The 57408-nt window shown below is 73.3% G+C and carries 48 protein-coding genes, 2 tRNA genes and 1 pseudogene (2 of these 51 only partly in view); 22 read left to right on the forward strand and 29 right to left on the reverse strand.

All coding sequences use genetic code 11. The features are described from left to right. Positions 1-501: the 5' portion of an efflux RND transporter periplasmic adaptor subunit gene (locus tag OP18_RS42515; RefSeq protein WP_245635721.1), read on the reverse strand. It extends 393 nt beyond the left edge of the window; only the first 501 of its 894 coding nucleotides appear in the window; its start codon is at positions 499-501; its stop codon lies beyond the left edge, outside the window. Positions 502-759: 258 nt separating this feature from the next. Between OP18_RS42515 and OP18_RS42520 the strand changes: the two genes are divergently transcribed. Beyond that, positions 760-1827 carry a hypothetical protein gene (locus OP18_RS42520; RefSeq protein ID WP_033364958.1) on the forward strand — a complete coding sequence of 356 codons (1068 nt, stop codon included), beginning with the start codon at positions 760-762 and terminating at the stop codon, positions 1825-1827. 49 nt (positions 1828-1876) lie between these two features. Here OP18_RS42520 and OP18_RS42525 read toward each other — a convergent pair whose 3' ends face one another. Continuing rightward, on the reverse strand, positions 1877-3781 hold the full coding sequence (locus tag OP18_RS42525; RefSeq protein ID WP_081971584.1) for an IPT/TIG domain-containing protein: 1905 nt from the start codon (positions 3779-3781) through the stop codon (positions 1877-1879). Positions 3782-3913: 132 nt separating this feature from the next. Between OP18_RS42525 and OP18_RS42530 the strand changes: the two genes are divergently transcribed. Beyond that, a complete protein-coding gene (locus OP18_RS42530; protein ID WP_245635722.1) occupies positions 3914-4543 on the forward strand; it encodes a hypothetical protein in 630 nt (209 codons plus the stop codon). A 97-nt stretch (positions 4544-4640) separates the two neighbouring features. On the opposite strand, the gene OP18_RS42535 is transcribed toward OP18_RS42530, so the two are convergent. Next, positions 4641-5489, reverse strand: a complete 849-nt coding sequence (locus tag OP18_RS42535) for an SDR family oxidoreductase (RefSeq protein WP_033364961.1) — start codon at positions 5487-5489, stop codon at positions 4641-4643. 80 nt (positions 5490-5569) lie between these two features. On the opposite strand from OP18_RS42535, the gene OP18_RS42540 reads away from it, so the two are divergent. Further along, positions 5570-5941: a winged helix-turn-helix transcriptional regulator gene (locus OP18_RS42540; RefSeq protein WP_033364962.1), complete on the forward strand. Its 372-nt coding sequence runs from the start codon at positions 5570-5572 to the stop codon at positions 5939-5941. A gap of 24 nt (positions 5942-5965) precedes the next feature. Here OP18_RS42540 and OP18_RS42545 read toward each other — a convergent pair whose 3' ends face one another. The 8 genes and pseudogenes from OP18_RS42545 to htpG form a co-directional block, all read right to left on the reverse strand. Further along, entirely contained in the window at positions 5966-6655 is a 690-nt protein-coding gene (locus tag OP18_RS42545; protein ID WP_033364964.1) for a hypothetical protein, read from the reverse strand. A 613-nt stretch (positions 6656-7268) separates the two neighbouring features. Further along, positions 7269-9902: pseudogene (locus tag OP18_RS42550) on the reverse strand (DUF5682 family protein); the annotation flags it as partial. Then, on the reverse strand, positions 9899-11014 hold the full coding sequence (locus OP18_RS42555; RefSeq protein ID WP_033364965.1) for an ATP-binding protein: 1116 nt from the start codon (positions 11012-11014) through the stop codon (positions 9899-9901). The gene OP18_RS42555 and the pseudogene OP18_RS42550, both read right to left, overlap by 4 nt. A 9-nt stretch (positions 11015-11023) precedes the next feature. Next, on the reverse strand, positions 11024-12343 hold the full coding sequence (locus OP18_RS42560; protein WP_033364966.1) for a VWA domain-containing protein: 1320 nt from the start codon (positions 12341-12343) through the stop codon (positions 11024-11026). Further along, entirely contained in the window at positions 12340-13722 is a 1383-nt protein-coding gene (locus tag OP18_RS42565) for a hypothetical protein (RefSeq protein WP_033364967.1), read from the reverse strand. The genes OP18_RS42560 and OP18_RS42565 overlap by 4 nt, the downstream gene beginning before the upstream one ends. Next, a complete protein-coding gene (locus tag OP18_RS42570; protein ID WP_033364968.1) occupies positions 13722-14207 on the reverse strand; it encodes a hypothetical protein in 486 nt (161 codons plus the stop codon). The genes OP18_RS42565 and OP18_RS42570 overlap by 1 nt, the downstream gene beginning before the upstream one ends. A gap of 129 nt (positions 14208-14336) precedes the next feature. Further along, a complete protein-coding gene (locus OP18_RS42575) occupies positions 14337-14714 on the reverse strand; it encodes a nuclear transport factor 2 family protein (protein WP_033364969.1) in 378 nt (125 codons plus the stop codon). Continuing rightward, a complete protein-coding gene (gene htpG, locus OP18_RS42580; protein WP_033364970.1) occupies positions 14711-16564 on the reverse strand; it encodes a molecular chaperone HtpG in 1854 nt (617 codons plus the stop codon). The genes OP18_RS42575 and htpG overlap by 4 nt, the downstream gene beginning before the upstream one ends. 65 nt (positions 16565-16629) lie before the next feature. Here htpG and OP18_RS42585 point away from each other — a divergent pair, with 65 nt between their 5' ends. From OP18_RS42585 to OP18_RS42595, 3 genes are read left to right on the forward strand one after another with little or no spacing between them, the layout of a single operon-like run. Next, entirely contained in the window at positions 16630-16971 is a 342-nt protein-coding gene (locus OP18_RS42585) for a YciI family protein (protein WP_033364971.1), read from the forward strand. Next, positions 16968-18152, forward strand: a complete 1185-nt coding sequence (locus OP18_RS42590; protein ID WP_033364972.1) for an RNA polymerase sigma factor — start codon at positions 16968-16970, stop codon at positions 18150-18152. Before OP18_RS42585 ends, OP18_RS42590 begins: the two co-directional genes overlap by 4 nt. A gap of 22 nt (positions 18153-18174) precedes the next feature. After that, the gene (locus tag OP18_RS42595; protein WP_156090170.1) at positions 18175-18486 is read left to right on the forward strand and encodes a DUF5808 domain-containing protein; all 312 of its coding nucleotides are present in this window, start codon (positions 18175-18177) and stop codon (positions 18484-18486) included. On the opposite strand, the gene OP18_RS42600 is transcribed toward OP18_RS42595, so the two are convergent. Further along, positions 18439-19416 carry a WYL domain-containing protein gene (locus OP18_RS42600; RefSeq protein ID WP_033364974.1) on the reverse strand — a complete coding sequence of 326 codons (978 nt, stop codon included), beginning with the start codon at positions 19414-19416 and terminating at the stop codon, positions 18439-18441. The two genes, OP18_RS42595 and OP18_RS42600, sit on opposite strands and share 48 nt — an antisense overlap. Before the next feature lie 53 nt (positions 19417-19469). Here OP18_RS42600 and OP18_RS42605 point away from each other — a divergent pair, with 53 nt between their 5' ends. From OP18_RS42605 to OP18_RS42620, 4 genes are all read left to right on the forward strand, one after another. Continuing rightward, on the forward strand, positions 19470-20144 hold the full coding sequence (locus tag OP18_RS42605) for an alpha/beta fold hydrolase (protein ID WP_033364975.1): 675 nt from the start codon (positions 19470-19472) through the stop codon (positions 20142-20144). Between the two features lie 70 nt (positions 20145-20214). Further along, the gene (locus OP18_RS42610) at positions 20215-21159 is read left to right on the forward strand and encodes a GlxA family transcriptional regulator (RefSeq protein ID WP_033364976.1); all 945 of its coding nucleotides are present in this window, start codon (positions 20215-20217) and stop codon (positions 21157-21159) included. 38 nt (positions 21160-21197) lie between these two features. Continuing rightward, the gene (locus OP18_RS42615; protein ID WP_033364977.1) at positions 21198-22139 is read left to right on the forward strand and encodes a hypothetical protein; all 942 of its coding nucleotides are present in this window, start codon (positions 21198-21200) and stop codon (positions 22137-22139) included. Between the two features lie 50 nt (positions 22140-22189). Continuing rightward, a complete protein-coding gene (locus tag OP18_RS42620) occupies positions 22190-24691 on the forward strand; it encodes an ATP-binding protein (protein ID WP_052388169.1) in 2502 nt (833 codons plus the stop codon). Positions 24692-25435: 744 nt separating this feature from the next. Here the strand turns inward: OP18_RS42620 and OP18_RS42625 are convergent. After that, positions 25436-26737 (reverse strand): carbohydrate-binding protein, encoded by a 1302-nt coding sequence (locus tag OP18_RS42625; protein WP_052388170.1) that lies wholly within the window; start codon positions 26735-26737, stop codon positions 25436-25438. A 203-nt stretch (positions 26738-26940) separates the two neighbouring features. Between OP18_RS42625 and OP18_RS42630 the strand changes: the two genes are divergently transcribed. Both OP18_RS42630 and OP18_RS42635 read left to right on the forward strand, forming a co-directional pair. After that, positions 26941-28260 (forward strand): helix-turn-helix domain-containing protein, encoded by a 1320-nt coding sequence (locus OP18_RS42630; protein ID WP_052388171.1) that lies wholly within the window; start codon positions 26941-26943, stop codon positions 28258-28260. Beyond that, positions 28253-29740: a helix-turn-helix domain-containing protein gene (locus OP18_RS42635; protein WP_033364978.1), complete on the forward strand. Its 1488-nt coding sequence runs from the start codon at positions 28253-28255 to the stop codon at positions 29738-29740. Before OP18_RS42630 ends, OP18_RS42635 begins: the two co-directional genes overlap by 8 nt. 104 nt (positions 29741-29844) lie before the next feature. Here the strand turns inward: OP18_RS42635 and OP18_RS42640 are convergent, their stop codons facing one another. Next, positions 29845-30309 (reverse strand): PPOX class F420-dependent oxidoreductase, encoded by a 465-nt coding sequence (locus OP18_RS42640; protein ID WP_033364979.1) that lies wholly within the window; start codon positions 30307-30309, stop codon positions 29845-29847. A gap of 59 nt (positions 30310-30368) precedes the next feature. On the opposite strand from OP18_RS42640, the gene OP18_RS42645 reads away from it, so the two are divergent. Further along, on the forward strand, positions 30369-31409 hold the full coding sequence (locus OP18_RS42645) for a suppressor of fused domain protein (protein ID WP_033364980.1): 1041 nt from the start codon (positions 30369-30371) through the stop codon (positions 31407-31409). Between the two features lie 40 nt (positions 31410-31449). Here the strand turns inward: OP18_RS42645 and OP18_RS42650 are convergent, their stop codons facing one another. The 4 genes from OP18_RS42650 to OP18_RS42665 form a co-directional block, all read right to left on the reverse strand. After that, positions 31450-32067, reverse strand: coding sequence for an FMN-binding negative transcriptional regulator (locus OP18_RS42650; RefSeq protein ID WP_033364981.1), 618 nt, complete (start codon positions 32065-32067; stop codon positions 31450-31452). A gap of 193 nt (positions 32068-32260) precedes the next feature. Continuing rightward, positions 32261-34456 (reverse strand): DUF8189 domain-containing protein, encoded by a 2196-nt coding sequence (locus OP18_RS62155; RefSeq protein ID WP_052388172.1) that lies wholly within the window; start codon positions 34454-34456, stop codon positions 32261-32263. A gap of 316 nt (positions 34457-34772) precedes the next feature. Then, positions 34773-36734, reverse strand: a complete 1962-nt coding sequence (locus OP18_RS42660; RefSeq protein WP_033364982.1) for an elongation factor G — start codon at positions 36732-36734, stop codon at positions 34773-34775. A 138-nt stretch (positions 36735-36872) separates the two neighbouring features. Continuing rightward, on the reverse strand, positions 36873-37619 hold the full coding sequence (locus tag OP18_RS42665; RefSeq protein ID WP_033364983.1) for an RICIN domain-containing protein: 747 nt from the start codon (positions 37617-37619) through the stop codon (positions 36873-36875). 377 nt (positions 37620-37996) lie between these two features. On the opposite strand from OP18_RS42665, the gene OP18_RS42670 reads away from it, so the two are divergent. From OP18_RS42670 to OP18_RS62160, 4 genes are all read left to right on the forward strand, one after another. After that, complete coding sequence (locus tag OP18_RS42670; RefSeq protein WP_033364985.1) at positions 37997-39889, forward strand: hypothetical protein; 1893 nt, start codon at positions 37997-37999, stop codon at positions 39887-39889. Positions 39890-40132: 243 nt separating this feature from the next. Continuing rightward, the gene (locus OP18_RS42675) at positions 40133-41497 is read left to right on the forward strand and encodes an FAD-binding oxidoreductase (RefSeq protein WP_033364987.1); all 1365 of its coding nucleotides are present in this window, start codon (positions 40133-40135) and stop codon (positions 41495-41497) included. A 173-nt stretch (positions 41498-41670) separates the two neighbouring features. After that, complete coding sequence (locus tag OP18_RS42680) at positions 41671-42315, forward strand: chemotaxis protein CheB (protein WP_052388173.1); 645 nt, start codon at positions 41671-41673, stop codon at positions 42313-42315. Between the two features lie 165 nt (positions 42316-42480). Further along, positions 42481-42609 (forward strand): hypothetical protein, encoded by a 129-nt coding sequence (locus OP18_RS62160; protein ID WP_260709940.1) that lies wholly within the window; start codon positions 42481-42483, stop codon positions 42607-42609. 45 nt (positions 42610-42654) lie between these two features. On the opposite strand, the gene OP18_RS53885 is transcribed toward OP18_RS62160, so the two are convergent. The 3 genes from OP18_RS53885 to OP18_RS42695 all read right to left on the reverse strand — a co-directional run bounded on the left by OP18_RS53885 (position 42655) and on the right by OP18_RS42695 (position 44121). Then, a complete protein-coding gene (locus OP18_RS53885) occupies positions 42655-43095 on the reverse strand; it encodes a hypothetical protein (protein WP_052388174.1) in 441 nt (146 codons plus the stop codon). A gap of 75 nt (positions 43096-43170) precedes the next feature. Next, positions 43171-43605 carry an iron chaperone gene (locus OP18_RS42690; protein WP_033364988.1) on the reverse strand — a complete coding sequence of 145 codons (435 nt, stop codon included), beginning with the start codon at positions 43603-43605 and terminating at the stop codon, positions 43171-43173. A 24-nt stretch (positions 43606-43629) separates the two neighbouring features. Next, on the reverse strand, positions 43630-44121 hold the full coding sequence (locus OP18_RS42695) for a carboxymuconolactone decarboxylase family protein (RefSeq protein WP_245635723.1): 492 nt from the start codon (positions 44119-44121) through the stop codon (positions 43630-43632). Positions 44122-44246: 125 nt separating this feature from the next. Here OP18_RS42695 and OP18_RS42700 point away from each other — a divergent pair, with 125 nt between their 5' ends. The 3 genes from OP18_RS42700 to OP18_RS42710 all read left to right on the forward strand — a co-directional run bounded on the left by OP18_RS42700 (position 44247) and on the right by OP18_RS42710 (position 47465). Continuing rightward, positions 44247-46505 carry an ATP-binding protein gene (locus OP18_RS42700; protein ID WP_033365055.1) on the forward strand — a complete coding sequence of 753 codons (2259 nt, stop codon included), beginning with the start codon at positions 44247-44249 and terminating at the stop codon, positions 46503-46505. Positions 46506-46647: 142 nt separating this feature from the next. Then, positions 46648-46974 (forward strand): STAS domain-containing protein, encoded by a 327-nt coding sequence (locus OP18_RS42705; protein ID WP_033364989.1) that lies wholly within the window; start codon positions 46648-46650, stop codon positions 46972-46974. After that, positions 46971-47465: an ATP-binding protein gene (locus OP18_RS42710; RefSeq protein WP_033364990.1), complete on the forward strand. Its 495-nt coding sequence runs from the start codon at positions 46971-46973 to the stop codon at positions 47463-47465. Before OP18_RS42705 ends, OP18_RS42710 begins: the two co-directional genes overlap by 4 nt. An 86-nt stretch (positions 47466-47551) precedes the next feature. Here the strand turns inward: OP18_RS42710 and OP18_RS42715 are convergent, their stop codons facing one another. The 5 genes from OP18_RS42715 to OP18_RS42735 all read right to left on the reverse strand — a co-directional run bounded on the left by OP18_RS42715 (position 47552) and on the right by OP18_RS42735 (position 51031). Next, on the reverse strand, positions 47552-48514 hold the full coding sequence (locus OP18_RS42715) for a CU044_5270 family protein (RefSeq protein WP_033364991.1): 963 nt from the start codon (positions 48512-48514) through the stop codon (positions 47552-47554). Between the two features lie 2 nt (positions 48515-48516). Beyond that, positions 48517-49119: an RNA polymerase sigma factor gene (locus OP18_RS42720; protein WP_052388176.1), complete on the reverse strand. Its 603-nt coding sequence runs from the start codon at positions 49117-49119 to the stop codon at positions 48517-48519. Positions 49120-49711: 592 nt separating this feature from the next. Then, positions 49712-50152 (reverse strand): hypothetical protein, encoded by a 441-nt coding sequence (locus OP18_RS58145; RefSeq protein ID WP_156090174.1) that lies wholly within the window; start codon positions 50150-50152, stop codon positions 49712-49714. 680 nt (positions 50153-50832) lie between these two features. Next, a tRNA-Arg gene (locus OP18_RS42730) sits at positions 50833-50905 on the reverse strand. A gap of 35 nt (positions 50906-50940) precedes the next feature. Next, a tRNA-Ser gene (locus OP18_RS42735) sits at positions 50941-51031 on the reverse strand. Between the two features lie 503 nt (positions 51032-51534). Between OP18_RS42735 and OP18_RS42740 the strand changes: the two genes are divergently transcribed. Then, on the forward strand, positions 51535-51834 hold the full coding sequence (locus OP18_RS42740) for a hypothetical protein (RefSeq protein WP_156090175.1): 300 nt from the start codon (positions 51535-51537) through the stop codon (positions 51832-51834). A gap of 103 nt (positions 51835-51937) precedes the next feature. Here the strand turns inward: OP18_RS42740 and OP18_RS53890 are convergent, their stop codons facing one another. Further along, positions 51938-52801: a hypothetical protein gene (locus OP18_RS53890; protein WP_052388177.1), complete on the reverse strand. Its 864-nt coding sequence runs from the start codon at positions 52799-52801 to the stop codon at positions 51938-51940. Between OP18_RS53890 and OP18_RS53895 the strand changes: the two genes are divergently transcribed. Then, positions 52773-53756 (forward strand): hypothetical protein, encoded by a 984-nt coding sequence (locus tag OP18_RS53895; protein WP_052388178.1) that lies wholly within the window; start codon positions 52773-52775, stop codon positions 53754-53756. The genes OP18_RS53890 and OP18_RS53895 overlap by 29 nt on opposite strands. Positions 53757-53762: 6 nt before the next feature. On the opposite strand, the gene OP18_RS42755 is transcribed toward OP18_RS53895, so the two are convergent. Continuing rightward, complete coding sequence (locus OP18_RS42755) at positions 53763-56810, reverse strand: S8 family peptidase (protein WP_063745742.1); 3048 nt, start codon at positions 56808-56810, stop codon at positions 53763-53765. Positions 56811-56839: 29 nt separating this feature from the next. Further along, on the reverse strand, positions 56840-57408 hold the 3' portion of the coding sequence (locus tag OP18_RS42760; RefSeq protein WP_033365060.1) for a CPBP family intramembrane glutamic endopeptidase. The gene runs 169 nt beyond the window's last position; only the last 569 of its 738 coding nucleotides appear in the window; its start codon lies off the right edge, out of view — the gene reads right to left on this strand; the stop codon is at positions 56840-56842.

A 57408-nucleotide genomic window follows, 5' to 3' on the forward strand; every position in this document is an offset into this window, starting at 1 on the left:
CTGCGGCGTCACCGGCTCCGGGATCGTGCCGGCCGGCAGGGCGGCCAGCGTGCCCAGCACCGTGCACGGGAACGGTCCGGGGCCGCTCTTGATCTGAGCCTGCACCGACTCGAGCTTGTCCGAGATCTGGTACGCCTGGGATCCGTCGATGTCCGCGACGACGCCGTACCCGGCCTGCTTGGCCGACACGACCGGCATGCCGGCGGTCACCTTGGACCGGTCGTCGACGAGCCGGCCGCTGAAGACGGCGCCGGCCGGCACCTCGATCGGCGTGGCCTTGCCGCCGACCCAGACATTGGCGACCTTGATCGGTTTGGTCGGCGTGCCCGTGGCGGTCTTCACGTCGAGGTAGCGGATCTCGCCGTCGACCGGGGCGACCAGGCCGAAGGTGGGGCCGAGCTGGACCTTGCCGCTGAGGCTCACCTTGTTGGTCAGATCCTGGCGGGTGGGCTTCACCGTCGTCATCGTGACGCCCCGGTCGGCGAGACCGGGCGTGCTCACCCCCTCCGCGCCCGATGCCGTGCAAGCTCCCAGCGCACTCACGGCACCGGCGGCGGCCACCGCGAAAAGGATTCGTCGCACCCGGGTTCACCCCCAGCAAGGATCGAAGTCCGGCAAAGGGTAACGGCCATCCGGGTGAGGTGATGCCCCGTCATGCATTTCATCCGGGGTGAGGAATGTACTGAATACGACAGCGTTTCGATGCAACCCCCGGCACAGTACAACCAGCAGCATCGACCAATATCGATTGGAGCGCTGATGCGCAGACGCCTGCTCGCCGTCGCCACCGCCATGGTGACGGCAGCCCTCCTCCTCACCTCCGCCCCCGCGCAGGCCGCCACCCCCGACCGCTGGGGCTTCGCGTACGTGAAGGACCCCACCGTCACGGTGTGGAACACGCTGCCCACCACGTACCAGTGGGGCAGCTGGAAGACGTTCGCGCCGGCCGCCTGGGCCGACGGGATCAAGGTGGCCACCGGCCGCTACCTGGTGCGGTTCCCGCAGATCGGGGTCGCCTCCGCCAGGGGCATCCCGCACGTCACCGCGGTCGCCGCCGACGGCCGCTTCTGCGAGGCCGTGCGCTGGAACATCTCCGGCGTCGACGAGGTCGTCGACGTGCAGTGCTTCAAGCCCGGCGGGGTGCCGGCCGACACGCCGTTCACGGTGCTGTGGACGCTGAGCTCCGGTGTGGTGCCCGCGGCCAACGCGTACGCGTCCGTGCAGGTGACCTCGCCGGGCGCGATCGTGCAGCAGTACAACTCCACGGGGGGCCCGGTCACCGTGGCGCCGTCGTCGCCCGGGTACTACACGGTGCGCTTCACGGGCGTCGGCGGGGCCGGCGTCCAGGCCGGCGACATCCAGGTGACCGCGGTGCAGCCCAACGCGCAGGCGCGCCGGTGCAAGGTGGCCCGCTGGGTCTGGTCCGGCACCGACGTCACCGCGCTCGTCGCCTGCTACAACCCGCTCACCGGCGCGCTCATGGACTCCGAGTTCGTCGCCTCGTTCCACCGGCAGCGGGCGGTCACCGCGAACGTGCCGGCCTACTTCGGCTACGTCGCCAACGCGTTCACCGGGCAGACGAACTTCAACAGCGTCTACGGCTTCGGCGCCAACTCGATCGGCGGCATGATGATCAAATATCCGGACCTGCACCAGAAGGAGACGCACTCGCAGGTGACCGCCTACGGCGACACGTCGAACTACTGCGGCCTGGAGCAGCTGTGGAGCGACGTGGGCGGCACCGCCCTGGTCACGATCGCCTGCTTCACCAACGCCGGGGCGCCGGTGGCCGACCGGTACCTGTCGACGTTCACCTCACGCATCTGAGACGGTCGGGAGGGGCCACCCCCGTGGGCGGCCCCTCCCTCCCGGTGCGTCAGACCTTGTAGGTGAAGATCGACGCGGGGGCGGCGGCGCTGACGCCCCCCTTGGTGATGACCTGGAGCTGCACCGTGCCGGGCGCGCGCGGCGGCAGGTACACCTTGAGCCGGCTCTCCGACAGCTTGACGAAGGAGACGACCGCGCCGTTGGAGGTGACCCGCTCGGCCGTGCCGAAGTTGGTCCCGGAGATCTCCACCGTCGTCCACGACCTGGTCCCGCCGGTCGCCGGCGTCACCGCGGCGACGGTCGGCGGCGGGGGCGCCACGTAGGTGAACGGCGCGGCGGTGCCCTCCACGACCCCGCCGACGGTGGTGATCTTCACCGTCACCTGGCCGGCGGCGTGCACCGGCATCGTGACCCGCAGCTGGGTGTCGGAGACGCGCTGGTACAGGGTGCTCACGTCGCCGACGCGCACCGCGGTGACGCCGCTGAGGTTGGTGCCGGTCACGATCACCGGGGTCGTCGTGTACGTCGGACCGCTGGTGACGCTGAGCGAGGCGATGGTCGGCGCGGGCGGGTTGACGATCGCGAGCTTGTCCGCGGCGACGGTCGCGCTGGTCCCCGACGGCGTCACCACCGTCACGTCGTAGATGCCCACGGTCAGCTTCGGCACCGTGAACGCGATCGACGTCGGCGACAGCACCTTCACGTTGGTCGCGGCGTTGGCGCCGATGCGCACGGCGGTGGCCCCGTCGAGGTTCGTGCCGGTGAGGCCCAGCACGTCGCCGCCGAGCACGGACGCGCTCGCGGCGCTGAGGCCGGCCACGACGGGCGGCGGCGGCTGGTACAGGAACCGCGCCTGCGAGTTCAGCGTGCTCGCCCCGGCGGCGTTGACGACGGTCACGTCGACGGACCCCCTGGCGTGCGGCGGCGTCGTGGCGACCAGCGTGGTGACCCCGTTCGTCTCCACCTTGCGGAACTGGGCGGTGGCGTCGCCGAACCTCACCGCCGTGGCGGTGCTCAGGTTGCCGCCGGTGATGGTGACCTCCGTGCCGCCGGCGACCGGGCCGCGCACCTGCGACAGGGTCGACACCGACGGGCGCGACACCGGGACGGTGGACGGTGTGAGCATGCCGCCGACGGTGTAGGCGGCCGAGACGTTCGCGTTGACGAACGCCCACGACAGGTGCGCGTCGCCGGCCACGCCCCACGAGGTGCCCCACTGGTTGCGGATCCACAGGCCCTCGGCGTCGTACGCGTAGGCGGTCACCATGTGCCCGCCGAGGTTGACCCCGCTGGTCGTCTTGTAGAGGGTGTTGCCGGTCAGGTACATGAAGTCCTTGAAGACCGGGATGCCGACGGCGACCGGCGACCCGGCGACGATCGCCTCCTGCAGCGCCCGCTGGCCGGCCGCGCCCTGACCGGCGCCGGTCCACAGCGTCGCCCACTTGGAGATCTTGTAGTTGCGCGCGTTGGCGACCTCCGACGCGGTCGGCGGGACCGTGTAGTTGGTCGTGCCCTGCACGTAGTCGTCCTGGGTGTCCACCCCGTTGGCGGCGGCCTCGGTCAGCGCCTTCTCCGGCACCAGCCCGGCGTTCGGCGCGCCACCCTTCTGCACCGCGCGCATGTACAGGTACAGCGGCGCGTACGGCGCACCGGCGGCGCTGTCCCGCTGCGCGTAGTAGCCCATGATCGAGTGCGCGATCGTCCAGGCCACGCACGAGCCGATCTGCCCCTGGTCGCCGACGGCGGGCAGGTTGAGCTTGAGGCTGGCAGTCTCCGGCAAGGCGGCGGACACACCGACCTTCGGCCGGACGTCCTGCCTGGTCGTGGGTGCGGTGAACCCCCCGGCGACGTGCGGCAGCGCGGCGGCCGCCGGGGCCGCCTGGCTCACCGCCACCAGGCCGCCCCCGGCCACCATCAGCAGGCTCAACGCGAGGCTTCGTGCTTTCGGGCGCATCCGTGCTCCTCAGGCTTGGTGACCGCGACGTGCCTGCCATCGACGCCGCGGGGAGCCGGCTGAGCCGTTGCCCGCAACACCACCCGGGCGGTGTCCACCGGTCGGGGGACATCCGCACTAGGCTCCGGGATCGTGCCGGTGATCGCGCTGCTCGCGGCAATGGGGGCCTTCCACGGCCTCAACCCCGGCATGGGCTGGTTGCTGGCGGTCGCCAACGGAGTGCAGGAGCGCAGCCGCGCCGCGGTGCTGCGGGCCCTCGTCCCGATCGCCGCCGGGCACGCCGCCTCGATCTTCGTGGTCGCGGGGCTGGTCAGTGCCCTGCAGTCGGTGGTCGCGACCCGGTTCGTCGCCATCGGCGGCGGCATCGTCCTGGTCGGCTTCGGCCTGTGGCGGGCGGTGTCGCGGCGGCACGTCGGCGCGCCCGGCCTGCACCTGTCGGCGGCGCAGCTGGCCGGGTGGTCGTTCCTGATGTCGAGCGTCCACGGCGCCGGGCTCATGCTCGTGCCGGTGCTGGTCGCGAACCCGCCGGCGGACCTGCCCGCCAGCCACCACCACGGCATCGGCGGCGACCCGCTGTGGGCGGGCTTCCTCGCCACCGCCGTGCACACCGCGGCGATGGTCACCGTGGCGGGCGCGATCGCGCTGCTGGTCTACCAGACGGTGGGGCTGCGGCTGTCCCGGCTGGCCCGCGTCGACCTGGACACCGTGTGGGCGGTGGCACTGGTCGGCGCGGGCGTCGCCACGGTGGCGATGTCGGTCTAGCGGCTTCTTGTCGGCCTCGGCGCTTTGGTCGGCCCCGGCGCTTTGGTCAGCTTCGCTTTGGTCAGCTTCGGCGCTTTGGTCAGCCTCGGCGCTTTGGTCAGCCTCGCTGCTTCAGGGCCGCGGTGACCGCCTCGGCGAGGGTGGTGGTGGGGCGGCCGATGAGGCGTGACAGGTCGCCGGTTGCCACGTCGAGGCTGCCCCGCGCGATCGACGTGTCGGCGGCGGCGAGCACGCGGGCGAACCCCTCGGGCAGGCCGAACCCGATCAGCGCCTGCGCGTAGTCGTCCTCCGGCAGGTCCCGGTACGCGACCTCGGTGCCCGACTGCGCGGTGATCGTCGCGGCGAGGTCCGCCATCGAGAAGGCCACGTCGCCGCCGGTCTCGTAGATCCGCCCGGCGTGCCCGTCGCCGGTCAGCACCGCCGCCGCACCGGCGGCGAGGTCCTCCCGGGTCGCGGCGGCCACCCGGCCGTCACCGGCCGCGCCGAGGATCACGCCGTGCTCCAGCGCGGTGCCGAGGTTGCCGGTGTAGTTCTCCAGATACCAGTTGTTGCGCAGGAAGGTGTACGGCAGCCCCGACGCGACGATCAGCTCCTCCGTCGCCCGGTGCTCCGGCGCCAGCGGGTTGATCGAGGTGTCGGCCCTGGTGATGCTGGTGTACACGATGTGGCCCACGCCGGCCTTCACCGCGGCCTCGACGACGGCCCGGTGCTGCTCGACCCGCCGGCCCGCCTCGCTGCCCGACACGAACAGCAGCCGGTCGGTGCCCTCGAACGCCGGCACCAGCGTCTCCGGCCGGTCGTAGTCGGCGAGCCGGGCCGGCACGCCCAGACTCTCGCCCTTGGCCGTGTCGCGGACCGCGGCGACGACGTCGGCACCCTGCCGCTTGAGCGCGGCGACGACGAACCGGCCCAGCTGGCCGGTGGCGCCGGTGACAGTGATGGTCATGAGAACTCCCTCGTCCTAGTTGCTCTCCCACAGTAAGCACTAACTTCTAGAAAGTGCAAACCTTGAGTTACCGTTATGGCATGTCCTACGAGGAGCTGGTCTTCGACGTCTTCGCGAAGAACTGCACGTCGCGACCGGTCATGGACACCGTCGCCGGCCGCTGGGGCATCCTGTCGATGGCGGCCCTGCTGGACGGCACCCACCGGTTCAATGAGCTGCGCCGCCGCGTCGACGGCGTCAGCGAGAAGATGCTGTCGCAGACCCTGCACGCCCTGGAGCGCGACGGCCTCGTCCTGCGCACCGTGCAGAGCACGATCCCGCCCCGCGTCGAGTACAGCCTCACCGACGCCGGCCGCCGCATCGCGACGAAGCTCCTCGAGCTGATCGAGCTGGTCGAGGCCGAGATGCCCGGCATCGCCGTCGCCCAGGCCCGCTACGACGACTCCCGCTGACGCGCGGCATCCCGGCGCCTCTGCTCAGGTCGTGGCGTGGGCCTCGATCAGCTCCGCCACCCGCAGCAGCGGCCCGACCTGCGCCGGGATGCGCTCCGGCGCCCCGATCCGCCCCTGTACGAAGGTCAGCAGCTCGTTGCCCTCAACACTCCAGTCGGGCAGCCACCCCGCGACGTGCTCGGCGATCAGCGTCCCGCCGATCACCGCTCGGACCAGGCTCGCGTCCTGCGCGTTCACCCGGTACGCCCGGTCGAACGCCTCGATCCCCACCGCCGTCGCCCGGTCCCCGAACATCGACCGCCACAGCTTCGACCCGCCGCCCCGCCGGTGCACGGCCACACTCGGCCGGGGCGTCCGCAGCCGCACGACCACCGCTATGTAGTGATGCGTCGTGGTCGTCGTGTGGGTGGCCCCGTTGGCGTCGGTCGACGTCGACGTCGTCGTGTACGAGTAGTCCCCCACCGCCACCGGCCGCCCGCCCAACGTGCCGAACAGCGCCAGCGACACGCCCCGCCGGTTGCCCCCCGGCATCCGCCGCCCCCACTCGACCTGCGGCCTCTCCACCACCTGCCAGCCGTGCCGCTTCGCCCAGACCCGCAGCGCCTCCCGCCGCTCCCGCTCCCGCCGCGCGGCCACCACCGCCGAGACGACGATCAGCGCGACGACCACCCCGAAGCAGGCGATGACGCTCACCACGATCGCCGAGGCCTCCATGACCTAACGCTAAGGTCCCTGCGCCAGCCCCGCCTCGCGAGCAGCCATCACCCCCACCCACCGGCGGGACGCGGGCCCGCCGCCGGGTCGGCCTTGCCGGCCCGTGGCCGCGGAACTCCGGCGCCCTCAGCCACCGAGCTGCCGCGGCCACGGACCCACGCGAACAGCTCCCCTAGCCCGCGACCAGCAGCGCCTCCACCGCGTCCGCCGCTTCGTGGTGCGTAGCGAGCAGCGCCTGGACCGGCGAGCCCCCGGGCCCCACGTCGCCACCACCGGACGCCCCGAGGGCGTCGAGGTCGACCCAGCCGGGCGCCGCCTCGTCGGCACCGCTCAACCCGAGCAGCTCGGCCACCCCGTCGCAGGCCGCCCGGTGCTCCGCCAGCAGCCGCGCCACCGGCATCGCCGCATCCCACCGGTCCGACCCGGGCACGAAGCCGTCGCCGAAGGACCCACCCGCGGCACCGGACCGAAGTCCAGCGAATCCGGCCCCGGTGAGTCCGGCCCCGGTGAGTCGGCCCCCGGCGGCACCGGCCAACCCGGCCGCCCCGGCGAATCCGGCCCCGACCGCACCGGCGACCCCGGCGGCACCGGCCAACCCGGCGGCGCCAGGCAACCCGGCGGCACCGGTCGGCGCGGCAGGCGTCGTCCACGGCGGGACCCAGGAGTCGACGGCCGGCAGGGTGGCCGGGAAGGTCCGGCCCGCCTCGCGGATCAGGACCGGCACCAGCTCCGCGGCCTGATCGCGCAGCGTGGTGATGAGCGTCGGCAGCCACGGCAGCAGCACCGGGTCGGGCAGCCGGGCGAACGCGTCCGACATCACCTCGACCACGAACGCGGCCAGCTTCGGCACCGGCTCCAGCGCCTGGACGAACCCGCTCAGGTACTGCGGGAACGTCGGCACCACCAGCGGATTGCCGAGCAGCTCCGCGCACCGGGCCCGCAGATCCGCCAGTGGCAGCAGGCCGAGCTGGTGGTGCGCGGCCCACAGCAGCGCGACCTTCGCCGGCGCCTCGGGGTGCGACTGCCGGACGGCGATCTCCAGCTGGGCCCGGTCGCAGCCGAGGGACAGCGCGAGACCCTCCATCGAGAAGAGGAACCCGAGCATCGCGCCGACCTGCCGGACGCCGGTCTCGTCGTCGACGAACGCGGTCGGCAGCAGCGTGCAGTAGTGCGCATAGCCGGCGGTGACGAACGCCCCGCACCACGCGGGCAGCTCCGGCTCGGTCGCCCGGTAGTGCGCCAGCAGCCGCCGGATGCGGCGCAGCACGTCGGGGGCGTCGTCGACGGTGCGCTCGGCGGCGAGCAGCTCCACGGCCCGCGCGCCGAGCTCGTCGGTGAACCGCCGGCTGCCGAGGAACAGGATCGAGTCCTCCACGGCCCGCAGGGCGGTGGCCGCGGTCGCGTCGGGGGCGTACACGGTCCGGCGGAGCCGGCGCTCCACCACCTGCTCGACGGTGACCCCTTCGTAGCCCAGCTCGATGATGTACCGCTGGTGCTTGCCGATCGAGAGGTCCCAGCTCTCCTGGATGGAGCGCTCACCGAGCCGGCGCGAGCCCATGATGGGCCGGACCGCGCCGTCGGGCAGCAGATAGCGCAGCATCCACAGCAGGTGCGAGCACGGCTGCAGCTCGGGCCGGCCGTTGAGGTCGAGCAGCGCCCGCTGCACGGTGCTCTTGCGCAGGTCGAGGCCGATCGGGGCGAGCCGGTCATACACGTCGCGGGCCAGCGGCGGCAGCGCGTCGTAGCCGACCTGCCCGATCCGGTCGCCGCCGAGCAGGATCTCGCAGAGCCGGCGCACGTCGCGGCGGCCCGGCACCACGTCCTTCTCGATACAGGTGACCGCCGCGTCCTGGAAGTCGTACGGCGTCGGCCGGGCCCGGTTGCGCATCCCGGCGAGCAGGATCGAGGTCTCGAACACGGCGATCGCGTCGGCGGTGCTGGCCAGGTAGCCGTTGCGCCGGGCGAGCCGGACGATGTCGACGCACCAGCCGAGCAGCTCCTCCTCGTCGAAGCCGTGCAGGTCGGGCGGGCTGGCCAGGAACTGGCTCAGCTGGTCGGCGACGGGCGCCGCCGGGACCGCCGCGACGGCCGAGCCGGCCGCCCGCTTCCGGCTGCCGCGCTGGCCTTCGAGCTGGAACGTGTCGAGCTTCGACCGGCTGACCGCCTTCGCCCACGTCGCCGCCGCGATCGACACGGAGCCCGGGGCCAGCCCGAACTGGCCCTCGATCGCCGAGTGGCTGGACGGGATCAGCCCGTAGAGCCACTTCGTCGCGGTGCGCGGAGTGATCTCGAACGGTGCGGCGTCCGGCCCGGTGCCGAACTGCTCGACCCGGCTGGCCGCGTGGAAGGCGCCGCACACGTAGAGGCAGTCGGCGCGGTCGACGCCGGACGCCGCGAGGTGCTCGCGCATGCGCGTCCACATGTAGCGCTCGCGGTCCTCGTCGACGGTGACCCGGTCGGCGTCGCTGGGTGCCAGCCGCCGGAAGAGACTGCCGATGAGCACCATGACCTGCCGGTAGGTGGCGTAGTCGGCGTCGACGAGCGGCTGCTCGACATACTGGTCCCACCACTCCGACCAGTGCCGCACCTTGCCGTGGTGCAGCAGGTGCGCCTCCAGCTCGGCGAAGCGCGGCCGCAGGTCGCCGATCTCGATGCCGACGGCGTCGCCGTGCAGGTCGCCGGCGTCGTCCTCGCCTGCGGCGGCCGCCTCGCCGTGCCCGGCGGTGCCGGGGTCGGTGTCGGGATCGGCGTGCGGGTCGGGCTCGGCGGCGGACGCGCGCGGCTGCCATTGGAAGACGTGGTCGGTGGAGCGGTCGACCAGCACCAGCTCGACGCCCGGGGTGTCCAGCGCGTAGGCGATGGCCTGGTACTCGGCGGAGGCCTCGGTGATCGGCGCGATGACACTGAGCGGGCCCCAGTCCTTCGGGAACGTGTCGAGCTCGGAGGCGAACGCCTGCAGCGCCACCGGCAGCCGGCAGTTGCGCAGCTCCGTCAGCAGCGGCGCGAGGTCCTCGCACAGCTCCAGGTAGATGACCTTCGGCTGCTTCTCGCGCAGCCGGCGGACCATGGCGAGGGCGGACGCCGGCGAGTGGTGGCAGACCGGGAAGATCTCCAGCTCCTCGCGCAGCGCCCGGTCGACGTCGTCGACGATCCCGGCGAGGATCTCCGGCACGGCGCCCGGTGCCGCGGCGAACCTGGTCGCCGCCTCGACGAGCTGCTGCCGCAGCGCCCCGAAAGGCTCACTCATGACAGGGTGGCGATCGCCTCGCGGCCGCCCTCCAGGAAGGCCGGCCAGTCCCCGCCGTCCTGCTTGCTGCGCGGCTCGACGACGCCGTGCCAGTACTTGTTGAGGATCGCCAGGTCCTCGGGGCTGCGCCGGGCGAGCGACCCGACGAGCGAGCCGGCGAGGGTCTGCGCGCGCAGCGTGCGGTCGCCGAAGAAGGTGCTGTGCAGGATCGCGTCCTCCAGCACGCCGATCTGTTCGGCGGTCGACAGCGCCGACTCGAGCTTCTCGTCGTCGCTGGTCGCCGACGCCGCGGCGGTGCGCAGGTCGGCGAAGCTCTGCAGCAGGATGTCGAGCAGGTTGGGCGGCACGTCGAGCTCGATCTGGTGGCGGCGCAGCAGCTCCGTGGTGCGGAACCGGACGATCTCCGCCTCGCTGCGCTTGTTGGTCACCACGGGGATACGCACGAAGTTGAACCGGCGCTTGAGCGCCGAGGACAGGTCGTTGACCCCGCGGTCACGGCTGTTGGCGGTCGCGATGATCGAGAATCCGGGCTGCGCGAAGACGATGTTGTCGTCGTCGAGCTCGGGGATCGACACGTACTTCTCCGACAGGATCGAGATGAGCGCGTCCTGCACGTCGCTGGTGGAACGGGTCAGCTCCTCGAACCGGCCGATGACGCCGCGCTCCATCGCCGTCATGATCGGCGACGGGATCATCGACGCCCGGGACTGGCCCTTCGCGATGACCATCGAGACGTTCCACGAATACTTGATGTGGTCCTCGGTGGTGCCGGCGGTGCCCTGCACGACGAGCGTCGAGTTGCGCGAGATGGCCGCGGCCAGCAGCTCGGCGAGCCAGCTCTTGCCGGTGCCCGGGTCACCGATGAGCAGCAGCCCGCGGTCGGAGGCGAGCGTCACGATGCTGCGCTCGACGAAGCTGCGGTCGCCGAACCACTTCTGCGACACCTCGCGGTCGAGGCCGTCGGCGCGCTCGGAGCCGAGGATGAACAGGCGGACCATCTTGGGGCTGAGCCGCCACGAGAACGGCTTGGGCCCGTCGTCGATCGACTCGAGCCAGTCGAGCTCGTCGGCGTACTTGACCTCGGCGGGGGCGCGCAGCATGTCGTCGGTCATGTCGGTCTCCTATGCGAGGAAGTTCTTGAGTTCGGTGATGAGCTTGCGGATGTGGCCGGAGATCACGGGCGTGCCCATGTCCTTGAACCGCTGGCGGAACCACGGGTTGACGCTCTGCTGCCCGCCGCTGCTGACGGAGCCGATCGGGATGAACTTGACCCCGGATCGGTGGACTGCCTGGATGCCTTCCAGCAGCGGCTGTGAGCGGTCGAACTCGTAGAAGTCGGAGATCCAGACCATCACCGTGTTGCTCGGGTCGGCGATCTTCGGCCGGGCCATGGCCATGGCGACCGGCCCGTCGTTGCCGCCGCCGAGCCGGGTGCGCAGCAGCACCTCGAACGGGTCGTGCACCCACGGGGTCAGGTCCAGCGCCCGGGTGTCATAGGCGATGAGGTGCACGTCGACCTTCGGCAGCCCGGCGAAGATCGAGGCGAGGATGGTGCAGTTGACCATCGAGTCGACCATCGAGCCGGACTGGTCGACGACGACGACGAGCCGCGCCGGGGTGGTGCGCTTCGCGGTCTGCCGGTAGAAGAGCCGGTCGACGTAGAGCCGCTCGTCGTCGGGGCTCCAGTTGGTCAGGTTCTTCCAGATGGTGCGCTCGAGGTCGAGGTTGCGGTAGACGCGCTTCGGCGGCACCGACCGGTCGATCACGCCGGCGCTGCTCTGCTGCACCTGGGTGCGCAGCACCTCGGCGACCTCGTCGACGAACCGGCGGATCAGCGCCTTGGCGTTGGCGAGGGCGACGCCGGACAGGTTGCTCTTGTCGCGCAGCAGCTGCTCGATGAGCGACATGCTCGGCGTCAGCTGCTTGGCGAGCGCCGGGTTGGCCAGGACCTCCCGCAGGTGCATCCGCTTGACCAGGTCGCCCTCCAGGCCGCCGAGGACCCCGGCGAGGCCACCCGCGTTGGGCTTGCCGCGCAGCTCGCCCGGGCCCATGCCGAGGGCCCGCTCGAACCAGCCGGCGTCGGCCTGCCAGTTGGCCAGCTGGCCGGCGCTCACGTTGCCGCTGCCGGTGGCGAACACGTTGATCAGCAGCTTGGACACCAGGGCCGCGCGGCGGACCTCGTCGCCCTCCGGAAGCTCCCGCGGTGCCCCCTGCTCGCCGTCCCCGCCGGGCGTCATCAGCCCGTCGAACGCGCCGGCGAGATCGGGGTGGCGCTGCACCAGGTTGTCCACGGAGACGCCCGGGTCGAGCAGGGCCGCGGGCAGGCCGATGTCCTCGACGATGGCGACGCTCGCGGTCTCCAGGGCGTGCTGCTCGTCGGTCTGGAAGACGCGGGCCAGCATCCGCCAGTAGAGGACCTGGCGACGGTTCTCATCGCTCATTTGCGCAGCAACCTTCCGGCCCGCTCGCGCAGCACCGCGACCGCGTCGCCGGCCGCCGCGGCCGCCTTGACCACCTTCGGGTCGGTGGGCCCGAGCGCCCAGTCGGTGGTGTGCGCCGCGACGGGCTGCCGCTTGACCATGGTCAGCACCGCGAGCGGCTGCAGCGACCAGCCGCCGTCGTCCCAGCGCAGCAGCCCGATGCAGGCGTGCGAGGCGGCGACGAGCTGCGGGGTCAGCGGCCCGCACGCCGGCAGCCGGCCGGTGTCGACGGTGATCTTCTGGTCGGCGAGCGTGAACGCGCCGTCGGCGGCCGTGTAGCCCTCGACGAGCACCGGCTCGCCGATGCGGGCGGGGTGGCGCTCCAGCGGTGGCACCGGCGGCGCGGTGGCGTCGGCGAGCAGCACCCGGGCGGTGGCGAACGGGTCGGCCGGCGGCCCCGCCTTGGCCAGCGCGTCGCTCCACACGAGGTCGCCGCCGGCCAGCAGCGGCATGTCGGTGACGTCGAGCGTCAGGCGCTCCGCGAGCGCGCCGAGCAGCACCGGGTGCGCGGCGAACAGCCGCCACACGGCGGGGCCGACGATGGTGTCGACCTTCGGCGCGGCGACGCTGGTGCGCACCAGCCGCGGTGCCGCGCCGGGCGCCTCGAGGATGCCGTGGACCTGCACCTGCACGGCGGTGGCGTGCTCGTGGACGTCGGCGCCGAGCAGCAGCAGCCGCCCGGTGACCGGCGCGGCCGGCGTGCCTCGCCCGCCGTCCTGCGCCAGGAGCATCGCGCGGCTCCACAGGTCGCCCCACCGCCGCACCGGCAGCCGGTCCATGGTCGCGATCGGGCTGCACGCGCGCAGCTCGGCGGCGAGCCCGTCGAGCAGGGTCGCCAGGCGCCGCAGCCGCGGCTGGGCCAGGGACGCCTCGATGACCTGCCCGGCGGCGGTGACCAGGTCGTGGTCGACGCCGCGCCAGCCGGTGATGGCCAGCTCCCGCAGCCACGAGCGGCTCCCGGCGAGCAGGTTGCCGGCGGACGCGGCCTCGCCGGTGCCGCCAGGCAGGTTGCCGACGGCCGCCCGGGTGCGCCCGAGCGCCGCGTCGGCCTGGCCGAGCAGGGCGTCGTGGACCGCGCCGAACAGCGCCGACCGGGCACCGGCGAGGGCGAGCAGGTGCTCGTCGGAGACCGACCCGGCGGCGATCTTGTCGACGGCCTCGGCGACCCGGTCGCGCAGTGGGCTGCCGCTGAACGCGTCGGCGAAGCCGGCGAGCGCCGACGGGGACATCCTGGCGAGGCCGTCGGCCAGGGCATGATCGAGGGAGCCGGCCACGTCGAGGGCCTCGGACACGCCCGGCGCGGGGTCGGCGACGAGCGCGCCGAGCTGGGTGGGAAGCATCAGCGGGCCGTCCCGACCGACGGGAACCAGTGCAGCTCCGGCACGGGCAGCGTGGTGTCGGGCAGCTCCAGGTAGGCCAGGTGCCGCAGGAAGCTGCTGAACACGGTCGCCGCCGGGGCCGGCTCGTGGTGTGCGCGCAGGCCGGCGGCGAGGCTGCGGCCCTCTTCGACGTCGATGCGCAGGTAGCGGGCGACGCGGTCGGCGCCATACTGCAGCACCGCCTCGTCGAGCAGCGCCTGCAGGTGCTTGCACGGATAGGACCCGCGCAGCCCGCCGCAGGGCCGGTTGTTGTTGGTGCTGCAGCTCAGGCCGTGGCTGCCGGCCCCGATCGAGGAGACATAGACCCGCTCCACGTCGGAGCCGCTCGACACGACTCCCTGCAACCGCCCGTCGGCCAGCTCGACGAACGGCACCTTGGCCAGCTTGCGGGGCTTCACCGGCGGGATGATGGGCGCTACCGAGCGCCGCTCAACGTCCACGGCCATCGACCTCCAGCGTCGGACTCCTTGACGCCGGTAGTTCTACAGCATCGGTACGACAAAAAATCCAGCGGAGGCATCGCAGCAGCAAGGGATGCCTCCAACACCGTGGAGGCATCCACGGTGACCGATTTACTAGATCACGCTCGCGTGTCCGGCGACCAATCGCCACCCCGAGGCGTCGTCGAAGATCCAGGTGCGGGTGTACCGCATCCGCGCCTCGAAGTCCGCGCCGTTGAACGTGCCCGCGAGCCGGCCGACGAACCACGTGACCCCGGTCCGCCCGTCGACCAGGCAGCGCAGGTCCTCCTCCTGCACCGCGGTCATCGTCTGGGCGCCGGAGCGGTGCAGGCGCAGGTCGTCCTCCTTGCCGTACAGCCGCCCGTCCGGACCGGTGAAGATCAGGCGCTCGTCGATCAGCTCGTCGAGCACCGCCACGTCACTGGCCAGCTGGGCGGCCTGCAGGCGCCGCTCGGCGGCCTGCAGGCGCTCCAGTGCGGCGGGACCGGTCACAGCGTGCGCGCCAGGCGGTCGGCGACCAGGCGGGTGAAGCGGGACGGGTCGGTGAGCTCCCCGCCCTCGGCGAGCAGCGCCACGCCGTACAGCAGCTCCGCCGTCTCGACCAGGCCGGCCTCATCGGCGGGGCCGGCCGCGTGCGCCGAGCGCAGGCCCGTGACCAGGGGGTGCGCCGGGTTCAGCTCCAGGATCCGCTTGGTGCGCGGCATCTCCTGACCCATCGCGCGGTACATCTTCTCCAGGGTGGGGGTGATGTCGTGCGCGTCGCCGACGATGCACGCCGCGGACGTGGTGAGGCGCGAGGACAGCCGGACCTCCTTGACGTCCTCCTGGAGCTTCTCGCCGAGCCAGGTCAGCAGCGGTGCGAACTCCTCCCGCTGCTCCGGCGCCGTCTCGGAGGCGCCGAGGTCGACCTGGCCCTTCGCGATCGACTGCAGCGGCTTGCCGTCGAACTCGGTGATCCGCTCGACCCACACCTCGTCGACGGGATCGGTGAGGATCAGCACCTCGTAGCCCTTGGCCAGGAACGCCTCCATGTGCGGCGAGTGCTCGACCATGGCGCGCGACTCGCCGGTCATGTAGTAGATGTCCTTCTGGTCCTCCTTCATCCGCGACACGTAGTCGCGCAGCGTCGTCAGCTCGCTCGACGCGGTGGACGGCAGCAGGAGCAGGTCCAGCAGCGTGTCGCGGTTGTCGGTGTCGTCGAGCAGGCCCTCCTTGAGCGCCCGGCCGAACTCGTCCCAGAAGCCGCGGTACTTCTCGGCGTCCTTCTCCCGCAGCTCGGACAGCGTCGAGAGGACCTTCTTCACCAGCCGGCGGCGCACCACCTGGATCTGCCGGTCCTGCTGGAGGATCTCGCGGGAGATGTTGAGCGACAGGTCGTGCGCGTCGACGACGCCCTTGACGAACCGCAGGTACTGCGGGGTGAGCGCCTCGCAGTCGTCCATGATGAACACGCGCTTCACGTAGAGCTGCACGCCGCGCTTGCCGTCGCGCATGTACAGGTCGAACGGCGCCCGGGACGGGATGAACAGCAGGGCCTCGTATTCGAACGTGCCCTCGGCCTTCATGTGGATCGTCTCGAGCGGATCGGTCCAGTCGTGCGAGACGTGCTTGTAGAACTCGTGGTATTCCTCGTCGCTGACCTCGCTGCGGGGGCGGGCCCAGAGCGCTTTCATCGAATTCAGCGGCGCTTCCGACCCGTCGAGACGGATGGGCCAGGCGATGAAGTCGGAGTAGCGCTTGACGATCTCGCGGATCTTCCACTCCGCGGAGTAGTCGTGCAGCTGGTCCTCGGCGTCCTCGGGCTTGAGGTGCAGCGTGACCGAGGTGCCCTGGGGCGCGTCGTCGACGGCCTCGATCTGGTACGTGCCCTCACCGGTGGACTCCCAGCGGGTGCCCCCGGTCTCACCGGCCCGCCGGGTCACCAGCGTGACCTTGTCGGCGACCATGAACGTCGAGTAGAACCCGACGCCGAACTGCCCGATCAGCTCCTGCTTCGCGGCGGCGTCCTTCGACTCGCGCATCTTGCGCAGCAGTTCGGCGGTGCCCGACTTCGCGATCGTGCCGATCAGTTCGACGACCTCGTCACGGGACATCCCGATCCCGTTGTCCCGGACCGTCAGGGTCCGGTCCTCGGCCGACACCGCCAGCGAGATGTGCAGGTCGTCGGTGTCGGCCACCAGCTCCTTGTCGATCAGCGACTGGAGCCGGAGCTTGTCCAGAGCATCGGAGGCATTGGAGATCAGTTCCCGCAGGAAGATGTCCTTGTTCGAGTAGATCGAGTGGACCATCAATTGCAGGAGCTGCCGCGTCTCGGCCTGAAACTCCAGCGTTTCGCTGCTCACGTGAAACCCCTTCCGTGAAGATGCCGCAGAAAAGAATACGTGGCTGCTGCGGTACAAAGGTGACCATGCGGCGGTACCTGCTCAGCGTGATCGAACCCAGTGAAGGCGACCCTCCGTCGCCGCAGGAGATGGCGGACATCGCCGCGGACGTGGCGCGGTTCGACCAGGAGCTGCGCGAGGCCGGCGTGTGGGTGTTCTCGGGCGGGCTGTTCCCGCCGGCCACCGCGACCGTGCTGCGCCCGAAGGACGGCGGCGTCCTGGTGAGCGACGGGCCGTTCGTCGAGGGCAAGGAGCACCTGGGCGGCTTCTGCGTCATCGACGTCGAGGACCTCGACGAGGCCCTGGAGTGGGCCGGCAAGGCGATGCGCGCCACCCGGCTGCCGATCGAGGTGCGGCCGTTCCAATGAGGGATCCGGTCGAGCGGGCGTTCCGCGAGCAGTACGGCCGCGCGGTCGCCGTCCTGGTCAGGCTGCTCGGCGACATCGACCTCGCGGAGGAGGCGGTGCAGGAGGCGTTCGCCGCGGCGGTCGAGCACTGGGCGCACGACGGCCCGCCGCCGAGCCCCGCCGGCTGGATCATCACCACCGCCCGCAACCGTGCCGTCGACCGGCTGCGCCGCGAGGCGAAACGCGACGACCGGCACCGCGAGGCGGCCCTGCTCTTCGCCGGCGAGGCACGGGAGGAGCCGCCCGACCGGCTGCGGCTGATCTTCACCTGCTGCCACCCGGCGCTGTCCACCGCCGCGCAGGTGCCGCTCACCCTGCGGTTGCTCGGCGGGCTCAGCACCGCGGAGATCGCGCACGCGCTGCTCGTGCCGGAGGCGACCGTCGCCCAGCGCATCGTCCGCGCGAAGCAGAAGATCCGCGACGCCGGGATCCCGTACCGGGTGCCGCCGACACGGCACCTGCCCGACCGGTTGCAGGCCGTCCTGGCCGTCATCTACCTCATCTTCAACGAGGGGTACGCGGCCAGCTCCGGTCCGCTGCTGATCCGTGACGACCTGTGCGCGGAGGCGATCCGGCTCGGCCGGTTGCTGCACGAGCTGCTGCCCGACGAGCCGGAGGCGACCGGACTGCTCGCGTTGATGCTGCTCACCGAGGCGCGCCGGGCCGCGCGGACCGGACCGGGCGGCGAGCAGGTCCTGCTGCGCGACCAGGACCGCAGCCGCTGGGACGAGCGCCTTGTCGCCGAGGGCCACCGGCTCGTCCGGCAGTGCCTGGACGGCGGCCGCCCCGGCCCCTACCAGCTGCAGGCCGCGATCAACGCCGTGCACACCGACGGCCCGACCACCGATTGGCGGCAGGTGTTGCAGCTGTACGACCAGCTGCTGCACGTGTCACCGACGCCCGTCGTGGCGCTCAACCGAGCGGTCGCCGTCGCCGAGGTGGCCGGTCCGGCCGCCGCCCTGGACCTGGTCGAGGCCCTCGACCTGCCCCGCTACCACGTGTTCCACACCGTGCGGGGTGACCTGCTGCGGCGGTTGGGGCGCGAGCCGGAGGCGCGGGAGGCGTTCCGCCGGGCGGCCGATCTGGCCGGCAACGACGTCCAGCGGTCATACCTTCAGGCACGAAGCTCTTCCGAACGGTGACGAGCGGTGGCACGCTCGAATGGTGAACCACGCAGCCTTGGCCGAGCTCCTCGCGATCTCATTCATGGTCGCCGTCCTCGCCCTCGCGATCGTCGCGGTCCCCGCACCGAAACGCCGTGACGGCGGCGACGCCCGCGGGATGAGCGCCGACCCGCGCGCGTGGCGCGGCAACTTCTACGTCAACCCGGATGATCCCGCGCTGTTCGTCCCGAAGCGCCAGGGCGCCGGCTGGACCCTCAACCTCGCCCACAAATGGACCTGGCGGCTGGTCTGGCTGACGATCGGTTCACTGGTCGCGACCATCGTCCTGCACACCACCCTCGTGCACGACTGACGCCGCCCGTTCCAGGCGGCGGGCCAACGCGAGGAGCTCGGCGCGCAGCGCGTCGGGGCGGCGGACGGTGAAGTCGCAGCCCAGGCCGGCGAGCAGTCCGGCCACCCCGTCGAGGCGCTCGGCGCGGCAGGTGAGCAGGACACCGTCCGGGTGGTCGGTGAGGGTACCGACGACGGGTGGGATGCGGCGGGCGGCGTCGGCGAGCCCGGTGCGCAGCAGCACCTCGACGTCGTGCTGGTAGGGCACCGCCGCGAGCCCGGCGACCACGTGGGCGGCCGGGTCGAAACCCTCCGGCGGGTCGAAGCCCACGTCCAGCGCCGTGATCGAACGGATCCGGTCCAGCCGCAGCGTGCGCGGCTCGCCGCTGCGATGGTCGTGGCCGGCCGTATACCACCGTCCGTTGTGGACCACGACACCGTACGGGTCGAAATCACGCTCCGTGTCGTCGCCGCGCCAGGAGCGGTAGGTCACCCGGACGCGGCGGTGCGCGCGGGCCGCCGCGCCGAGCGCGAGGAGGTGGCCGGCCGGTGGGGGCGCCGCGTCGCGGGCGGGCGCGACGAAGCTGAGCGTCTCGCGGACCGCCCGGACCCGCTCGCGCAGCTGCGCCGGCAGGACCCGCTCGATCTTGGCCAGCGCGAGCGGGGTCGTCACGCCCTGCCGGGCGGCGACGAGCAGGCCGAACACCACGGCGACGGCCTCGTCGTCGGTGAGCATCAGCGGCGGCAGCTTGTAGCCGGGCAGCAGCCGGTAGCCGCCGTGCCGGCCGCGGGTCGCCTGGACCGGCACGCCCAGGTCGGCGAGGGTGCCGGCGTAGCGCCGGACGGTGCGGCCGTCGACGTCGAGGCGTCGGGCCAGCTCAGGGCCGGTCAGGCCGGGCTGCGCCTGCAGCAGCTCCAGCATCGCGAGGACCTTTTCGGTGGACTGCGCCACCTGTTCTGTATATCAGGGCGGAATCGGCCCGGATTCGGTTCTACGGTCGTGGCATGACGAACTTCATCCTGGTGCCGGGCATGTGGCTGGGTGGTTGGGCGTGGGACGCGGTCGCGGACCGGCTCCGGGCGTCCGGCCACGACGTGACGGCGCTCACCCTCGACTCGAGCCCGGGCACGACCCTCGACACCCACATCGAACAGGTGGTCTCCGCGATCGGCGATGCGGAGGATGTCGTACTGGTGGGCCACAGCTACGGCGGGCTCCCCGTGCGCGGCGCGGCGGACCGGGTGCCGCGGCGGGTCGCCCGGGTGATCTATGTGGACAGCGGCCCGGTGCCCGACGGCGTGTCGCAGGCCGACCTGGGCGCACCGGCCACTGTGGAGGAAGGGCTCATCGCGCCGCCGTCCTTCGACCCGGCCGACAACCCGGTGCAGTTCGCCGGCCTCGACGGCATGACGGCGTGGATCCGTGCGCGGGCGGTGCCGCACCCCGCGGCCAGCGCCGAGTCGCCGCTGAAGCTCAACGGTCCCGACCAGCCGCCGACCGATCTGCTGTGCACGACGTTCGCGGCGCGGGACGTACATCGGATGATCGAGCAGAACCATCCGTTCTTCAGCGGGCTGGACCGGCGCGACTACCGCGTCCACGAGCTGCCGACCGGCCACTGGCCGATGTTCAGCCGGCCGGACGACCTCGCGGCGATGCTGCACGACCTGGTGTCGTAGATCCGGCCAGGTTCCCACGGGTTCCGGCCAGCGAGGTGGCAGGAGTGGGCGCCGGCGGTAGGTTCTGGCCATGCTGACGGTGGCGGTGCTGGCCCTCGACGGGGTGATCCCGTTCGACCTGGCCACGCCACTGGAGGTGTTCGGCCGGACGCTGCTGCCGTCGGGCCGGCCCGCCTACCGGGTCGTGGTGTGCTCGCCGGCGCGGTCGGTGTCGGCGGGCGCCTTCCGGGTGTCGGAGCTGTCCGACCTGTCCGTCATGCGGGCGGCGGCGACGGTGATCGTGCCCGGCTGCGCGGACCCCTTCGCGCCCGTGCCGGCCGAGGTGGTGGACGCGCTGCGCGCCGCGGCCGCGGCCGGGACCCGGATCGCCTCGATCTGCTCCGGGGCGTTCGTCCTGGCCGTGGCCGGCCTGCTCGACGGGCTCCGGGCGACCACGCACTGGGTGGCCGCCGCCCAGCTCGCCGCCGCGTACCCGGCGGTCACGGTCGACCCCGGCGTCCTGTACGTCGACAACGGCCAGCTCCTCACGTCGGCCGGCGCGGCCGCCGGGCTCGACCTGTGCCTGCACCTGATCCGCCGCGACCACGGCTCCGCGGTCGCGGCCGGCGCCGCGCGGCTGTCGGTGATGCCGCTGGAGCGGGAGGGCGGGCAGGCGCAGTTCATCGTGCACGACCTGCCGCCGTCCCCGCAGGGCGCCGAGCTGGAGCCGCTGCTGCGCTGGATGCAGGACAACCTCGGCCGGGAGCTGACCCTGGAGCGGCTCGCGGCGCAGGCCGGCATGAGCGTGCGGACGCTCAACCGCCGCTTCCGCGACCAGACCGGCACGACCCCGCTGCAGTGGCTGCACCGGGCCCGGATCCGGCGCGCGCAGCACCTGCTGGAGGCGACCACCGAGCCCGTGGAGCGCATCGCCGGTCAGGTCGGGTTCGGCTCGCCGACCGCATTCCGGGACAGGTTCAAACGCATCATCGGTACTGGTCCGCACGCATATCGGCGGGCGTTCCGGGGCGCGTGAGCCGATTTTTTGTCGGTGGGTGGGTGCAGACTGCAGGCATGGGTCCGGGGAGTCGTGGTCGTAGCCACAAACGTAGACATCGCCAGCAGTCCGTCCACCGCCGCACGCCGCACCGGCGGGCTCCTTCGACCGCGGCCGGTCCACCGGGCCTGTTCGCCGCGGTCGTCGGTGAGGTCGACCCTCTCCTGCGGCGCATCCTCGGCGGCCCGGCGGCGCTCGTCCCCGACGACGACCCGACCGACGCCGAGTTCGCCGGCGCGGCGTTCGTGTCGATGGCCGCGCTCACCATCGGCGACCCGATGGCCCGGGTCACACCCGGCGGCACGCTCGAAGCGGTGCTGCTCTCCGACGTGATCCCCAGCTTCGAGCGGGCGGGCACACCGATGGCGCCGGCGGTCGTGCTCGGCCTGGGCAGCGTCGCGGGCGGCCGGGTCGCGGCCGCCGCCGCGGCGGCCGTCGAGCGCATGGTCGCGGCGGGCGCCCACCGCCCCGTGTGGTCGCCGGAGCTGGCCGGTCCGCTGCGCGCGGGCGGCTGCCACCGCCTCGTCGCCGCCGACGGCACGCCCGTCGGGCTCGGCTTCTCCGTCGCCCGCGCCGGCTGGACCCGCTCCGTCGAGTGCTACCTGGACCGCACCGACGGCCGGCTCATCCGCACGTATCTGACGTTTCTCGTCGGTGTCGGCTCGCCCGCCCACGAGCAGCAGCTCGGCGTCCGCCGCCACCTGCACGAGGCGATCCGCGCCGTCCGCGAGGACGTGCCGGCGACCGGTTTCCGCGCCCTGGTGGAGGACGCGCTGGAGCGCAGCGACGCGCACGACCGGCACCGGCCGACGCCGCTGATCGACCCGTTCGTCTTCGCCGGCGACCATCTCCCCTCGCCGATCGACGACGCGCCGGTGAGCCCGCTGACCCGCACCGTGACGCCGCTGCTGCGGGCGTGGATGCGCAGCCTGCCGCGCGAGGTCCGCAGGTTGCAATGACCGGCGACACTGGCATTCGCGCCGACGAGCGGCGGGTGAGGATCGCGGCAGTGGACGACTTGCAGGGCAGCGCGGCGACGGTGGGCACCATGCCGGAGCTCGCGAGCCTCCTGCGCGACCTGCGCCGCCGGCAGTCCCGCCGCACCGGCCGCCCACCGCTGACCTACCGGCAGCTCGCCGCCCGCACCGGCTGGTCGCACGGGATCATCGGCGAGTATCTCGCCGGCCGGGTCCTGCCGCCGACCGACCGCTTCGACGTGCTCGTCCGGCTGCTCGGCGCCGCCGCGGCCGAGCAGGCCGCGCTCGCCTCCGCCCGGGACCGGGTCGAGGAGCAGCGCGCCGCCGAGCACACCGAGCAGCGGCCCCGCGACCGGTCCGGGGTCGCGCCGCGGCAGCTGCCCGCCGACCTGACGACGTTCGCCGGCCGCACCTGGCAGCTGGCCCTGCTCGACCGGCTCACCGCCGACCGGCGCCCGATCCTGGTGTCCGGCACCGCGGGCGTCGGCAAGACCGCCCTCGCCGTGCACTGGGCGCACCAGGCCGCCGGGGTGTTCCCCGACGGGCAGCTGTTCCTCGACCTGCGCGGGTTCGGCCCGAGCAGCCGCGACCCGGTCGCCCCGGCCGACGCGCTCGGCGTGGCGCTCGGCCTGCTCGGCGTCCCGCCCGCCGGGGTCCCCGCCGAGCCGGAGGCCCGCGCCGGCATGTATCGCGGCCTCCTGCACGACAAGCGGATGCTGATCGTGCTCGACAACGCAGCGACCGCCGAGCAGGTCCGCCCGCTGCTGCCCGGCAGCGGGGCCAGCCTCGTGCTGGTCACCAGCCGCGTCCACCTGCCGGCCCTCGTCACCGACGACGGCGCCCGCCCGCTGACGCTCGACCTGCTCGACGCCGCCGACGCCCGGACGCTGCTCGCCGGCCGCATCGGCGCCGCACGCACCGACCGCGAGCCCGAGGCGGTCGACAGCATCGTCGCCGCGTGCGCCCGGCTGCCGCTGGCCCTGTCCGTCGTCGCCGCCCGCGCCGCCCTGCACCCCGATTTCAGCCTCGCGGCGATCGCGGCCGAGCTGTCCAGCGCCCACGGCCGCCTCGACGCGCTGCGCTCCGACGACCCGAAGGCCGACGTTGAGACCGTGTTCTCGTGGTCGTATCAGCGACTGACCGCGCCTACGCAGCGGCTGTTCCGCCTGGGTGGCCTGCACCCGAGCCCCGAGCTGGGCCTGCCGGCCGCGGCCGCCCTGTCCGGGCTGCCCGTCGCCGAGGTCCGCCCGCTGCTGGCCGAGCTCGTCCGCGCCCAGCTCGTCATCGAGCCGCGCCCCGGCCGGTTCAGCATGCACGACCTGCTGTGCGCCTACGCGTCGGGTCTCGCCGACCGGGTCGAGCCGGCCGCCGAGCGCGCCGCCGCCCGCCGCCGGCTCATCGAGCATTACACGAGGGCGGCCACCAGCGCCGCGATGACCCTCAACCCGTCCCGCCATCCAGCGGGTGTGCAGGACTTCGACCCTCCCGCGCGGCCGGGCCCGGCCGGCACCGGCGCGGCGCCGGCGCGCCACGACCACGCGCCCGCTGACCTGCCCGCCGACGAGGCGGCGGCCGCGGAGTGGTTCGCGGTGCACCGGCGGGCACTCATCGGGGCCCTGCAGCTCGCCGTCGTCTGTGGACTGGACCGGCAGGCGTGGCGGCTGGCCTGGGCGATGGCCGATCACCTGGACCGGGGCGGGCACTGGGGTGACTGGATCGCGACGCAGCGGGCCGCGGTCGGCGCGGCCGAGCGGCTCGGTGACACGGCGGCGCTCGCCCTGGCGCACCGCAGCCTGTCGGGCGGATACATCCGCAGCGGCCGGCACGACGAGGCGCGCCGGCACCTGCGGGTGGCGTTCGACCTGTTCGTCGAGCTGGCCGACCACGCGGGGGCGGCCAGGTGCCAGCACGCGCTGGGGTGGCTGCTGGAGACGCAGGACCGGTTCGCCGAGGCGGTCGCTCACGACGAGCGGGCGCTGGACCTGTTCCGGCTGGCCGACGACCCGGTCGGTCAGGCGCGGGCGCTCAACTCGGCCGGTTGGCACCATGCCCGCCTGGGGCACCACGAGCTGGCCCTCGCCTGCTGCGAGGAGGCACTCGAGCTGCAGCGGGGGCTCGGCGACGCGGCCGGGGTCGCGGCCACCCTCGACAGCCTCGGCTATGTCCACCACCGGCTGGGCGAGCACGATCAGGCGATCGCGCGGTATCAGGACGCGTTGCTGCGATACGTGGAGCAGGGTGACCGTTTCAACGAGGCCGACACGTCGGTCCGGCTCGGCGACACGTGGGCCGCCGCCGGGCGGTGGGACGAGGCGCGGCAGGCGTGGCTGCGCGCGGCGGAGACGCTGGAGCTGCTCGCCCACCCGAAGGCGGCCGAGGTGAGGACCCGGCTCGACGACCTCGCCGACGCGCGCCGCAAGCGGACGCCGCCCGCCATGCGGGCACCGGTGCCCGCCACGGCCCTGCCCGAGCTGCCACCGCCGAAGCCCCGCCGACCGGCGGCGTTACGGACGTCAGAACCCGCCACCACCTGACGGCGCCGCGACCGCCAGGACGACGATCACCACGAACGCGCCGCAGGTAGCGGCGGACCCCCCGGGTGAGCCCACCCAACCAGAACACCCGCAGCGGATCTTGCCCGATCGGCGCCCCGCGCCGCGGCGATCCTGGACACCGTTGGACAGCGGTCCGGGGCGGCGCGCCTGGTCGGCCTGGCGTGGGAGCGGCCCGGCGTGGGAGCGGCCCGGCGTGGGAGCGGCCCGGCGTGGGAGCGGCCCGGCGTGGGAGCGGCCCGGCGTGGGAGGCGGCCCGGGACGGCGCGCCTGGTCCGGCGTGGGAGCGGCCCGGCGTGGGACCGGCCCGGCGTGGGAGCGGCCCGGCGTGGGAGCGGCCCGGCGTGGGAGCAGCCCGGCGTGGGAGCAGCCCGGCGTGCGAGCGGCCCGGCGTGCGAGCGGCCCGGGACGGCATTGGGAGCGGCCGACGGTAGCGTCTTGGATGGCGCATCCGACGCGGGGCACGGTGGCGAGCGCGGCGGCACGCAGCCCATCGGGGCGCTGCGCCCGTGCAGTGACCGAATACCAGCGCGCGAGGGCAGCCACGACAACACGCCGGGCAGGCGGGTGCAACGCGACGGAGCCGTCGCGGCCGGGCGGTGCGGGAATGCGGAGCGGGCCCGACTGCGTTGTCGGGCCCGCTCCTTCCCCATTCCCGCGAACGAAGATCCGGTGCACTGCGGCGTGGACGACACCCGGTGCGCCAGAGCGACGACTACCGGCGCGCTACGACCACAGCGCCGGGACGTTCGGTGGCTCCCAGCCGACCTGCGAGGTGTGTCCTTGCAGGCAGCGGTAGGACCGGCCGCCGTAGGTGACGGTCGCGCCGGTCGCGTAGACGGTGTTCGGCGCCCACGTGCCGTCCTGCGGCGGGGTCGTCGTGGCCGTCGCGGTGGGCCCCGGGCCGCCACCCGAGGTGACCAGGGTCAGCCCGTACGCCTGCAGGATCTCGTTGACGGGCTGGTAGTACATCGTGCCGCCGGAGGTGCAGTTGCCCGAGCCGCCGGATGTCACGCCCTGGGCCTGGGTGCCGGAGAGCCATGAGCCTCCGGAGTCGCCGGGTTCGGCGCACGCGTTGGAGCGCACGAGTCCGGTGACGGTGCCCTGGGAGTACGTGACCGACGCGTTCTTCTGCTGGATGGTGCCGCAGCGCCAGCCCGTGGTGGAGCCGGAGCGGCACACGGACGCGCCGACGGCCGCCTCGGTCGAGCCGGCGACGGCGACCGTGCCGCCGCTGTAGTTGTTCACCAGGCCGCGCGGGGTGTTGCCGGCGTCGACCTGGACCCAGGAGTAGTCGTTGCCGGGGAAGCTGGACCCGCGGAACGTCCCGCTCGGCTGGGTGGTGCGGGCGCCGGTGGTGCCGCAGTGACCGGCCGAGACGAAGCCGCCGTTGACGGAGAAGCCGATCGAGCACCGGGTGCCGCTGCCGATGTAGTACGCGTTGCCGCCGACCACGTCGATGTACGGCTTCGGGTCCTCGTCGGTCGCCTCGACCCGGACGGCGGCGGGGTCGACGGCGGCCGCCGCGAGGAAGCCCGACGCGCCGGATCCGAGGACGACGACGGTGTTGGCGCGCAGGTCGGCGTACCAGCCCTTGACGCTGCCCGGCGCCGCGGCGGCGTGCCGGTCGAGCCGGGCGACGACATCGTTGAGCTGGGCCTCGCTGCGGCTGACGAGGACGGGGGTGGCGCCGAGGTTGCGCACCGCCTTCTGCTGCGCGAGGTCGGTGACGCCGACCTCGACTGAGCGGCCGTCCGCGGTGACCCAGGTGCCCCCGTACCCGGCGCCGAGGGTCTTGCGCAGCACCTGCTGGGTGGTCGCGGCGCGGCTGTCGAGGGTGAGCCGGTCGCGGGCCTGCGCGGGGGTGAGGTGCAGGTCGCGCTGCATGGCGCTGAAGACGGCGGGGGCCACGCCGGGCGGGGGCGCGGCCGCCGTGTCGGCGGCGGCGAGGGCGTTGTGGGTGAGTACGCCGGTCGTGACCAGGGCGGCGGTCACGGTGACGGACAGCACCAGGGCAGTTCTGCGCATCGCAGTTCCTTCCCGGAGGGAGCGACGGACAGCGTGGGGGTGGTGGCCGGCACCGGGGCGGGGGAGGCTCCCGGCACCCCGATGCCGGAGACTGTGGGAAGTGCGCAACTGGCGCGTTAACTCCAGTTACCGTCGTTGTTGCGTGAACGCTAGGACTCGTACAGGCGGCTGTCAATACGCAAGTGATGTGGGAAGGTGGCGCGGTGACGGAGGACGAGTCGCTCGGCGCGCGCATCAGGCGGCTGCGCCTCGAACGCGGGCTGACCCAGCGGGAGCTGGCCGAGCCGCGGTACACCCGCGCGTTCCTGGCGGCGATCGAGGCGGGCGTCCGCGTCCCGAACGCTGAGACGCTCGCCCATGTCGCGGGCACGCTCGGCGTCGACCCCGACGACCTGCGCCACGGACGCCCCGCCGACGCCGCCACCACCCTCGCCGGCGTGCTCGCCGAGGCGCGCCGCGAGCTGTCGCGCGGCCGGACGGCCGAGGCGGCGGCGAAGGCGGCCGACGTCGAGCGGCTGGCCCGCCGGTACGCGCTGCCGGAGCTGCAGTGCCGGGCCGTGCACCTGTCCGGGGACGTCGCCCTGCACACCGGTGACGTGGGGGCCGCGCTGGGGCGGTACACGACGGCGAAAACACTGCTCGACGCCGAGCAGGTGACGCTGCGTGCCGCCGTGGTGGCCAGAGAGGCGTACTGCCTGCAGATCACCGGTGCGACCGGCGAGGCGATCACGCTGCTGGAGACCGAGCTGCGTGGCGTGCGCGCCGCGACCGACCCCGATCCCGACGCGCAGATCCGGTTGACCAGCGCGCTGGTGTACACGTTTCTCGAGCTCGACTGGCGCGAGCGAGCCCGCCGGCTGGAACGCGAGGCGCTGCCGCTGCTGCCGAGGGTGCGCAACCGCGAGTGGCTGGCCCAGTTCAGCGTCACGGTCGCCCAGCTGCGCCGCGATCACGACCTCGCCGACACCGAGCGGCTGCTCGGCGAGGCCCTAGCCATCTACACCGACCTCGGCCTGACCAGGGAGATCGGCATCTGTCAGTGGGCGCACGGGTACGTGCTGCGCCGCGTCGGACGCGTCGGCGAGGCCGCCGAACGGTTCGAGCGGGCCCGCGCGATCCTGCTCGAGGTCGGCGCCGTGCAGGACGTGGCCGGCGCCACCCTCGAGCTGGCCGAGGCCCGCCGCCTCGCCGGCGACCTGGACGAGGCGGAGCGGCTCGCCACCGAGGCAGCCGGCATCTGCCACCGCACGCAGCACCAGGAGTGCATGGCCGAGGCGGACCGCCTCCTCGGCCGGATCGCCGGCACCCGCACTCCCGGCGACCCGATCGCCGATCAACTCCTCAGCAGGGCCGCCGACCGTTACGAGGAGTCAGGGCTCACTGCCGAACTCGTGACGACGAGCCGTCTGCTGGGCGAGCAACGGCGGGCGGGCGGTAACGTCGAGGGCGCGGCGGAGAGCTTCCGGCGAGGGCTTCTCGCCGCCGCGGGCCTGCCCGGGCTGCTGGTGACGCCCTGTGAGTGACGACATCGGCGCACGGATCCTGGCCCTGCGCACCGGAAAGGGTCTGACCCAGCGCGACCTCGCCGAGCCCAACTACACCGCCGCCTATGTCTCCTCCGTCGAGAACGGTCACCGCGTCCCGTCCAGCGACGCCCTGGCCCACTTCGCCGCCCGCCTGTCCGTCGACGTCACCCAGCTCACCACCGGCCGTCACCCCGGCGACGCGCTCTGCGTCGAGATCGACCTGCTGCAGGAGCGACAGCCTTCGCGCTGGTACGAGCACCGCGCCACCGACCCGTCCGAACCCCCGACCCGCAGGGCGGCGGCCGAAGTCGTCCTCGGCCGGCGGTCCCTGGCGGCCGCCGCACCTGACGACGCCGCCGCCCACTTCGAGCGTGCCCGCCGCCTCATCCCACCGACCCTTGCCCACCTACGGACCCCGGCCGTCGCCGGGCTCGCCCTGTGCGCCCGGCAGCAGGGTGACCCGGGGTATGCCGCGTACCTGCTGACCGACCACCGGGACGAGCTGCACCGCGCCGGCCTGCCGGACCCCGCGTCGATGCTGGCCGTCCACGCCGTGCTCGCGGTGTGCCAGCACGACCTGGGCGAGGACGCCACGGCGGCGGCGGAAGCGGCGCTGTCCCTGGCCGGCGCGGCGGGCGGCGTGTTCGAGGCGCACCTCGCCATGGCGCGGGCCCTCGCCGCGTCGAGCCATCTGCCGGAGGCCCGGGCGGCGCTGGCCGCGGCGTCGGCCGCCGCGCTGGAGTCGTGGCTGGCGGACGAGATCGCCGGGGCGCACCGGATCCGGGGCCGGGCGCGGCTCGCGGTGGGCGACCTGGCCGGGGCGCTCAGCGATCTGACGGCGGCGAGGAGGCGTTCGGCGGGGCCGGCCGCGCTGGATGCGGTGGTCGATCTGGCGGAGGTGCATCGCGCGCTGGGGGATCCGGCGACGGCCCGGGCGCTGCTGTCCGAAGTGGATGGTCCGGCCGGCGCCGGCGGCCGCCGTGGTGCGGCGCCGCGGTCTGGCGGTGCGGCGTCGCCGTCTAGTGCTGCGGCGTCGCCGTCTAGTGCTGCGGCGGCGCCGTCTAGTGCTGCGGCGTCGCCGTCTAGTGGTGCGGCGTCGCCGTCTAGTGGTGCGGCGTCGCCGTCTAGTGGTGCGGCGTCGCCGTCTAGTGGTGCGGCGTCGCGGCCTGGCGGGGGCGCTTCGCTGTCTGGTGGGGGCGCTTCGCCGGGCGACCGGGCCGGTGGGTCGCCGGGGGACGTGCGCCGGGCCCGTGCCCATCGCGTGCATGCGCTGCTCAGCCAGGACGCCGGCGATCACGAGGCGGCGGAGCGGCACCTGCGCGCCGCGATCGCCATTCACCGCCGGACGGGGCCGCGGCGGGAGCTGGCCCAGCTCAGCCTCGACCTGGCCGACCTGCTGACGGCGATGCACCGCCCCGAGGACGCGCTGACCGTGCTCGCCGACGGCCTGACCGCCGTCGACCGCCACGCCGGCTGACCCGCGCGGCGTGGCGCGACCGGCAGCAGCCGCCTGCCGCACCATGACCACGCGCCACAACCACGCGACGCGGCACGGCACGCCGCGGGGCCTGCCGCTCGGCTTCAGTCGGCGAGGCGCGCCGGGAACCCGCCCGTGGCGACCGGCCCCCACGACTCGATGGTGATGCGCAGCAGCGACTTGCCCTGCTGGCGCATCGCTTCGCGGTACTCGTCCCAGTCCGGATGCTCGCCGGAGATGCAGCGGAAGTACTCGACCAGCGGCTCCAGCGCCTCCGGCAGGTCGAGCACCTCGGCGACCCCGTCCACCTGGACCCAGGGGCCGTTCCACTCGTCGGAGAGCACGACGACCGAGACGCGGCTGTCGCGGCGGGCGTTGCGGATCTTGGCGCGCTCCGGGTACGTGGAGATGACGATCCTGCCCTCGGCGTCGACGCCGCTGGTGACCGGGGAGGCCTGCGGGCGGCCGTCGGCGCGGGTGGTGATCACCAGCGCCCGGTGCCGGGTGGAGAGGAACTCGAGCAGTTCGGAGCGGCTCACGGTGGTGTTCGTCGCGATGGTACGACCCATGCCTCAACCCTAGTCGCAGCAAGGGTTGAAGGATTTCCGAACTGTGGCAAGGTCGATTCGTGACCTCCGACGCACCCGGCTGGGAAGCCATCGACGCCGCGCTCGACCGCCTCTATCCCGGCGTCGAGCCGAAGCACTACGCCACGCTGGTGAAATGGTCGCTCGGCGGCCCCGACCCGCTGGACGGCATCAGCTTCTACGCCCGCGAGTCGCCGGTGCCGCACTGGCACATCGTCAGTTACGGCATGAGCGAGCTGTACTCGGCGCCGAACCCCGACGCGGAGTGGTCCGGCTGGGGCTACGAGTTCACGTTCAGGGTGCGCCGGAACCCGGGCGACACCGAGCCGCCCGTGTGGGCCGCCAACCTCCTGCAGAACCTCGCCCGCTACAACTTCGGCAGTGGCAACGGTTTCGCGCCGTACCATCAAATGGACCTCAACGGCCCGATCGCCTTGGACTACCGGACGCTGATCCGCGCCGTGGCGTTCGTCGAGGACCCGGAGCTCGGCGTCATCAACACGCCGTTCGGCAAGGTCCGGTTCCTGCAGATCTTCGGCCTGACCCTCGACGAGTACGCGGCCACCCAGGCCTGGAACGTCGAGGCGGTGCTCGGGCTCGCCGCGGGCCACGCCCCGCTGTTCGTCACCGACCTGGGTCGCGGCTCGTTCACCGACATCCCCGCGTTCGCCGAGAAGGTCGCCGCCGGCCGTCGCCGCGACGGCTCGTCCACCGGCAGTCTCGCCGTGGCCGAGTTCGCCTGGATGTCCGACGGCGACGGGTACCGCCTGATCGTCGGCGCCCACGCGGTCGAGCGCATCGCCGCGATCCTGCGTGGCCGCCTGCGATTCGGGCGCACCCTCGTCGTCGACGGGCCCGACAGCAGCGTCGAGTTCTCGTCCGGCAGTTTCGGCCTCGGTACCGACGAAAGCTCCGGCGTGCTCAAGATCGTCCTGACGGACGAGGCCCTGGATCACCTGACCGGTGTCCTGGTCCCGCTGGCCGGCGTGTCACCCGTGCCGGAGGCCCCCGGCCTCATCGTCGACGTCCGCCCCACCCTGATCCGCGACGGCGACGGCAACGTGGTCGAACGCATCGGCTGACCCCAGCGACCGGCCGGAAAATGCACGAGCGGAAGAACGCTCAGGCGGACCGGTCCATCGCTTCCGCGACCCGCCGCGCAGCGTCGCCGCCGTCCGCGAGCAGGTCGGCGCGGACCCCCGCGACGTCCTCCGCGCTGCGGTTCTGGCTCAGCTTCCACTTCGCCTCGATCCTCGTGATGGCGATCTCGATGCCGACGATGGCGCGGAGCTGGCCCTCGATGAAGGCGGGTGGCGCGTCGTCGACCGACCACGGCGCCGCGCGCCCGCGCTCGTGGCGGTCGGTGAGGCGGCGGACCAGGTCCTCCTTCCACGCCGGGTCGTCGTGGGCGACGAGCGTGCCGTAGACGTGCGCGGTGATGTAGTTCCACGTCGGCACGACCCGGCCGTGTTCGCGTTTCGTGGCGTACGCCGAGGGGGACACGTACGCGTCGGGGCCGCGCACGATCGTCAGCGCCTCGCGGCCGGCGTGCCGCCACTGGGTGTTGTTGCGGGCGACGTGCCCGGTGAGGGTGCCCGCGGACGGGTCGAACAGCAGCGGCAGTGTGGTCGCGACCATCCCGTTGCCGTCCCAGGTGACCAGGTCGCACGCCGCCGCCCGGGACAGCAGCTCGTGGACGGCGGCGTCGGAGGGGGCGGCGAAGTGCTTCGGCACGTACATGAGCGACAAGCCTAACGAGGCACGAATGCGCCGTGCGCAGGTCGCACCTGGCGAGGCACGAGCGCGCCGTGCGCAGGTCGCATACCCGGCCGCGCTTCGCGCGACTCCGGGGTCATGCCGGGTCCGGACAGGCGGACGCCCCGGGGGAGGGCCCCGGGGCGTCCACTCGCTCAACTACTGGTCGGTCCGGCCGTCAGGAGACGTGCGTCCACCAGGACCAGGTGCCCGAGTTCGGTGCGGACTGCACCCGGTGCCAGACCTGGCCGTCGCCACCGACCGCGAAGACCTCCATGACACCGTCGGCGCGGGTGAACGCGGTCGGCTCGCTGAAGATGAGCCCACCGAGGTTGGTCCAGCCGGACCACTGGCTCGGGTCCGCCGGGTCGGTCTGCACCTGCGAGTACAGGTTGCTGTCCGTGCCGCGCATGAAGACCGCGACGGTGCCGTCGGCGTTCTGCGCGACCTCGATGTTCGAGGCGTACATCGGCGTGCCGAGCGGAGCCCACCAGGCGAACGTGCCGTCGGCGTTCTGCAGCCGGTACCAGATCGCGTGGTTGCCGCCGATGGCGAAGACCGTGATCCGGCCGTTGGCGTTCAGCACGGCGGTCGGGTCGCTGAAGATGAGACCGCTCAGGTTGGTCCACGGGCCCCAGGTGCCGTTGGCGGCCTGGATGCTGGTGTACAGGTTGTTGTCGCCGCCACGGGCGAAGATCTGCGCCAGGCCGTCGCTGTTGGTGATGATCGGCCCGCGCATCGCGCCGGCGGTGCCGGGAGCGGCGGCCGCGGTCGTGATGGTGGTGGAGGCGGCGGTGCTGTAGACCGTCGGGCTGGCGTAGGCGACGACCGTCACCGTGTACTGCGTGCCCGGCGTCATGCCGGTGATCGCGCAGGTGGTGGCCGGAGCGACCGCCGTGCAGCTCAGGGTGCCGGCGCTGGCCGCCCCCGCGTTGGCGTTGGCGCTGCCGCCGGAGTTGTTGCTGCCGGAGTTGTTGCTGCTGCCCGCGCCGGCGCCGGCGGCGGCGGCCGGGGTCGCGGTGACCGTGTAGTAGACGACGGCGGCACCGTTGATCGGGGCGGCGGGCGTCCAGCTGATGGTGGCCGACGTCGAGGTGATGTCGTCCTGTGCCGGCGGCGTGACGGTCGGCGGGTCCGGCTTCGGCACGACGGCCGGGATGACGGTCGTGGGCGCCGAGGCGGTCGCGGCGGACGCCGTGCCGCTGCTGTTGATCGACGCCACCGTGGTGGTGTACGTGACGCCGTTGGTCAGCCCGGTGATCGTGCAGGTCAGGCCGGTGGTGACGCAGGCCTTGGTGACACCGCCGCCGGTCGCGACCGCCCGGTACTTGGCGATGGTGCCCGACGCGGGCGCGGACCACGTCAGCGTGGCCTCGGTGTCGCCACCGGCCGCCACGACGTTGGTCGGCGCGTTCGTGCTGCCCAGGATGTTGATCTCGTTGGACTCCGCGGCGGTCGAGCTGAGACCGCTCTTGGCCGCGGTGACCTTGAACTTGTACACGGCGCCGGCGACCAGGACCGTGCCGCCGCACTGCACGGCGTTCGAGCCGGCGGCCACGGTGCAGGTGGTGGTCGGGTCAGCGACGTCGTTCTTGTACGCGGCGACCGTGTAGGTGACGCCCTCGGTGGTGGAGGGGGTCCAGGACACGGTGGGGACACCGGCGCCGGTGGTGCTGGCCACGACGTTGGTGGGGGCCGCAGGGGCGACACCCGGCGTCACGGTGCTGCTGGGGCTGCTGGCCGCGGACACCGCCGAGTTCGGGCCGTTCGCGACGACCGTGAAGGTGTAGGGCAGGCCGTCGGTCAGACCAGTGATCTTGCAGGTGTACACCGAACCGCTCGTGCTGGTGCAGGTCTTGTCCGTGGGGTTCGCGCCCAGGATCGCGGTCGCGGTGAAGTTGTTGACGGTCGTGCCGGTGTTGTTGCCAGGGATCCAGCTGACCTCGACCTCGCCGCTGACGCCGGTGGGCGTGGCGTTCACGGTGCCGGGCGCCGTCAGCGCGGCGGGCGTACCGGGGCTGCCGACGACGTTCGCCACGGCGAGCGCGAGATCGGCGGTGTTGCTGAGGTTGCGGGCCTTGGTGGTCACCGTGTACGCGGTGCCGGCGACCAGGTTCGGGATGTAGCAGGTCGCCCCCGGGTCCGCGTTGCCGCCGGTCACGCTGACGGTGCAGCTCGAATCCGCGTCGGAGTCGGCGTCCGGGCCGTCCGCGTAGGCGACGAAGCTTCCGACGTCAGCCGCGGCCGTGCCGCTCGGCGTGGTGTTGGTGAACACCACCTTCAGCGACAACGGCGCGGCCGTGACCGTCGCGTCGTAGGCGGTGAGATCCGCGGCCGACGCCGGCTGGGCGACCAACAGGGAGCCCGCCGTCATTGTCAAAACAGCCGCCGAGCCGAGCAGGCCGCGTCTGGGCCCTGCCCGGCGGTCGCGCGGTTTGCTCACGTGATTCATTGCGTCCAACCCCCCGTTGCGAGGCGCCAGCACCGGTGCCGACGCGCCATCACCTAGCAATGTATGGCGGTCCTGTACTTTTCGGAGCAAATTGGGTAATAAGGCTTTTCGACAGGTGGCGAGCACGCTCGCCGTGCTAGTGACGATCCGACTCGGTGCGGCCGGATCCGGCCTCGGGCACCCACCGGGCGCGTTCCCGGCGGTCTGCTTCCCTTGCGGGGCAAGGGAAGCAGACCGTTCAGGCGGTGACCCGGCGGACCACGCGCAGCAGGTACTCGTCGCGGTCGAGGGGGTTGTGGTCGGTGCGCGACCGGCTCGGCGGCGCGCCCGTCACCGGCTCGTACCGGTCGAACGCGGACTCCAGCACGCCCTCGCCGCGGGTCAGGCCGGGCAGCCGGACCTGCAGCTCGTGCACCCGGGCGGCGGGGATGTCGCCGTCGAGCACGCACACCGTGCCCCGCGTGTCCGTGGTCCTCGGCACGGCCTGCAGCCGCGACAGCACCGGCAGCAGCGCGCCGAGCTGGTCGGCGGGCGCCTCCAGGCGGAAGCGGTGCACGGGCTCGTGCACCACGGTGCCGGCCCGCCGCAGCGCGGTCATGAGCACCAGCGGCGTGAGGCTGCGGAAGTCGTACCCGGTGCTCGACATGCTCTTGTCGAACTGCTGATGGGCATGGCTCTGCCGGGGCCAGTAGCCGGACCGGGTCATCGTCACCGTGCAGTCCTCGACCTGCCAGCCGTGCAGGCCCTGGCGCAGGGTCGCGGTCACGGTGTCCTGCACGGCGGCGAAGAACGCGGCCGGCATCGCGCCCGCCTCGACCTCGAGCCGGAACGCGGTCCCGGCGCCGGCCGGGGCCGGCTCGACCCGCAGCCCGATCGTCGCGAGGAAGGGGTTGCCGTCCTTCTCGCCGACCTCGACGGCCTCGCCGGTGCCGGCCGGGCGCTCGACGCAGATCGTCGTGGTGTCGCGGAACGTGACCTCGAGGCCGTACTCCTCGGCCAGGGTCGCCTGGATGACCTCCTTCTGCACCTCGCCGTAGAGCGACACCGACGTCTCGCGCCGGACGTCGTCGTGCCGGACGTCGATGAGCGGGTCCTGCTCGGCGAGCTGGGTGAGCGCCGCGTACAGCGCACCCCGCGCGCCGGGCCGGACCGCCTCGACGACCGCCTCCAGGCTCGGCGGCGCGAAGTGGTGCGCGGGGGTCCGCCGGCCGGGCAGGCCGACCGCGTCGCCGATACGGACCCCGTTCAGGCCCCAGAGCTTGCCGATCCGGCCGGCCGGCAGGGCCGCCGACTCGGCGGCGCCGCCCCCGTCGAACACCGCGATGCCGGTCACCTTCGCCTCGCCGCCGGGCAGGCTGACCCGCTCCCGGATGCGAACGGTGCCGCTGAACATCCGTACGTACGCGACCTTCTCCCCGGCCGGTCCGCGCTCCACCTTGAAGACGGTGCCGGACGCCGGTGCCCCGGCGTCGCCGGCGGCGGCCGGCAGGAACGCGGCGATGCCGGCCGTCAGCGCGGCGAGCCCGGCGCCGGTGATGGCCGAGCCGAAGTAGACCGGGTGCACCAGCGCCCGGGCCGTCTGCGCGGCGAGCACCTCGCGGACCCGCGCCGGGGCCACCGTGGCGCCGTCCACGAACGCGGCGAGCAGCGCCTCGTCGTGCTCGGCGAGCACGTCGAGGCCGGGCGGCGCGGCGGTGAAGCCGGCGGCGCGGGTGCCGAGCCCGGCCGGGGCGCCCATCGGCACCAGCGCCGGGGTGAGCCGGTCGGCGAGCTCGCGCAGGATGCCGTCGCCGCGCGCGCCGGCGCGGTCGATCTTGTTCACGAAGACGATCGTCGGGATCCGCAGCCGGCGCAGGGTCCGCATGAGGATCCGGGTCTGCGCCTGCACGCCCTCGACGGCCGACACGACGAGCACCGCGCCGTCGAGCACGCCGAGGACCCGCTCCACCTCGGCGATGAAGTCCGGGTGGCCGGGGGTGTCGATGAGGTTGACAGTGACGTCGCCGACCGTGAACGACACGACGGCCGACTTGATGGTGATGCCGCGCCGGCGCTCCAGCGCGAGAGTGTCGGTCTGGGTGCTGCCGTCGTCGACGGAGCCGGGCTCGTCGATGACGCCGGCGGCGTGCAGCAGCCGCTCGGTGAGGCTGGTCTTACCGGCGTCGACGTGCGCCAGGATGCCGAGATTCAGGATGCGCAAGGGGCGTCAGGTCCTCGAGATAGACAGTGATGGCCATCTGGGTGAACACAGACGCAGCTCGCATCCCTGGCTCCTCGGTGAGCGGACAAGACCCTTCCAGCGAAACAGAGGGCGGACGGGCCCGCAACCGCAATAGCGTTACGGCAGCCGCCAGCGCTGGCTCGCGCCGCCCGTGCACGCGGCGAGGTACGCCTCCCCGCCCCGGCCGGTCAGGCACTGCCGCAGCGAACGGGCGACCAGCGTGCCCCGGGTGGCGTCCCATCGCTGGGCCGGGCCGCCGGTGCAGCGGACGAGGATCAGGCGGTACGCGGCCGGCTGCAGGCAGCGCCCGGCGGTGCGCAGGGTGCCGTCGGCGGGCGCGGTCCACAGCTGGGTGGTGCTTCCGGTGCAGCGGTGCAGCTGTACGGCGCTGGCGCGGGCGTCCAGGCACAGGCCGGCCGGGCCGATGACCGCGCCGCCGGCGGGCGCGGTGGCGGCCTGGGTGATGGGTTCGGCGGCGGGCGGAGCGGGTGCGAGCCCCGACAGGGCCGGCGCCGGGATCACGGCGATCTGCAGCCGGCTGGCCTGCGCGGCGGTGACGGGTCCGCCGTCCGGCGGGGACGTGGCGGCGCCGTCGCCGGTCATGAGCGCCAGGCCGGTCGAGGCGAGCGTCAGCGTCATGACCGCCCAGGTCAGCGCGGGGTGCCGCCGCTTGCGGTGCAGGCGCACCACGGTCCTGGCACGCAGGGCGGGCGTCACCGCGGTGGGGGACGGGTCCAGGTGCCGCGGGTGATACGGCAACGACGTGGACCGGGTCGTCGCCGACGCACCGAAGGGGTGTTCGGCGGGCAGTTTCTGGCTGTTTGCGAGGGCACTGACGTACGGGCGGACCAGGGCCGGAGGCATGCACCGAAGGTATCGGCCATCAGTGTGAGCCGATGCTGCGCGGACCGGGTGAAATCCCGAAATCACCCTGTCCCTCACCCGCGCGTTGGAGCGCTTTCACGGCGGCGCCGGGCGCTCACCCTCCCGGACCCGCCGGAAGTGCCGCCGCACAACGCGGCTGGATCGCACCGAACGTCCGTATTTCCACTGGCTGGTCGCCTGCCCCGGAGAAATCGGGGGCGTCCGGACGTAGCGCACGGCTGATTTACACGGTAGAAACAACATCCTGGAGAGAGCGCTCTCACGCCAGCGCCGACGCACACCCGCGAATCTCCTACACCCCTCATGTCCGTGTACCTCACACCCGCCCGCCCGCACGACCGAGAGGACGCACCCGTATGACGATCCAGTCCGAGCATTCCGTGAGGCGGTGGTACAGCCGTCGCAACGCCGGCAGAGCATTCGTGCTCGGCCTGGTGGCGACGACCGCCACCGCGACGATGGGGACGGCGGCCGGCGCGACCCCGTCGCACGGCGGGTCGCAGGACCTGGGCCCCAACGTCACCGTGTTCGACCCGAGCACGCCGGTCAGCGAGATCCAGGCCAAGCTCGACGCGACCTACGCCAAGCAGGTCGACAACGAGATGGGCACCGCCCGCTACGCCTACTACTTCAAGCCCGGCACGTACGGCACGGCCGACCAGCCGCTGCAGTTCAAGGTCGGCTACTACACCGAGATCGCCGGCCTGGGCGCCAACCCCGGCGACGTCGTCATCAACGGCAAGGTCGAGGTGTACAACCGCTGCCTCGAGAACGGCGGCACCAGCAACTGCCTCGCGCTGGTCAACTTCTGGCGCACGCTGTCCAACCTGTCGATCAACGTCAACGGCAAGGGCCAGGACGGCTGCCGCGGCTCGGCCAACTTCTGGGCCGTGTCGCAGGCCGTCTCGCTGCGCCGGCTCAACGTCACCGGCGGCAACCTGTCGCTGATGGACTACTGCACCGCCGGCCCGCAGTACGCCAGCGGCGGCTTCATCGCCGACTCGAAGGCCGGCACGATCGTCAACGGCTCGCAGCAGCAGTGGCTGACCCGCAACAGCGAGGTCGGCTCCTGGTCCAACGGCGTGTGGAACCAGGTCTTCTCGGGCGTCGTCGGCGCCCCGGACGACTCGGCGTTCCCGAACCCGCCGTACACCACCATCGCGCAGACCCCGGTCAGCCGGGAGAAGCCGTACCTCTTCGTGGACGCCAAGGGCAAGTACCAGGTCCGCGTGCCGTCGGCGCAGAAGAACACCAGCGGCGTCTCGTGGGCGAACGGCGAGACCGCCGGGCGCACCATCCCGCTGTCGGACTTCTACGTCGCCAAGCCGGGCGACTCGATCGCGAAGATCAACCTCGCGCTGCTGGCCGGCAAGCACCTGCTGCTGACCCCCGGCGTGTACGACGTGGCCCGCAGCATCGAGGTCCGCTGGCCCAACCAGGTGGTCCTCGGCATCGGCCACGCCACCCTGACCGCGGTCAACGGCGCCACCCCGCTGGACGTCGCGGGCGTGCCCGGCGTCATCGTCGCCGGCGTCACGATCGACGCGGGTCTCAAGGAGTCGAAGGTCCTGCTGCGCGTCGGCAAGGAGCACGGCTGGAACCTCAGCGACCCGAAGAACCCGACCACGCTGTCGGACGTGTACTTCCGCGTCGGCGGCCCGCACATCGGCAAGACCGACACCGCGCTGGAGGTCAACAGCGACAACGTGCTCATCGACCACACCTGGGTGTGGCGCGGCGACCACGGCGTCGAGGGCTTCACCGGCGGCGTCAACGGCGACAACCAGCGCTGGGTCACCAACACCGGCCGCTACGGCGCCGTCATCAACGGCGACAACGTGACCGCGACGGGCCTCTTCGTCGAGCACTTCCAGAAGTACAACACCGTCTGGAACGGCGAGCGCGGCACCACGATCCTGTACCAGAACGAGCTGCCGTACGACCCGCCGACGCAGGCCGACTGGATGAACGGCACGGTCGAGGGCTACGCCGGGTACAAGATCAACAACAAGGTGAAGACCCACAACCTGTACGGCGCGGGCGTGTACGTCTTCAACCAGAACAACCCGACGATCCACACCGAGAACGGCTTCGAGGCCCCGAACACGCCGGGCGTCAAGCTGCACCACATCATGACGGTCAACCTGAGCGCCGGCGTCATCGACCACGTCGTCAACGGCGTGGGCAACGCGGCCGACACCAGCATGATCGGCGTGCCGATCTACCTGGCGGACTACCCGACCCCGTAACGAAGCACCACAACGGTGGGCCCGTCGCGATCCTTCGCGGCGGGCCCACCGCCGTCGCGGCAGCCGCACTGCGCCGGCCTCGCGACCGTCGGGCAGGGGTGGAGCGGCGCGCCCCGCCCGTCCGGTGCGCGGTCGCACGGATCGACGGGGGCGGCGGTTCAGTCGCGGCGGGTCGTGTTCGTGACGGCACCGTCGGTGAGCTTCGGGGTACCGTCGCCGCACCGAGCAGGCAAGGAGACCGCCATGACCATCGTCAGTGCATCCGGCGTCGACACCGTCGTGCGGGCGTTGCGCCCACGGCTCGGGGAGCGGCTGCTGCTGCCGGACGACGCGGGGTTCGGCGGTGCCCGGCGGGTCTGGAACGCCGCGGTGACGCACCGGCCGGCGCTGATCGCCCGGTGCCGCGACACGGCCGAGGTCGCCGCCGCGGTCCGGGCGGCCCGGGACGCGGGGCTGCCGCTGTCGGTGCGGGCCGGTGGGCACGACTGGGCCGGCCGGGCCGTGCGCGACGGCGGGCTCGTCGTCGACCTCACCGGCCTGCGGGGCGCCGCCGCCGACCCGGTCGCGCGCACCGTCACCGTCGAGGGCGGCGCGACGACCGCCGACCTGCTCGCCGCGGCCGCGCCGCACGGCCTGGTGACCGCCACCGGCGTCGTCGGCTCCGTCGGCGTGGCCGGGCTCAGCACGGTCGGCGGCTACGGCCCGCTCGTCGGCCGGTTCGGGCTGGCGCTGGACAACCTGCTCGGCGCCGAGGTCGTCCTCGCCGACGGCAGCACCGTCACGGCGGGGCCGGACGGCGACCCGGAGCTGTGGTGGGCGCTGCGTGGCGGCGGCGGCAACTTCGGCGTCGTCACGCGGCTGCGCTTCCGGCTGCACGAGCTGCCCGCCGTGCTGGCCGGGATGCTGCTCTTCCCCGCCGCGCAGGGCCGCGCGGTGCTGTCCGGCTACGCGGGGATCGTGGCCGCCGCGCCAGACGACCTGACCGTGATGACCGGCTTCCTGCCCGGCCCGGACGGGCCGATGGCGTTCCTGTGCCCGTTCTGGTCCGGCGCCGACCTGGCGGCCGGCGCCCGGGCGGTCGACGCGCTGCGCGCTCTGGGCCGGCCCGTCGTCGACCAGGTCGGCACCATGCCCTACGCGGCGGCGCTGCGCATGTTCGACGCCAGCATCGTCGACGGCAACCACTACCTGCTGCGCAGCCGCTGGCTCGCCGACCTGTCACCGGCCGCCGCCGACGCGCTCGTCGCGGGCGCCGCCGAGCTGACCTCGCCGTTCTCGACGCTGATCGTGAACCGGTTCCACGGCGCCGCCGCCAGGGTCGACCCGGCCGCGACCGCGTTCGCGAACCGGGTGCCGCACCAGGTCGTCGAGGTGATCGCGGCGTGGCCGGCGCAGGACACCGCCGAGCGGCACCGGGCGTGGGCCGACTCGGTGGTCGCGGCGCTGGACCCGGTCGCGCTGCCCGGCGGGTACCCGAACCTGCTCGGCCCCGGCGACGACACGCGGGCCCGCGACGCCTACGGCGGCAACCTCGACCGGCTCCTGGCCGCGAAGCGCCGGTACGACCCGGACAACGTCTTCTCCGCGATCCCCGCCCTACTGGACTGAACCGTCGCCGCGTGGGTCACGGCCGGCAGCCTTTCGGGGACGGCCGGGCACGGCGGCCAGGATGCAGCTGTCACCCCGCCGTACGGCGCCGGTCCTCATGCCCCCGGCCGGCCGCGGTCCTGCCGCACACCGCGTCGTGCGTGGTGCGCGGACACCGGCAATAGACTGGCGGTATGTCGGCCGGCGCACCCACGGCGCGGGCAGCTGCCCGCTTCGACGTGGTGGTGATCGCCGCGTCGCTGGGCGGCCCGGCGGCGCTGCGCGCGGTGCTGGCCGCCCTGCCGGCCGACTTCCCGGTCCCGCTGCTGGTGGTGCAGCACCGGACACCGATGATCGACGACCAGTTCGTCCACGCACTGCGGTATCGGACCCGGCTGCCGGTGCGGGCCGTCGCCGACGGCGACCCGGTGGACACCCCGGGCATCGGCGTGCTGCCGGCCCGGCAGACCGCCACCGTCGACGCTGCGGGCCGGCTGCGGCTGCGCACCGTGGACGGCTACCGCACCGCCGATCCGCTGCTGGCCGATATCGCGGTGTACTGCGGGCCGCGCGCGCTCTGCGTGGTGCTGACCGGCCGGCTCGACGACGCCGCCGCCGGCGTGCGGGCCGTCAGGCGGCACGGCGGGCGCACGATCGTGCAGCAGCCGTCGACGGCGCAGGCGCCGGGCATGCCGGCGGCCGCACTCGCGACCGGCTGTGTCGACCTGACGGTGCCGCTGTCGCGGATCCCGGCGTGCCTGGTCGCGCTGGCCATGGCGCCCGACGCCGCGGAGCCGTTCCGGGTGGCCGCACCGTCGCCGGCTGACCTGGCGGTCTGAGCCGCGCGGCGTGCACCGCGCGGCCTTGAGATCCGCGACCACGGCAGTGGATGGCGATGTGCGCCGCCGGCAGCGGAGGCGGCCGAGCGCGCGGAGCAGCTGGCCAGGCGGCGCGCCACACTCCAGGAGCGGATCAGCCGCGGGCGAGGGTCGACGGTCGAGCGGGTGCGGGCGGCACGGGCGAACGCCGAGCGTGCCCTCACCGCGGCGGCCCGCTCCGCCGTGCTGGCCGCGCGGGCCGAGCAGCTCGCGACGTGGGCCACCCGGCGGGCAGGCCAGCAGCAGGGACGGTGACCGCCCGCACGACCCGCACCACCGGACGGCTGGGCGGTGCCGGGGTCAGTGCTCCGGCTCGTCCCAGCGGTCCAGCTCGGTGTCAATCTCGCGCTGGTCGGCGGTCCGGTCACGGTCGTCGGCGGCGCGCTCGCGGAGATCGGCGAGCCGTTCCCGCTCGTCGGCGAGCGCGGCGCGGGCGGAGCTCGCCAGGTCGCGCCGGTCCGCGAGGAGCTCGCGCCGGTCGAGGTGCCGCTCCCGGGCGTCGGCGGCCACGGCACGGGCGCGGGCGCGGCCGTCGCGCAGGTTCGCGGTGCTCTGCCGACCCTCCAGGTCGATGTCCCGCTGGTCGGCGACCGCGTCCCGGGCGTCGGCCGCCGCGTCGCGCCGGTCGGCGGCGGCGGCACGTTCGGCGGCCAGCGCCTCCCGCTCACCCATGAGCTTCTCCCGCTCGGCGACAAGACGCTGGGCCTCCGTCATGTCGATGGAGTCCCGGTCCTGGTCCACGTGCTGATCCTACGACGCGGACCGGCCGGGACGGCACGCCGCGCACGACCCGGTCGAGGCCCCGGCGCGGCGGTGTCAGCTCACCGCCTGCCGGACCAGCGCCGCGATCCGCGTCTCGTCGGCCGGGGTCAGCTCCTTCAGCGCGAAGGACGTCGCCCACATCGTGCCGTCGTCGAGGTTCGCCTCGTCGCTGAAGCCGAGGGTCGCGTACCGCGTCTTGAACTTCGCGGCGCTCTGGAAGAAGCACAGCACCTTGCCGTCGCGGGCGTAGGCGGGCATGCCGTACCAGAGCTTCGGGGTCAGCATCGGGGCGTTGGCCTTGATGACGGCGTGGAGGCGCTCGGCGATCGCGCGGTCGGTGCCGGACATCTCGGCGATCTTCGCCAGGACCTCGGGCTCGGTGTCGGCCTTCGCGCCGCGGCGGCTGGTCGACTTCAGCTCCTTGGCGCGCTCCTTCATCGCGCCGCGCTCTTCGTCGGTGAAACCCTCGTGCTTGCCGGTGGTCGCCATGACAACGATCCTCTCTGGAGTGGTTCAGGACCCGGCCTGCTGGCGGGTCGGTACGTCGAGCCGGTTGAGCGTGTTGGTGACCGCGATGCCGAGCAGCAGCACGGCCAGCTCGCTGCGGTCGAAGTGCTTGGCGGCCAGGTCCCACACCTGGTCCGGGACGGGGTCGGGGCGGTCGGCGAGCCGGGTCACGGCCTCGGTCAGGGCGAGCACCGCCCGCTCCTCGTCGCTGAACCAGGGCGTCTGCCGCCACGCGGCGACGGCGTCCACCTGCCGCGGCGTCGCGCCGTGCAGGCGGGCCCGGTCCGCGCCGCCGGCCACGCCCGGGCCGCAGCCGTTGAGCTGGCTGGCCCGCAGCTGGCTCAGCGCCAGCAGCCGGCCGTCCACGCCGGCGGCGGCGACGGCCCGCTCGAGCGCCGCCAGGGCGTCCGCCGCCCCGGGGACGAGCGTCGCCGGGTCCGGCATCCGTTCGGTCGACATCGCCTGCTCCTCACCGTCGGCCTCGCTGACAGGACCCATCTGATCACCGCGGCGCCCCGGCCCGCGCCCGCCGTGGGACACCGTGGGACACCGGCAACGCCCCTGGGCGGCCAGGACACCGCGCGGATCCGGTGGCGTGCGGCGGGACGGGTACGGTGTTGCACGTGTCGAGCCCGCAGGAGCACCTGGTCGCGCAGCTCGCCCGGATCAAGGACCTGAGCGGGTTGAGCCTGCGGGCGCTCGCCGCGCGGGCGGGCCTGAGCAGCTCGTCGCTGTCGCGGTACATGACCGGCAGGCTGGTGCCGCCGTGGGAGGCCGTCGTCGCGCTGTGCAAGGTCGTCGGCCGCGACCCCCGGCCGCTGCGCGCGGTGTGGGCCGAGGCGGCGAAGGCCGGCGCCGCGCCCGCGCCGCGCCGCAACGACCTGCCCGCCGACCTGTTCGACTTCACCGCCCGCGAGGCGGAGTCCGCGCTGGTGGAGCAGCTGCTGCGCACCGCCGGCGCGGTCGCGGTCGACGGCATGGGCGGCGTGGGCAAGACCAGCCTGGCCGTGCACGTCGCGCACCGGCTCGCCCCCGCGTACCCGGACGGCGGGCTGTACCTGGACCTGCACGGCTTCACGCCCGGCCAGGAGCCGCTCGACCCGCAGGCGGCGCTCGGCCGGCTGCTCGGCGCGCTGGACGTCACGCACCCGCCGGCCGGCGCCGCCGAACGCGCCGCGCTGTGGCGCTCGGAGCTGTCCCGCCGGCGGGCGCTCGTCGTGCTCGACAACGCCGTCGACGCCGAGCAGGTGCGCCCGCTGCTGCCCGGCGCCGGGCGGTCCGCGGTCCTGATCACCAGCCGGCACCGCCTCGTCAGCCTCGACGGGGTGCCGCCGGTGTCCCTCGAACCGCTCACCGACGGCGACGCGGCGCGCCTGTTCGGCCGGGCCGCCGGGCTCGCGGACACCACCGAGGACGCGGTCGGCCAGGTGCTGCGGCAGTGCGGCGGCCTGCCGCTGGCGCTGCGGATGGCCGGCGCCCGCCTCCGGCACCGGCCGGGCTGGACGGTCGCGGTCCTCGCGGAGCGGCTCCGCGACACCGCCGGGCGCTTCGACGCCGTGTTCGGCATGTCGCTGCACCAGCTCGACGCCGGCCAACGGCGCATGTTCCGGCTGTTGGGGGTACTGCCCGGCGCCGACTTCGACGCCGGGGTGGCCGGGGCGCTCGCCGACGTGCCCGGCGACCGGCTCGGCGCCGTGCTGGAGGAGCTGGTCGACGCCCACCTGCTGCAGGAGCTGTCGCCCGGGCGGTTCCGGATGCACGACCTGATCCGGCAGTACGCCGCCGACCTCGCCGCCGAGGAGGAGCCGCAGGCCGGCGCCGCGCTGCGCCGCGTCCTGCACCACTACCTGGAGCGGGCGGTCGCCCACGACCGGACGCTGCCGTCGCCGCACCGCCCGCGGCCGGCACCCGGCGACCCGGCGCAGGCGATGGCCTGGTTCGACCTCGAATACGTCAACCTGGTCGCCTGCTTCGACGCGGCGGCACGGCTGGGCGTCGACGAGGTCGTCGCTGAGCTGCCGCAGGCGATGCGGGTCTGGTTCTTCCGGCACCGCGGCACCGACGACCAGATCCGGATGCTCGAGGCCGCCGCGGCCGCCGCCCACCGGCTCGGCCGTGCGCGGGAGCGGGCGGCGCTGCTGGCGGACCTCGGCTTCGCGCACGCCGCCGCCGGCCGCCTCACCGAGGCGCTCACCGCGTACGAGACCGCCGAAGGCTGCGACCCCGACGAGGACCTCGCGGCCGGCCTGGCACTGCGGATCGGTCTGGTCCGCCGCGACCTCGGCGACCTGGCCGCGGCCCAGGCGCAGCTGCGGCGGGCCGGCGACCTGTTCGAGAAGCTCGGCCGCCCCGCCGGGCGGTCCCAGGCGCTGGCCTTCGACGGCTGGGTGACCCTGCACCTCGGCCGCCGCGCCGAGGCCGTCGAGCTGGCCCGCGCGTCCGTCGCCCTGGCAGGCGGCACGGCCGGCGGTCCCGCGCAGGTCACCGGGCTCGTCACCCTCGGGCTGGCGCTGGCGCCCGACGACCCGGCCGAGGCGCTGCGCACGCTGCACGAGGCGCTGCGGTTGTCGCAGGAGCACGACCTGCGGCACAACCAGGCGTGGTGCCACAACGCCCTCGGCACCGCGCTGCGCGTCACCGGCTCGCCCGAGGCGGCCCTGGAGCACCACCGGCGGGCCCTCGCGCTGCTGGAGCCGCTCGCCGAGGTACAGCTGGAGATCGACTGCCGGCACGCGTACGCCGAGACGTGCCGCGCGGCGGGCCGGCCCGTGGAGGCGGCCGCCCAGCTCGACCGGATCGTCGACCTGGCCCGGCGGCTCGGCCGCCCGCACGACGAACGCCTGGCCCGCGAGGCCCTCGCCCAGCTTCCGCCGGCGCCCTGATCCCGGCCGCGGCGCCCCGGACCGGGCCCCTCCTGCGGGTCCGCGTGGTCGCCGCGGCCGTGAGCATGGAACTCCTTCCGCGTCCGAGGTGACCGACGACACACCTGGGCCGGGACCGGGCCACGACCGGCGGAGCCGGCAGATGGACCTGAAATTCTGCGTCACGTGCACCGCGGACGACGTCACCGCCGCGACCGCCCCCGACCTCGACGAGCTCATCCGGCGTACCTTGGCCGGCCTCGACGCGCCGCACACCGTCGTCATCGACCTGCACGAGCTCGAAGTTTTCGCGGTCACCGGCGCCCGGACGCTCGTCACCATCCACGAGCGGTGCCGCACCCGCGGCATCGACTGCCACCTCGTCGCGCCGCCGGACCATCCCGCCCACCGCGTCCTGAGCCGCCTCGACCTGTCACCGGACCCGCGGATCGTCGACAGCGTCAGCCACAACCCGCCGGACCTGTCATGACCCGCCACCTCGCGCTGTTCCACCGCGGGACCGGCGACCTCGTGACACCGTCGGCCCACCCGTTGATGACCGCCGAGTCACGGACCGTCCAGGACCTCAGCGACCTCCGCCGGCAGGTCAAGCTCCACCTCGCCGACGTGCCGACCCTGATCCGCACCAGCGCCTACCTGCACGGCGAGCCACCGCTGCGGCTGGCCCTCTGGGCCCGCGACGGCCGCCTCGAATGCCGCGTCACCGACCGCGGCCCGGGCCATCCCGACCCGACCGCCGGATACCATCCCCAGCAGGACCCCCGCCGCGCCGGCGCCGGCCTCTGGCTCGCCCGCCAGACCTGCGACGACCTCGACATGTGGCACACCGGCGCCGCCTTCACCGTCCAGGTCGCCACCCGCCGTGCGCTCCACGACCGGCCACGCGGGCGCCCTCGCCCGCGTCGAGACAGCGCACACCCGTGCGGCACTCATCGCCCGCTCTGGACCACTAAGCATTGATCAAGGTCTGCGCCTTCGGTCCAGAAGCGTGGGCGCGCGGACGGCCTGGCGGCCGTGGTATGGGCGCCGGGCCGGGGTTGCGCCGGTCAGGGAAGCTGGCCGGCCGCGTCCACGATCGCGAGCCGGATTCGGGCGGCACCGCTGAACTCGTTGTGCACACCGCGGAGTCGCTCACCGAGGTACTCGTACGTCCTCGGGTCGAAGACCAGCTCGTGCCCAGCGCCACCATCGGACATCTTCACCCCGATCCCGCGCCGCCCGGACGCGTCCTGTGCGTCCTTGTCCACGGTCACCCCCGGGATCCGCGACGCTGCCGAGAACAGCGACGACAGCGCGGCCGGTGGCAGGTACGCCTCCCGGATGAGCTCGCAGACAGTGTTGAACGCTTCCACGTCGCGGGGATTGTCCCCGTGGCTGTTCTCGTAGAGCCAACTGAACATGACGTCCGTGGTGGTCGGCAGGTCAGTCCGAAACGCCGGTTGAGGCTGGCACGACCGGGCGACGCCGCCATCCACAAAATGCCCGTCGCGGCACCCTCGCAACGGCACGTCCTCCGGTCTGCCCGGCTCGGTTTGAGGCCTTCCCGGCTTCGTCCCGCTGCCCGGGAACTCCTGACGTAGCAACCCGTCCCGCGTGCCGTCCACCGACAGCCAAATCTGGCGCATGCTTGGGTTCGGGATTCCGGTATAGCCGACGGTGACCGACTCGATGAACACGTACTGGTCGGGTCGGGCCTTCAGCGCCGGCTTGTCCTGCGCGGCGACCGCGGCGAGCTGCAGGACCCCGGCGGCATCAGTATCGGGTTCCACGGTGCCGGGCGTGGGTCGGTTGCCGAGCAGGGCGCCGACGCCTAGTACCCCGGTCAGCAGCAGGGCCAGACCCATCGTGGCGGCCAGGCTCCAGCGGAGGCGGGGTACCGGCCGGCGCATCGGGCGGCGGCGAACCCCGCGGGCGTTCCGGACCAGGTCGGCGCGGGCCGCGGCGAGAATCGTTGGGTCAGCGGGCGACACGTCGCTACGGAAGCCCTTGACGAGATCCAGCTCCTCCATGATCATTCCATCTCCCCACGTGTGATCAGATCGAGATCGCCCATGACCGCGCGGATCCGCTTCCGGGCGCTGTGTAGCCGTGAGCGGACCGTGCCGACCGGTACGCCCAGCGCCCGCGCGACCTCGTCATAGCTGAATTGCTCCCAGGCGATGAGCAGCAGGACGCTGCGCTCGCCAGCCGGCAGTTTGGCCAGTACCGCCGCAAGCCGCCGGTGCGCATCCGACGCTACGACCCGGGCGACGACCTCCTCCTCCATGTGGTCGCCCACCGGGTCCACCCCGGTACGGGCTAGCGCCCGGTATTGGCGGATCTCGGCGCGCTGTTGATGCCGGAGCAGGTTGGTGGCGATGCCGAACAACCATGGCCGGGCATCCGGGTGCCTGGTGTCATAGCGTTCCCGCTGACTGAAGGCCACCAGGAACGTTTCGGCGGTCAGGTCATCGGCGAGTGTTCGGCCGATCCGCCGCGACAGGTACCGGTGTACCGCTGCCGCGTGCCGGTCGAAGACCTCCGCGAACCGCTCCCCCTCCCGTAAGGACTGCTCGACGAGGTCGCTGTCACTGAACGTGCTCGCCGCCTCGTGGGGCGCTGTGCGCGCCGTCATACTCGCCCGCTTCCGGGGTACTTGATCATCGAACACCTTCCCTGTCGACGACGACGTCACCTGTCATTGCCCGACCGGGCCAAACGAGTTCGAAGCTCGACCCCACAATCGCCCTTGCGACATCAAATCCTCGCGAAGTGCCGGAGCGAACGGTGCGTCACCGAACACGGCCTCGGCGTCATCACCGGCGAAGTCAGCGCCGGCAAACCGTCGCCGTCCGCGCCGCCCTCGCCGCGCTCGACCCGACCCGGCACACCATCATCGGCGCCTGCGGCATCCACCGCGCCATCGTCGCCGCCCTCGGCGGCCCTCGACCAACGCATCGCACTGCGCTACATCCTCAACCCGATGACCGCCACCGACACCGCCGGCTACGTCAAACACCACCTCGCACCCGCCGGCCGCACCGACACCCCTCTTCTCCAACGACGCCGCCACCCTCATCCACCAAACCAGCCGCGGCCTGCCCCGCGCCGCCGTCGCCGAAGTCACGACAGAATGAACACCACCACGACACCTTGAACACCAAGCCCTGCCCACCTACGGCGGACAGGGCTTCACCACGCCGCTCCACGCTCACCAGCAACGACGCCTACATGCTCACCGCGAACGTCGCGCAACAGCCGGCCGGCTTGTCGACACCGGCGCCCCGATCGGCGGGTCCCGCCACGACAGCGTCGCGTTCGACGCTTCCGGCATTGGCGGAGCCGCGCAGCATGATGAGCCGGCCGTGGCGCCAGGCCAGCGACGTACGGTCCCGTTCGATGCCAACGCTGCCGGTGTTGTTGAGCGCGGCGGCCCGACCGTTGTCGCCCGCGCCGAGTTCGACCGGCGTCCCGTCAGGCCGCCAGAACTCGGCGTGGGTGCGCTGCCGGGTGCCGGAGGAGGCGCCTGGCCCGCTGGCCCACCCAACTGCTGGATCATTGCCCTCCGCCCGGCCCAGCCAGTAATGCTGGCACGCGCGCCCGACCAGAGCGGGTGTCGCCCATTCGAGTGACCACCTGGTCACGCTCGCAGCCGCGACTCCCACCACTCCACCAACGAATCCACGCTCATCTCTTTCAGCACGGAGGTGGGCAGAAGATCCGCGTACGCATGGCACTGTGTCGCCAAGTGCACGGCCGCGACGGCGGGAACATCACCGCACCGCGACCGGACAACCTGAAAACTGTCATGTTGGACGTCCATGAAAAGCGAGTCCGGCAGAAGTCCGAGGCGCCCTCCATTGCCATGATCGACCGCACTCAACTCGGCCAGATCCGGATGCGTATGGGCGGCAGTGGGTGCCTACGGTGGTGCAGTCAGATGGCCGGCGGCCAGCTGCGGTGAGGGACCCGGACGGGGTCGGCTCGGCGGTGGCGCCCAGCCAGGTGCGTGCCTGGGAGTGCTGCTGACGCGATGGAGCCAACAGCCCGGACGGCCGGCGCCGTCGCGGACGTCCGCACGGCGATGCGACCCCGGCAGACGATCTTCACTGACGACGGTCGGCGCTGGCCTGGATCACGATCCGGAGATCCTGCTTGATCTTGGTTGACACCATCGCACCCAGTCCAAGATTCAGACCAACCGGCACGAACGGATCCCTACCAGCACGCCCCGACCTGGACTGTTGCGAAACAGCGGCTCCCTTTCGGAGCACTTCAGGTCCACAGTGGACGAATCGCGAGAGGCGGTTGATCTACGTTTCCGCAGGTCAACCGCCTCTTGATGTTGCGCGCCCGAAGGGACTCGAACCCCTAACCTTCTGATCCGTAGTCAGATGCTCTATCCGTTGAGCTACGGGCGCTTGGTGCTCGCCTAGTGTACACACCAGGTTTTGCGCGGAGGCTCCGGGATTCGAACCCGGGATGGGCTTTAAGACCCAAACCGCATTAGCAGTGCGGCGCCATAGACCGAACTAGGCGAAGCCTCCACAGCCCCTGTCGCCAGGAGCCGCCGTCCGAGGATACAGGGACAGCAGAGGACCGGGCAAAGCGGGTACGCTCCCGGCGCGCCGCGACGACCACCGCCACTGCCCCGGACCACGTTTGCGCTGTTCACGGCGCTGGCGTCGGTCGGCGCGCCATCCTCCCGCCGCGTTCACCCAGGAGTGCCACGCCGACGCGTGCCCTCCGCCGTCCCCTGCTGCTCGCAGCGGCGACGGCGATCACCACCGCCTCCGCGGTGGTTCCCGTCACACCTGCCGTCGCCGCCGACCCGGCCGAGGGGCGTCTCGCCGGGCACCGGTCACGGTCGAGGAGGACCCGCTGCCTACCGGGGCCGTCGGTCGGCGGCTGACCAGGGCCGGCGGACGGTACCAGGCCGGCGGCCTGCTCGTCGAGGGCCGGTACACCGTGGGCTTCAGCGGCCTGCACGGGGTCACCCAGCGGGCGCACGACTGGTGCCCCGGCGCACGGCTGCGTGCAGCCGGTCGACGTGGATCTGCCGCTGACCGGCACCGGCTTCCGCCAGTGGTGCACCGACGAGGCCGGCGGCGCGCTGCGCCACGGCGGCGGCACCGTCGCGGGCACCATCCGCGACACGACCGGCGCCCCCGTCCCGGCGGAGTTGCGGGCCGTCGCCGCGCTGTCGGGCGAGCCGGTCGCGTTCGCCGCCGATGTCAGCCAGGACGGCCGCTCCGGCAGGCTCGGCGGCACCGGCCTGGCCACGGCGCAGACGTTCCGGGCCAGGAACGACCGGACGACCACGGTCACCGAGACGATCCCCGCCGGCTGACCATCGGCCCGGGGGTCCTGTCCGGGATCCCCGGGCCGCACGACGGGTGCTGAACCCGCAGGCGCATTACGCTCTTGCGGATGGGAGAGGATCCAAAGTCCACTCAGCCTCCGCGTTCCGACGAGACGCCCTCCCGCCCGAGGGTCCTCGGTGACACGTCCCTGCGGTTCGAGCCGCCGCCGCAGGACGACCCGGCGGACACGCCGCCACCGCCGGTCGCCACCCCGCGCCCGGCGACGACTCCGTTCGGCGCGCCGCCGGCGCCGGTGGAGCCGGCGAAGGCGGTGCCACCGCAGCCACGGATGCCGCGGCCGGCGGCGGCGCCGGTAACGCCGTTCGCGCCGCCCACCAAGGCCGCTCCCCCTGCCAAGGCCGCTCCCCCTGCCAAGGCCGCGCCGCCCACCACGGCCGCCACGGCCGCGAAGGCCGCGCCGCCCGCGAAGGCCGCTCCCCCTGCGAAGGCCGCGCCGCCCGCCACGGCCGCGAAGGCCACGCCGTCCGCCACGGTTGCGCCGCCCGCGAAAGCCGCGCCGACTGTGAAGGCGGCGCCTGGGAAGACTGCGGCGGGGGCGACGGGGGCGGAAGGAGTGGTGGCGCCGGCGAAGAAGGTCCCGGCGGCCAGGAAGGCTGCTGAACCGGTGACGGCCGCGGACGAGGTGCCGCCGCCCGCGAAGAAGGTGGCCAAGAAGGCGGCCAAGAAAGCGGTGGCGAAGAAGGTGGCGCCGGCCGCGGACGTTCCCGCGGAGGTCCAGGACGTGGAGCCGGCAGCCGCGGAGACCGTCGGGTCTGCGAATGTTGCCGCGCCCGCGGCGACCACCCCGCCGGTGAAGAAGGCGCCCGCGAAGAAGGTCCCGGCGAAGCAGGTCCCGGCGAAGAAGGCAACGGTGAAGAAGGCTGCCGCCAGGAAGGCGACGGAGAAGGCAGCAGCGGACCAGCCGGTGAAGAAGGCGGCTGCGAAGAAGGCCACCGTCGAGGCGACCTCGACGCAGGAGGTCCTCTTCCCGGCGACCACCGCGCAGCTGGCGCCACAGCCCGAGCCCGCGCCGGCGCCGCAGGCCCAGCCCGAGCCACAGCCCGAGCGGACGCCGGAGCCGACGCCCCGGACCGAGCCGGCGCAGCAGGACCAGGCCGAGGCGCAGCCCGAGTCTGAGTCGCGGCGCGAACTCGAACCGGAACCACAGCCGGAGCCGCGGGCCGAGTCGTTGGTTGCCGCTGCCGTCGAGGTGGTCGAAGCGGACCCGACCGACCTCGGCACGTCCGCCGAAGCGGCGGGGGTCGGGCGTCAGGAGGGTGGGGAGCGGGCGGGGTTCAACCCTGCGTACCTGCCCGAGTTCCTCGCGCTCAGTGCCGTCGCCAGGCTCGGGGAGAGTGCCCGGGAGCGGGTGGCGTGGTACGCGGTCAACTACCCCGGGGCCGACGGGGACGCGGTGGGGAGAGCGATCACGCGGGAGTTCGTGCGGCGGGCGCGGCGGCTGGGGTTCGTGGCGGGGGCGGCCGGGTCGCTGGGGCTGGTCGTGGAGGCGGCCGGGGTCGGCTGGTTGCAGGCGAAGCTGGTCCTGCACCTGGCGGCCGCGCACGGGCACGATCCGCTCGATCGGCGGCGGGCGGCCGAGCTGCTGGTCCTGCAGCGGGTGTACGCCGAGGTCGCCACCGCCGAAGCCGCCCTCCTCGCCGCGGAGCAGGCGCAGCGCTCGCGGCGGGCCGGGCCCGGGGTGGGGGTGTCCAGGCTGGCGGGTCCGCTGGGGCGGGTGGTTGGCGGCGGGCTGCTGCAGGCCGCCGGCGTGAGGATCGCCCGGCGGGCGGTGCCCGGCATCGGGCCCGTCGTCGGCGCGGTCGCCGCGGTCAGGTCGACCGAGGCGATCGCGATGCGCGCCACCCGCTACTACCGCCGCCGAGGGAGTCGCCCCGAGCCCGGCCGCTGAGCGCCGTCACCGGCCGCCGGCGGCCGGCGAACCCGCACCACCGGCGGCCGGTGAAACCGTCGGCACCGGAACCGGCGACACACCGCTGACCGAGGGCGACGGCGCACTGGAAGCGGACGCGCTCGGCGCCGGGGAAGGCGCACCGGGAGCCGGGACCGGCATCGGCGGCGGGCCGGCGACCGGGCCGATCGCGACCGTCGTCCACGCCCGCGCCTCGGTCCCGTCGCCGAACTCGACCATGCCCAGGTACCGCTTCGCCGGGTCGAGGCCCTTCCACGCCGCCTCGAAGCTGACCACCTGCTGCGGCCGCACCGGCGAGACCCGCGGCGTGACGGTCAGGTTGCCCGCCGCCGCACCGCCGACGAGGAACGTGTGCGCCCGCACCGGCAGGGCGTCGGCGTCCGGTGGGGCGGCGAAGCGCACCACGTACACCTCGAAGACACCCGTCGACGTGAGCGCCACCTCCTCGTCGGCGGTGGTGCCGTCGCTGCGGTCGACCAGGTCACCGTCCTGGTAGACGTAGAGGTCGAGGTCGGTGCCGGGGACGTGGTCGGCGGCGAAGGTGGCCAGCCGGGCGACCTCGGTGCCGGGCGGCACGGTGACGCTGAACGTGAAGACGGCGGGGCCGGTGGCCGGGGCGGTGGGCACGAAGGCGGCGGTGCTGCCGGCCAGCCTCCGCTCGGTGACCGTGGACGGCGCGAGGCCGTGGATCTTCGTCGTGATGGTGCCGGTGTACCCCCCGGTGAGGTCGATCGTGGCGGTGCCGGCGGCGCCGGTGCCGGTGACCTCGCCAGGGCCGGCGAGGGCGACGGGGCGGGCGCCGATGGGGCTGCGCACGGTGTGGCCGCGCAGGTCGGTCCAGGTGAGCGAGCCGAAGGTCCAGGTCCGGTACGGGGCGTCGGTGCGGGTGATGGTGACCTGGAAGGTGGCGCTCTCGCCCGCGCCGACGGTCAGGGTGCTCGGGCTGACGGTGACGGTGACGCCCTGCGGCTGGGTGACGGCGGCGACGTAGACGCTGGGCTGGGTGGAGACGTTGGTCACGGTGCGGGTGACCGTCTGCCGGCCGGGCAGCGCCGCGACGGCGATCGACGGGTAGTTGAGGTCGCTCGGGTCGATGGTGCCGACGGTCGGGCACCAGTCGCTGACGAGCTGGAGCTGGCCGAGGCCGCAGGCGTAGCGGGCCCAGTCCTGGGGGCCGGACTCGTAGACGAGGCCGGGGTCGAAAGCGCGGGCGGGGGTGACGTGGCCGGCGCCGTAGTCGAGCGGGCTGGCGATGCTGCCGGCGCGCTGGATCATGCCGTCGGTGTTGTCGAAGACGCTGGCGGTGGTCATGAGGGCGGACTGCACGGCCGACGGGGTCCAGGTGGGGTGCGCGGCGCGGACGAGGGCGGCGATGCCGGCGACGTGCGGGCTGGACATGGAGGTGCCGGACTCGCCGTCGTACAGGTTGCCGTGGTGGCCGGCCGGGGACACGCCGGCGACGATGTCGACGCCGGGGGCGGTGATGTCGGGCTTGATCAGGTCGCCGCCGCCGGCGAGGGCGGGCCCGGGCGAGGAGAAGGCGGCCATCGCCGGGGCGCGCGGCACCGTCTTCGACACCGCGGACAGCGACGCGGTCGGGGCGGCCGTCTTCGCGTACGCCTTGATCGCGGCGCCGGCGACGTGGTCGACGTGCACGGTCGGGATGACGTGGTAGTCGGCGTTGAGCGAGTTCTCGTCGGGGTTGTAGAGGACCATGCCGACGCCGCCGGCGTCGCGCACGGCGATGCTCTTGTCGGTGCGCGGGTTCACGCCGCGTTTGCACAGCACGATCCGGCCCTTGACCGCAGCCGGGTCGAGGGTGCCGGGGTAGCACAGCTCGACCTTGTCGGGGTCGGCGCTCTTCAGCCCGGCGGTGACGGCGTCGACGAGCGGCGCGGACGGCACGGCGGGGCCCTGGCCGGCGCCGGTGTACGTCGTGCCGTTGCCGAGGGTCACGGACTTGTCGGCGCCGCGGTCGTGGGTGCTGGCGGCGACGGTGGTCACCCACGGCGCGTTGTGCGCGACGGTGGACGCGTCGGGGCCGCTGTTGCCGGCGGAGGTGGCGACGAAGACCCCGGCCGCGGCCGCGTTGTAGAAGGCGAGCTCGATCGGGTCGACGACGAGCGCCGAGGAGCCGGACACGGAGTAGTTGATGACGTCGACGCCGTCGCTGACCGCGTCGTCGACGGCGTCGAGCAGGTCGACGGTGCCGCCGGAGCCCTCGCCGTCGGACTGCCGCCACAGCGCCTTGTAGACGGCGATGCGGGCGGCCGGGGCCATGCCGGAGACGTGGCCGACGGGGTCGCCGTTGATGGTGGCGGGGATGTCGTGCAGGCCGGCGGCGGTGGTGGCGGTGTGGGTGCCGTGGCCGTCGTAGTCGCGGGGCGAGCGGAACTCCGACTCCCAGCCGCCGAAGCCGCTGCCGTCGTAGTACCGGGCGCCGATGACCTTGTTGTTGCAGGTGATCCTCTGCTCGGCGGTGCCAGTGCCCTCGTCGCACTTGTCGGCCCCGCCGGCGTTCCACTTCCTGTCGATGAGGGCCTGGTCGGGGCGCGGCTCGGGCAGCGCGGCGAGGCTGGGGCTCTCCGGCCAGAACCCGGTGTCGACGACGCCGATGATCATGCCTTCGCCGGCGCGGGACGGGTCGCCGAACTGCCTGCTCCACGCGCCGGTGTCGCCGGTGAGGCCGAGGAAGTCGGGGGTGGAGATGGTGTCGACGGTGCGCCGCTCGTTCCGCCAGACGCGCCGCACGCCGGGGGTCCGCTCCACGCGCGCCTTCTGCGCCGGGGTGAGGGCGGCCGCGAAGCCGTTGAAGGCCGACTCGTACACGGCGACGGTCCGGCCGATGCCGGCGCGCCGCAGCACCGCCGCGCGGTCGGCACGGATCCGGCCGCGGGCGCTCTCCTGCCGGCCGGCCGGGTCACCCGCCAGCTGCACGATGTAGAGCGCGGTGTCGGTCCTGGCCCGCGCCGCGACGGGCGCCCCGAGGACGTAGGAGGCGGCGAGGGTGAAGACGAGAAGGATTCGGCCCACGCCAGTCAGACTAATTGTGGCGATTTGCCCTATCTCAGGAACGCCAAATGATCCTTGAGCAGCGCGTACCCGACGAACGAGACGATGTCGAGGATGGTGTGGGCGACGATGAGCGGCATGACCCGGTTCGTCCGCCGGTAGAACCAGCCGAAGATCAGCCCCATCACGAAGTTGCCGACGAACCCGCCGAAGCCCTGGTAGAGGTGGTACGACCCGCGGATCGCCGCGCTCGTGACGATCGCCGGCCACCAGCCCCACTCGAGGTCGCGCAGGCGGGTCAGCAGGTAGGCGATCATGACGATCTCCTCGAGCACGCCGTTCTGCAGCGCGGCGAGGATCAGCACCGGCACCGACCACCAGCGGGTGCCGAGCGCCTCGGGCACGATGCGGGCGCTGACGCCGAGCTCCTGGGCGACCCAGACCAGCCCGAGGCCGGGCAGGCCGATCAGGGCGGCCAGGCCCGCGCCCCAGCCCAGGTCGGAGGCCGGCCGCACGCCGAGCCGCCACTCCTCGTGGTCGCGGCGCAGCAGGTACACCGCCAGCAACGGCGCGACGAAGCCCAGCGCCGCGTAGGTGAGCTGGTAGGCCAGGTCGAGCC

This window comes from Dactylosporangium aurantiacum, from assembly GCF_000716715.1.
Classification (GTDB): Bacteria; Actinomycetota; Actinomycetes; order Mycobacteriales; family Micromonosporaceae; genus Dactylosporangium; species Dactylosporangium aurantiacum.

What these genes read in the sequence shown, in the direction of transcription:
- OP18_RS42545 (WP_033364964.1), bottom strand. Translation starts at nt 6,655, where the DNA reads ATGGAGGCCTCGGCGATCGTGGTGAGCGTCATCGCCTGCTTCGGGGTG.
- OP18_RS42625 (WP_052388170.1), bottom strand. Translation starts at nt 26,737, where the DNA reads ATGCGCAGAACTGCCCTGGTGCTGTCCGTCACCGTGACCGCCGCCCTG.
- OP18_RS42540 (WP_033364962.1), top strand. Translation starts at nt 5,570, where the DNA reads ATGTCCTACGAGGAGCTGGTCTTCGACGTCTTCGCGAAGAACTGCACG.
- OP18_RS42610 (WP_033364976.1), top strand. Translation starts at nt 20,215, where the DNA reads ATGCTGACGGTGGCGGTGCTGGCCCTCGACGGGGTGATCCCGTTCGAC.
- OP18_RS42650 (WP_033364981.1), bottom strand. Translation starts at nt 32,067, where the DNA reads ATGTACGTGCCGAAGCACTTCGCCGCCCCCTCCGACGCCGCCGTCCAC.
- OP18_RS42520 (WP_033364958.1), top strand. Translation starts at nt 760, where the DNA reads ATGCGCAGACGCCTGCTCGCCGTCGCCACCGCCATGGTGACGGCAGCC.
- OP18_RS42675 (WP_033364987.1), top strand. Translation starts at nt 40,133, where the DNA reads ATGACCATCGTCAGTGCATCCGGCGTCGACACCGTCGTGCGGGCGTTG.
- OP18_RS42680 (WP_052388173.1), top strand. Translation starts at nt 41,671, where the DNA reads ATGTCGGCCGGCGCACCCACGGCGCGGGCAGCTGCCCGCTTCGACGTG.
- OP18_RS62155 (WP_052388172.1), bottom strand. Translation starts at nt 34,456, where the DNA reads ATGACGGCGGGCTCCCTGTTGGTCGCCCAGCCGGCGTCGGCCGCGGAT.
- OP18_RS42525 (WP_081971584.1), bottom strand. Translation starts at nt 3,781, where the DNA reads ATGCGCCCGAAAGCACGAAGCCTCGCGTTGAGCCTGCTGATGGTGGCC.
- OP18_RS42715 (WP_033364991.1), bottom strand. Translation starts at nt 48,514, where the DNA reads ATGGAGGAGCTGGATCTCGTCAAGGGCTTCCGTAGCGACGTGTCGCCC.
- OP18_RS42615 (WP_033364977.1), top strand. Translation starts at nt 21,198, where the DNA reads ATGGGTCCGGGGAGTCGTGGTCGTAGCCACAAACGTAGACATCGCCAG.
- OP18_RS42705 (WP_033364989.1), top strand. Translation starts at nt 46,648, where the DNA reads ATGGACCTGAAATTCTGCGTCACGTGCACCGCGGACGACGTCACCGCC.
- OP18_RS42720 (WP_052388176.1), bottom strand. Translation starts at nt 49,119, where the DNA reads ATGACGGCGCGCACAGCGCCCCACGAGGCGGCGAGCACGTTCAGTGAC.
- OP18_RS42565 (WP_033364967.1), bottom strand. Translation starts at nt 13,722, where the DNA reads ATGCTTCCCACCCAGCTCGGCGCGCTCGTCGCCGACCCCGCGCCGGGC.
- OP18_RS42695 (WP_245635723.1), bottom strand. Translation starts at nt 44,121, where the DNA reads ATGGGTCCTGTCAGCGAGGCCGACGGTGAGGAGCAGGCGATGTCGACC.
- OP18_RS42535 (WP_033364961.1), bottom strand. Translation starts at nt 5,489, where the DNA reads ATGACCATCACTGTCACCGGCGCCACCGGCCAGCTGGGCCGGTTCGTC.
- OP18_RS42640 (WP_033364979.1), bottom strand. Translation starts at nt 30,309, where the DNA reads ATGGGTCGTACCATCGCGACGAACACCACCGTGAGCCGCTCCGAACTG.
- OP18_RS42560 (WP_033364966.1), bottom strand. Translation starts at nt 12,343, where the DNA reads ATGAGCGATGAGAACCGTCGCCAGGTCCTCTACTGGCGGATGCTGGCC.
- OP18_RS42670 (WP_033364985.1), top strand. Translation starts at nt 37,997, where the DNA reads ATGACGATCCAGTCCGAGCATTCCGTGAGGCGGTGGTACAGCCGTCGC.
- OP18_RS42710 (WP_033364990.1), top strand. Translation starts at nt 46,971, where the DNA reads ATGACCCGCCACCTCGCGCTGTTCCACCGCGGGACCGGCGACCTCGTG.
- OP18_RS42605 (WP_033364975.1), top strand. Translation starts at nt 19,470, where the DNA reads ATGACGAACTTCATCCTGGTGCCGGGCATGTGGCTGGGTGGTTGGGCG.
- OP18_RS42665 (WP_033364983.1), bottom strand. Translation starts at nt 37,619, where the DNA reads ATGCCTCCGGCCCTGGTCCGCCCGTACGTCAGTGCCCTCGCAAACAGC.
- OP18_RS42555 (WP_033364965.1), bottom strand. Translation starts at nt 11,014, where the DNA reads ATGACCGACGACATGCTGCGCGCCCCCGCCGAGGTCAAGTACGCCGAC.
- OP18_RS42585 (WP_033364971.1), top strand. Translation starts at nt 16,630, where the DNA reads ATGCGGCGGTACCTGCTCAGCGTGATCGAACCCAGTGAAGGCGACCCT.
- OP18_RS42590 (WP_033364972.1), top strand. Translation starts at nt 16,968, where the DNA reads ATGAGGGATCCGGTCGAGCGGGCGTTCCGCGAGCAGTACGGCCGCGCG.
- OP18_RS42570 (WP_033364968.1), bottom strand. Translation starts at nt 14,207, where the DNA reads ATGGCCGTGGACGTTGAGCGGCGCTCGGTAGCGCCCATCATCCCGCCG.
- OP18_RS42690 (WP_033364988.1), bottom strand. Translation starts at nt 43,605, where the DNA reads ATGGCGACCACCGGCAAGCACGAGGGTTTCACCGACGAAGAGCGCGGC.